General features: G+C 61.2%; 31 protein-coding genes. 12 read left to right on the top strand and 19 right to left on the bottom strand.

Translation table 11 applies throughout. From position 1 onward, the window contains the following. Positions 1–35: 35 nt before the first annotated feature. Both queF and CFII68_RS17600 read right to left on the bottom strand, forming a co-directional pair. Entirely contained in the window at positions 36–866 is an 831-nt protein-coding gene (gene queF / locus CFII68_RS17595; RefSeq protein ID WP_018604890.1) for an NADPH-dependent 7-cyano-7-deazaguanine reductase QueF, read from the bottom strand. Between the two features lie 61 nt (positions 867–927). Continuing rightward, entirely contained in the window at positions 928–1,473 is a 546-nt protein-coding gene (locus tag CFII68_RS17600; protein ID WP_018604888.1) for a plastocyanin/azurin family copper-binding protein, read from the bottom strand. 157 nt (positions 1,474–1,630) lie between these two features. Here CFII68_RS17600 and CFII68_RS17605 point away from each other — a divergent pair, with 157 nt between their 5' ends. Then, positions 1,631–2,311: a heavy metal response regulator transcription factor gene (locus tag CFII68_RS17605; RefSeq protein ID WP_014339344.1), complete on the top strand. Its 681-nt coding sequence runs from the start codon at positions 1,631–1,633 to the stop codon at positions 2,309–2,311. Continuing rightward, the gene (locus CFII68_RS17610; protein WP_018604886.1) at positions 2,308–3,660 is read left to right on the top strand and encodes a heavy metal sensor histidine kinase; all 1,353 of its coding nucleotides are present in this window, start codon (positions 2,308–2,310) and stop codon (positions 3,658–3,660) included. Before CFII68_RS17605 ends, CFII68_RS17610 begins: the two co-directional genes overlap by 4 nt. Positions 3,661–3,828: 168 nt before the next feature. On the opposite strand, the gene CFII68_RS17615 is transcribed toward CFII68_RS17610, so the two are convergent. The 3 genes from CFII68_RS17615 to CFII68_RS17625 form a co-directional block, all read right to left on the bottom strand. After that, on the bottom strand, positions 3,829–5,073 hold the full coding sequence (locus CFII68_RS17615) for a lipoprotein-releasing ABC transporter permease subunit (protein WP_018604884.1): 1,245 nt from the start codon (positions 5,071–5,073) through the stop codon (positions 3,829–3,831). 63 nt (positions 5,074–5,136) lie between these two features. Beyond that, the gene (gene lolD / locus CFII68_RS17620) at positions 5,137–5,820 is read right to left on the bottom strand and encodes a lipoprotein-releasing ABC transporter ATP-binding protein LolD (RefSeq protein ID WP_162843734.1); all 684 of its coding nucleotides are present in this window, start codon (positions 5,818–5,820) and stop codon (positions 5,137–5,139) included. 7 nt (positions 5,821–5,827) lie between these two features. Next, positions 5,828–7,078, bottom strand: coding sequence for a lipoprotein-releasing ABC transporter permease subunit (locus CFII68_RS17625; protein WP_018604882.1), 1,251 nt, complete (start codon positions 7,076–7,078; stop codon positions 5,828–5,830). Between the two features lie 94 nt (positions 7,079–7,172). Here CFII68_RS17625 and CFII68_RS17630 point away from each other — a divergent pair, with 94 nt between their 5' ends. Both CFII68_RS17630 and CFII68_RS17635 read left to right on the top strand, forming a co-directional pair. Further along, a complete protein-coding gene (locus tag CFII68_RS17630) occupies positions 7,173–7,769 on the top strand; it encodes a PilZ domain-containing protein (protein WP_018604881.1) in 597 nt (198 codons plus the stop codon). After that, positions 7,766–8,488, top strand: coding sequence for a glycerophosphodiester phosphodiesterase family protein (locus CFII68_RS17635; protein ID WP_018604880.1), 723 nt, complete (start codon positions 7,766–7,768; stop codon positions 8,486–8,488). Before CFII68_RS17630 ends, CFII68_RS17635 begins: the two co-directional genes overlap by 4 nt. 42 nt (positions 8,489–8,530) lie before the next feature. On the opposite strand, the gene sthA is transcribed toward CFII68_RS17635, so the two are convergent. Next, positions 8,531–9,925 carry a Si-specific NAD(P)(+) transhydrogenase gene (gene sthA, locus CFII68_RS17640; RefSeq protein WP_003183399.1) on the bottom strand — a complete coding sequence of 465 codons (1,395 nt, stop codon included), beginning with the start codon at positions 9,923–9,925 and terminating at the stop codon, positions 8,531–8,533. A gap of 211 nt (positions 9,926–10,136) precedes the next feature. Beyond that, positions 10,137–11,135, bottom strand: coding sequence for an FAD:protein FMN transferase (locus tag CFII68_RS17645; RefSeq protein WP_256211716.1), 999 nt, complete (start codon positions 11,133–11,135; stop codon positions 10,137–10,139). A gap of 282 nt (positions 11,136–11,417) precedes the next feature. Between CFII68_RS17645 and CFII68_RS17655 the strand changes: the two genes are divergently transcribed. Beyond that, the gene (locus tag CFII68_RS17655; protein WP_018604875.1) at positions 11,418–12,716 is read left to right on the top strand and encodes an MFS transporter; all 1,299 of its coding nucleotides are present in this window, start codon (positions 11,418–11,420) and stop codon (positions 12,714–12,716) included. Positions 12,717–12,870: 154 nt separating this feature from the next. Here CFII68_RS17655 and CFII68_RS17660 read toward each other — a convergent pair whose 3' ends face one another. After that, the gene (locus CFII68_RS17660; protein ID WP_024617303.1) at positions 12,871–14,334 is read right to left on the bottom strand and encodes a glyceraldehyde-3-phosphate dehydrogenase; all 1,464 of its coding nucleotides are present in this window, start codon (positions 14,332–14,334) and stop codon (positions 12,871–12,873) included. Between the two features lie 168 nt (positions 14,335–14,502). On the opposite strand from CFII68_RS17660, the gene mfd reads away from it, so the two are divergent. Genes mfd through CFII68_RS17675 form a run of 3 tightly spaced genes read left to right on the top strand, consistent with a single transcriptional unit; the run spans position 14,503 to position 21,234 of the window. Then, entirely contained in the window at positions 14,503–17,952 is a 3,450-nt protein-coding gene (gene mfd / locus CFII68_RS17665; RefSeq protein ID WP_018604873.1) for a transcription-repair coupling factor, read from the top strand. A gap of 10 nt (positions 17,953–17,962) precedes the next feature. Then, the gene (locus CFII68_RS17670; protein ID WP_018604872.1) at positions 17,963–18,529 is read left to right on the top strand and encodes a CsiV family protein; all 567 of its coding nucleotides are present in this window, start codon (positions 17,963–17,965) and stop codon (positions 18,527–18,529) included. A gap of 11 nt (positions 18,530–18,540) precedes the next feature. Next, the gene (locus CFII68_RS17675; protein WP_018604871.1) at positions 18,541–21,234 is read left to right on the top strand and encodes a DEAD/DEAH box helicase; all 2,694 of its coding nucleotides are present in this window, start codon (positions 18,541–18,543) and stop codon (positions 21,232–21,234) included. Positions 21,235–21,450: 216 nt separating this feature from the next. Here the strand turns inward: CFII68_RS17675 and CFII68_RS0125925 are convergent, their stop codons facing one another. From CFII68_RS0125925 to CFII68_RS17690, 3 genes are all read right to left on the bottom strand, one after another. Then, positions 21,451–24,741, bottom strand: coding sequence for a DEAD/DEAH box helicase (locus CFII68_RS0125925; RefSeq protein WP_077506759.1), 3,291 nt, complete (start codon positions 24,739–24,741; stop codon positions 21,451–21,453). Between the two features lie 41 nt (positions 24,742–24,782). Beyond that, positions 24,783–25,781, bottom strand: coding sequence for a beta-N-acetylhexosaminidase (nagZ, locus tag CFII68_RS17685; protein WP_172681142.1), 999 nt, complete (start codon positions 25,779–25,781; stop codon positions 24,783–24,785). Positions 25,782–25,964: 183 nt separating this feature from the next. Beyond that, a complete protein-coding gene (locus CFII68_RS17690) occupies positions 25,965–26,672 on the bottom strand; it encodes a TetR/AcrR family transcriptional regulator (protein WP_013692622.1) in 708 nt (235 codons plus the stop codon). Between the two features lie 241 nt (positions 26,673–26,913). On the opposite strand from CFII68_RS17690, the gene lexA reads away from it, so the two are divergent. Then, complete coding sequence (lexA, locus tag CFII68_RS17695; RefSeq protein ID WP_003199651.1) at positions 26,914–27,522, top strand: transcriptional repressor LexA; 609 nt, start codon at positions 26,914–26,916, stop codon at positions 27,520–27,522. A 10-nt stretch (positions 27,523–27,532) separates the two neighbouring features. Continuing rightward, entirely contained in the window at positions 27,533–28,006 is a 474-nt protein-coding gene (sulA, locus tag CFII68_RS17700; protein WP_003199648.1) for an SOS-induced cell division inhibitor SulA, read from the top strand. Between the two features lie 71 nt (positions 28,007–28,077). Here the strand turns inward: sulA and CFII68_RS26625 are convergent, their stop codons facing one another. The 7 genes from CFII68_RS26625 to CFII68_RS17735 form a co-directional block, all read right to left on the bottom strand. Then, positions 28,078–28,311, bottom strand: coding sequence for a hypothetical protein (locus CFII68_RS26625; RefSeq protein WP_003183419.1), 234 nt, complete (start codon positions 28,309–28,311; stop codon positions 28,078–28,080). A 106-nt stretch (positions 28,312–28,417) separates the two neighbouring features. Then, positions 28,418–28,942, bottom strand: coding sequence for a DUF6586 family protein (locus tag CFII68_RS17710; protein WP_018604864.1), 525 nt, complete (start codon positions 28,940–28,942; stop codon positions 28,418–28,420). 216 nt (positions 28,943–29,158) lie between these two features. Further along, positions 29,159–31,771 carry a type I DNA topoisomerase gene (gene topA, locus CFII68_RS17715; RefSeq protein ID WP_018604863.1) on the bottom strand — a complete coding sequence of 871 codons (2,613 nt, stop codon included), beginning with the start codon at positions 31,769–31,771 and terminating at the stop codon, positions 29,159–29,161. 115 nt (positions 31,772–31,886) lie between these two features. After that, positions 31,887–32,123, bottom strand: coding sequence for a DUF1653 domain-containing protein (locus CFII68_RS17720; protein ID WP_003199644.1), 237 nt, complete (start codon positions 32,121–32,123; stop codon positions 31,887–31,889). A gap of 109 nt (positions 32,124–32,232) precedes the next feature. Beyond that, positions 32,233–33,408, bottom strand: coding sequence for an acetyl-CoA C-acyltransferase FadA (gene fadA / locus CFII68_RS17725; RefSeq protein WP_018604861.1), 1,176 nt, complete (start codon positions 33,406–33,408; stop codon positions 32,233–32,235). 30 nt (positions 33,409–33,438) lie between these two features. After that, a complete protein-coding gene (gene fadB / locus CFII68_RS17730) occupies positions 33,439–35,586 on the bottom strand; it encodes a fatty acid oxidation complex subunit alpha FadB (protein ID WP_018604860.1) in 2,148 nt (715 codons plus the stop codon). Positions 35,587–36,199: 613 nt separating this feature from the next. Beyond that, positions 36,200–36,637 carry a hypothetical protein gene (locus tag CFII68_RS17735; RefSeq protein ID WP_018604856.1) on the bottom strand — a complete coding sequence of 146 codons (438 nt, stop codon included), beginning with the start codon at positions 36,635–36,637 and terminating at the stop codon, positions 36,200–36,202. A 102-nt stretch (positions 36,638–36,739) separates the two neighbouring features. Between CFII68_RS17735 and CFII68_RS17740 the strand changes: the two genes are divergently transcribed. Next, positions 36,740–37,180 carry a universal stress protein gene (locus CFII68_RS17740; RefSeq protein ID WP_018604853.1) on the top strand — a complete coding sequence of 147 codons (441 nt, stop codon included), beginning with the start codon at positions 36,740–36,742 and terminating at the stop codon, positions 37,178–37,180. A 197-nt stretch (positions 37,181–37,377) separates the two neighbouring features. Here the strand turns inward: CFII68_RS17740 and CFII68_RS17745 are convergent, their stop codons facing one another. Further along, positions 37,378–39,297, bottom strand: coding sequence for an ATP-binding cassette domain-containing protein (locus CFII68_RS17745; RefSeq protein ID WP_014339364.1), 1,920 nt, complete (start codon positions 39,295–39,297; stop codon positions 37,378–37,380). Positions 39,298–39,510: 213 nt separating this feature from the next. Between CFII68_RS17745 and CFII68_RS17750 the strand changes: the two genes are divergently transcribed. Next, a complete protein-coding gene (locus tag CFII68_RS17750) occupies positions 39,511–41,439 on the top strand; it encodes a transglycosylase SLT domain-containing protein (RefSeq protein WP_018604846.1) in 1,929 nt (642 codons plus the stop codon). The last annotated feature ends 110 nt before the right edge of the window (positions 41,440–41,549 follow it).

Below are 41,549 nucleotides of genomic sequence, written 5' to 3'. Positions count from 1 at the left end.
GCCTTCGCGAGCAAGCCCGCTCCCACATTAGATACTCATTGGCGGACCAGGCGATGGTTCGGCAGTTGGACGTCTTCAGTGCTGCGATACGGGTTGATATCCAGCCCGCCACGCCGCACATACCGCGCGTACACCGTCAGTTTCTCCGGCTTGAGCAAGCGCTGCAGGTCGAGAAAGATTCGCTCCACGCATTGCTCATGGAAATCCGAATGCTGGCGGAAGCTGACGATGTAGGCCAGCAGGCTGGCGGGGTCCAGGGCCGCGCCGCGATATTCCACCGCCACGCTGCCCCAGTCTGGCTGGCTGGTCACCGGGCAGTTGGACTTGAGCAAGTGGCTGTGCAGGCTTTGCTCGACGATGCGCGAAGCATCGCAACGCAGCAGTTCCGGGCGCGGGTGCGCGTAGGAGTCGACGCTGATGTCCAAATCGTCGATGCACGTACCGGGCAGCGCCACGATGCCTTCACGTTCCACGTCCTTGAGGCTGCGGATCCGCACGCCCACTGCTTTGCCGGCAGCCGCCAACAGGTCCTGGCGCAGGGTCGCTTCCAGGCTCGCGGTATCGGCAAACGGGGTCTGGTTCAAGGAGTTGAGGTACAGCTTGAAGGATTTGGACTCGATGATATTCGGCGAATCCGCCGGGATCGCGAATTCACCGATGGCCACCACCGGCTTGCCGGATGGCAGCAGCCACGACAGCTCGAAGCAGTTCCAGAAATCCACGCCTTTGTACGGCAGGGTCTCGGCCGTCAGGCCCAGTTCCGCCCATTTCGCCGTGCGCGGGATGGGGAACAGCAGTGACGGCGTGTACGTGGCGATGTATTCGCTGGATTTGCCCAGCGGCGAATGTTCGGCTGCGGGATGCATGACGGAAACCTGACTGAAGAATCAGCCGATTCTATCAGCCTTTGCCGCAGCCTTTGAGTGCTTACTGACTGACTGTCAGGTTGCCCTTCATCCCGGCCTGGTAATGGCCAGGGACATTGCAGGCAAATTCCAGCCGGGTAGCCTTGCCAAAAGCCCAGGTCAGCTCGGCGGACTTGCCCGGCTCAACCAGCACGCTGTTAGCATCGTCGTGGCCCATCATGCCGTCTTTACCACCGTGTCCCATCGAGGCCGGATTCATCGAGGCATGGTCCATTCCCGGCTTCATTCCGGTCGGCGTCAACATGCCGCTCTGTTGCATCTTGAGCATTTCCTGCTGGTGCTGGGCATGCATCGCGGCGTTACCGAGGTTGAATTCGTGCAACAACTGGCCTTTATTGATCAGTACGAACCGCACCGTCTCGCCCGCCTTGATATCCAGCGTACCGGGATTGAACGACATGTCGCCCATCACCACCTCGATGGTGCGACTGGCCTTGGCCGCCGGTGCGGGCTGGCCGAAATCAAAGTGCGCACCGGGCGACGCCCACAACGAGCTACTCAATACCCACGCAGAGGCGGCCAGGATCAGACGGTTTACCATCAACATGTTCATACTCCGACAAGGTAAGGTTCAACTTGCCCAAGACTCTAGATCGGTGCGGCTGCCAATTGACTGACAGTTGCATTACAACTCTGTCAGGTTGTGCCACGGCCCCGGCCGCCGCGGTATAACGCCCACGTTCAAATCATGCCCTGAGCTGCCCATGAAACTGCTGATCGTCGAAGACCAAACCAAAACCGGCCAATACCTGCGCCAAGGCCTGAGTGAAGCCGGGTTCAATGCCGACCTGGTGGCCGATGGCATCACCGGCCAGCAACTGGCCTTGAGCGGTGAGTACGCCTTGCTGATCCTCGACGTGATGTTGCCCGGCCGCGATGGCTGGCAGATCCTGCAAGCCGTTCGCGGGGCCGGATTGGATACGCCGGTACTGTTTCTCACCGCGCGGGATGCGGTACAGGATCGCGTACACGGCCTGGAACTGGGCGCCGATGATTACCTGGTCAAGCCCTTTGCCTTTTCCGAGTTGCTGGCGCGGGTACGCAGCCTGCTGCGGCGAGGCAGTTCGACGCAACAGGAAACCAGCCTACAGCTGGCCGACTTGCGCCTGGACCTGATCCGTCGCCGCGTCGAACGCAGCGGGCGGCGCATCGACCTCACCGCCAAGGAATTCGCCTTGCTGGAAATGCTCCTGCGCCGCCAGGGCGAAGTGCTGCCCAAATCACTGATCGCGTCCCAGGTCTGGGACATGAATTTCGACAGCGACACCAACGTCATCGAAGTCGCGATACGACGCCTGCGAATCAAGATTGACGACGACTTCCCCAGCAAACTGATCCACACCGTGCGGGGCATGGGCTATGTGCTTGAAGAGCGCGCCCTGTGAGGGGCCGGTGGTCGCTGAGCAGTCGCCTGGCGCTGCTGTTCGCCGCCTGCACCGCGGTGGTGTCATTGTTCGCCGGGGTCTTGTTCAGCCGTGGCAGCGAGGCGCACTTCATCGAGCTGGACCAGCAACTGCTCGAAGGCAAGCTGATCGGCCTGCGCCGGGCCCTGCAAGACCTCGACGCAGAGCAGACCCAGGCGCGCCTGGAAGATGAACTGAGCCGCCAGGCCGACCTGGCGCTGCGCATCAAGGGCAGCGATGGTGTGCGCTGGTACGACAGCTCGATCCGGATTCCAGCGCAATTGCCAGAGCGGCCCGGCCTGTCGACCCTCAGCGATGCCGACACCGATTACCGCGTATTGAATGCCCCGCTGTATCCCGACCGAGCCAATTCGCCGCAACTGACCCTGCTGCTGGACATCACCCACCACCAGCACTTCCTGCAACGCATGCAGCGCCTGATCTGGCTGACCGTCGGCCTCTCGGCCCTGGCCACCGCCCTGCTGGGTGCCTGGGCCGCCCGGCGGGCCTTGCGCCCCTTGCGGCGCATGGGCGCCATCGCCAGCAACGTCTCGGCCCGCTCACTCAACGCCCGACTGCCCGAAGAGCAAATGCCCGCCGAACTGGCGGAATTGGCCCACAGCATCAACGCCATGCTCGGACGCCTCGACGATGCGTTTCAGCGGCTCTCAGCGTTCTCTGCCGACATCGCCCATGAATTGCGCACGCCGCTGTCGAACCTGCTGACCCACACCCAGGTCACCCTCACCCGCGAACGGCCCCTGGAGGATTACCGCGAGGCGTTGCACAGCAACCTCGAAGAACTGCAATGGATGGCGCAACTGGTCAACGACATGCTGTACCTGGCCAAGGCCGACCACGGCCTGCTGGCGCTCAATCGCGAACCGCTGCAATTGGCCGAAGAGGTGGACGTGCTGCTGGACTTCTTCGCGCCCCTGGCCGAAGACGCCAACGTACGCTTGAGCCGCGAGGGCGAGAGCCGCATTGAGGGTGACCGCAACATGCTGCGTCGGGCGCTCTCCAACTTGCTGGACAATGCGCTGCGCTTCACCCCCGCTGGCGGCGAAGTGCGGGTGCGCATTGTCGATGAGGCTCAAGGGGTGAACATCAGCGTGGAAAACAGTGGCGAGGGGATTGCAGCGCACTTGCTGCCGCGCCTGTTCGACCGCTTCTACCGCGCCGACCCGGCTCGCCAGGAGGGCAGCAGCGAACACGCGGGACTCGGACTGGCCATCACCCGCTCGATCATCCGCGCCCATGGCGGGCAGATTCGCTGTGAATCAGCCGATGGTTGGACGCGGTTCCTGATCGAATTGCCGAAGGGGGACTAAGCCCGACACAAATCCCTGTGACGAAGAGACTTATCTGTGGGAGCAAGGCTTGCCCGCGATGCAGACGCCTTGTTTCCCCCGCAGACCGCGTCGCCTGCATCGCGGGCAAGCCTTGCTCCCACAGCGGAGTCTTCAGCAAGCCCTTCTGCCACAGAGGTCTGTGTCGTATCAGGAATACCGCAACGCCTGCGCCGGTTCGATCTTCGCCGCACGCCACGCCGGGTACACGGTGGCGAGGAAGCTCAGGATGAACCCGGCCGAGCAGATCAGCACCACGTCGCCACGCTGCAGCTCCGACGGCAGGTTGCTGACGAAGTACACGTCGGAACTGAAGATGTGCTGGCCGCTGACCCGTTCCAGCCAGCCCACCAGCGCACTGACGTTCAGCGCCGCGATCACCCCCAGCACGCCGCCAATCAGCGTGCCGACAACGCCGATCACCGTGCCCTGGACCATGAAGATCGCCATGATCTGCCGCGGCGTGGCGCCGATGGTGCGCAGGATCGCGATGTCCGCGCCTTTGTCGTTCACTACCATGATCAGGGTGGCGATGATGTTGAACGCCGCCACCGCGACGATCATCAGCAGCAGCAAGCCGATCATGGTTTTTTCCATTTTCATGGCACTGAACAGGCTGCCCTGGGTGTGGGTCCAGTCGTCGGCCTTGTAGGCCGCGCCCAGGCCGGTGGCGATGTCACCGGAGACCTTGGGCGCCGCGTACAGATCCTTCACCGCCAGGCGCACGCTTTGTACCTGGTTCGGCTGCCAATGCTGCATCTGTGCGGCATCGGCCAGGTGGATCAGCGCCATGGAGCCGTCCAGCTCGGCGCCCACCTTGAACACACCCACCACATTCAGCCGCTGCATCCGTGGGGTGATGCCACCGGGGGCCGTGCTGACTTCCGGCACGATCAGGGTGATTTTGTCGCCGACGTTCAAGCGAAAGCGCCGGGCGGTGATTTCGCCAATCACCACGCCAAACTCGCCTGGTTTCAAGGCATCGAGACGCCCCTGGACGATATGCTGGGCGACGATGGACACCTTGCCTTCCTGGGCCGGATCGACGCCGCTGATCTGGATCGGCTGCATCGAGCCCTTATGGCTCAGCATCCCTTCCATCTCGGTAAACGGCACGGCAGCGATGACTTCAGGATTTTTCAGCGCCGCGGCGGCCACCGGCTGCCAGTCGTCGATCGGATTGACGCCGACGAGGGTAGCGTGGGGCACCATGCCGAGGATGCGCGAACTCATTTCGCGCTGGAAGCCGTTCATCACCGACAACACCACGATCATCGCCAGCACACCCAGGGCGAGGCCGATCATCGAGGTCATGGAGATGAACGAAACAAAGCGATTGCGGCGCTTGGCGCGGGTATAGCGCGTGCCGATAAAAATCGATAACGGTCTGAACATTCGCGGGGCACCGTATGAAAATAAAAGACCCGGCACGTGTTTCAAGTACCGGGTTTCGGTCGGTCAGATGGGCGTCAGGCAACCTTCCTGCAAGTGCAGGACGCGGTCCATCTGCCGGGCCAGGTTCATGTCGTGAGTCACCACCAGGAACGCGGTGCGCATCGACGTGCTGAGCTCCAGCATCAAATCCTGGATGCCTTGGGCGGTGTGGGAGTCGAGGTTGCCGGTCGGCTCGTCGAGCATCACCAGGCCAGGCTTGTTGACCAGGGCCCGGGCAATCGCCACGCGCTGGCGCTCACCACCGGACAGCTCGGCCGGCTTGTGCTCCAGGCGATGCCCCAGCCCTACCCGCTCCAGCAACGCCGTGGCGCGCTGACGGGCCTCGGGAATCGCCGTGCGACCGATCAACAGCGGCATGCAGACGTTTTCCAGCGCGGTGAACTCGGGCAGCAAATGGTGGAACTGGTAGACGAAGCCCAGGGAGCGGTTGCGCAGCAGGCCACGGGCCTTCTCGTTCAGCGCCGAAAGCTCTTCGCCGGCCAGCCAGACACTGCCGGCGGTTGGCGTATCCAGGCCGCCCAGCAGGTTGAGCAAGGTACTTTTGCCCGACCCGGAGGTGCCGACAATCGCCACGCGCTCGCCAGGATGCAACTCCAGTTGCAGGCCCGACAACACCACCACCGACTCTGGGCCTTCCTCGTAGGATTTGCCCAGGTTGCGGCAGCTCAAGATTGCTTTTTCACTCATGCCCGACTCACTCATAACGTAACGCCTCCGCAGGCTGGGTGCGCGCGGCACGCCAGGCAGGATACAGGGTGGCGAGGAAACTCAGGACCAACGCGGCGCCGCAGACCATCAACACGTCATCGGCCTGCAATTGCGATGGCAGGTAGTCGATGAAGTACACGTCGGCGTTGAGAAACTTGTGCCCGATCAGGCCTTCCAGTCCGGCAATCGCGGCGCTGACATTCAGCGCGGCGAACATCCCCACCAGGGCGCCGACGAACGTACCGATCACACCGATGACCGTGCCCTGGACCATGAAGATCCGCATGATCTGCCCCGGCGTGGCGCCGAGGGTGCGCAGGATGGCGATGTCGCCCTTCTTGTCGTTCACCACCATCACCAGCGTGGAAATGATGTTGAACGCCGCCACGGCAACGATCAGCAACAGCAGCAGGCCGATCATGGCTTTTTCCATGCGGATCGCCTGGTACAGGTTGCCGTGGGTGCGGGTCCAGTCCCGGGCGTAGTAGCGGTCTTCGCCGAGCTGCTGGGCGATGGTCCACGCAACGCGCGGTGCCTGGAACAGGTCGTCGAACTTCAACCGCAGGCCCTGGACCTGATCCGGCTTCCAGCGATGCAGGCGCGCCAGGTCCTGGAGGTTGGTGACGCCCAGGTAACCGTCCAGCTCGCCGGCGCCGACATGGAAAATGCCGACCACGGTAAAGCGTTTCATGCGCGGGAACATGCCGCCCGGGGTCACGGTGACCTCCGGGGCGACGAAGGTCAGCTTGTCGCCGATGGCAACGCCGAGCTTGGCCGCGGCTTTGTCGCCGATGACGATGCCGAAACTGCCTGGCGCCAGGTCGTCGAGTTTGCCCTGCTGCATGAAGTTGTCGATGATCGACACCTGCCGCTCGAGCCCGGGGTCGATGCCATTGAGCAAGACCTTTGACACCTTGCCGTCGTTGGTCAGCAGCCCCTGCATCTGGATGAACGGCGCAACGGCCAGCACCTGCGGGTTCTGCTTGACCTTGGCGGCCAGGCTCGGCCAATCGCTGATGGCTTCGCCGGATTCGAGGGTCGCGTGGGGCACCATGCCCAGCACGCGGGTGCGCATCTCATGGTCGAAGCCGTTCATCACCGAGAGCACGACGATCATCACGACCACGCCAAGGGCCAGCCCGATGATAGACGTCAGGGAAATGAACGATACGAAATGATTGCGACGCTTTGCACGGGTATAACGCGTGCCGATAAATACGAAGAGAGGTCTGAACATGTCGGGGCTTGTTCGGAGGGAAAAGGAACGTCCTTGTGGCGGGGGTCACAAACCAGCTTTACACTCAGACCACCGCCGCTACCATGGGTTCGCCATGTCGACATTAGATGAAGAAGATCGCCGCGAATACTACCGTATCGAGGACACGATCGCACTGGAAATTCGGCCCCTGTCCATTCCTGAAGCTGCTGGCCAGGAAGTGTTGCAGGATGCTTCTCCATTGTTCAATCTGCTCAGTGAATTGCACCTGAGCGAATTCGAATCACAGCACCTGCTACGCCAGATCAGCGAGCGCGAACGCAGCATCGCGGCGTACCTCAAGGCAATGAACAAACGCATCGACCTGCTCAGCCAGGTCATTGCCCTCACTGCGCTCGGCGAAATCGGCGAACCGCAACCGGTGATCATTTCCGAAGGCGGTATCGACTTCCAGTCCCCTACCCCCATCGCGGTGGGCGCGCACCTGTCGGTCAAACTGGTGCTGATGCCCCAGGCCCTCGGCTTGTTGCTGCGGGCGCGGGTCACCCACTGCGACCCCAAGGGCGACGGCTACGACGTGGGCACCGAGTTTGAACGCCCGACCGACGCCCAGCGCCAGTTGCTGGCCCGCTACATCCTGCAGAAACAGGCGCAAGAGCGTCGCCTGGCCCGGGAACAGAACGACTCAGGTATCAATAAGGAAGAACCGTGACCCTCATTTATGGCCACCGCGGCGCCAAGGGCGAAGCGCCGGAAAACACCCTGACCGGTTTTCAGGAGTGCCTCAAGCACGGCGTACGCCGTTGCGAACTGGACCTGCACCTTTCGATGGACGGCGAGTTGATGGTGATCCACGACCCGACCCTCAAGCGCACCACCGATCGCCGGGGCAAAGTGGTCGAGCATACCGCCGCCGAGCTGGTGACCTACGATGCGCGCAAGGGTGGCCCGGGCTGGATCAAGCCGTGCCCGATCCCACGTCTGGAGGAGCTGTTCGAAAAGTGTGATTTCGAGCACTGGCAACTGGAGGTCAAGAGCGCCTCGCGCACCCGCGCCGCCGCCACGGTGCTGGGCATTCGCGAAATGGCCCAGCGTTTCGGGCTGCTGGACAAAATCACCATCACGTCCAGTTCCCGGGAAGTGCTCAAGGCAGCCCTGGACCTGACCCCGGACATCTCCCGCGGACTGGTGGCCGAATACGCCTGGCTCGACCCGTTGAAGGTCGCCCAGAGTTACGGCTGCGAGATTCTGGCGCTGAACTGGACCCTGTGCACGCCGGAACGCCTGGTCAAGGCGCAGCGCCAGGGGCTGCATGTGTCGGTGTGGACCGTCAACGAGCCCGCGCTGATGCGCAGGCTCGCCGACTTTGGCGCTGACAGCCTGATTACAGACTTTCCCGGTTTGGCCACTGCCACCCTCGAGAATTGCTGAAATCGGTCTCCCCGGCCGGCTCAGGCCACCGGCCGGAGCCGCTCAAAAAAGCCGGTTGAGCCCGTCATAGGCCGCTACCCGATAGGCTTCGGCCATGGTCGGGTAGTTGAACGTGGTGTTGACGAAGTACTTCAACGTGTTCAATTCGCCGGGCTGGTTCATGATCGCCTGGCCGATGTGCACGATCTCCGACGCCTGGTAGCCGAAGCAGTGCACGCCCAGCACTTCCAGGGTCTCGCGGTGGAACAGGATCTTCAGCATGCCTTGCGGCTCGCCGGCGATCTGCGCCCGCGCCATGCTCTTGAAGAAGGCCTTGCCCACTTCATAAGGCACCTTGGCCTGGGTCAGCTCCTGCTCGTTCTTGCCGATCGAGCTGATCTCCGGAATGGTGTAGATGCCGGTCGGTACGTCGTTGACGAAGCGCCAGCTGCCGTTGTCGACAATGCTGCCAGCGGCCGAGCGGCCCTGGTCGTGGGCGGCACTGGCCAGGCTCGGCCAGCCGATCACATCACCGGCACCGTAGATGTTCGGCACGCAAGTGCGGTAGTTCTCGTCGACTTCGATCTGGCCGCGGCTGTTGACCTTCACGCCGATGTTTTCCAGGCCCAGGGTGTCGGTGTTGCCGGTACGACCGTTACACCAGAGCAAGGCGTCGGCCTTGATCTTCTTGCCGGACTTGAGGTGCAGGATCACGCCATTGTCGACGCCTTCGACGCGGTCGTAGTCTTCGTTGTGGCGCACGGTAATGTTGTTGTTGCTGAAGTGATAGCTCAGGGCCTGGGAGATTTCCGAGTCCAGGAAGCTCAGCAACTGGCCGCGGTTGTCCACCAGCTCCACCAGCACACCCAGGCCGCTGAAGATCGAGGCGTATTCGCAACCGATCACGCCAGCGCCGTAGACGATGAGCTTACGCGGGGTGTGACCCAGGCTCAGGATGGTGTCGCTATCGTAGATACGTGCATGGTTGAAATCGATGTCGGCCGGACGATACGGGCGCGAACCGGTGGCGATGATGATGTGCTTGGCCACCAGCTTCTCGACCACGCCATTGCCACAGACCACTTCGACCGTCTGCTCGTCGGCAAAGCTGCCGGTGCCGAAGAACACGTCCACGCGGTTGCGGGCGTAGTAACCGGTGCGCGAGGCCACCTGCTTGGAGATCACCTTCTCGGCGCTCTTGAGCACGTCCGGGAAGGAGAACCAGCGCGGCTCGCCGATGGCCCGGAACATCGGGTTGGTGTTGAACTGCATGATCTGCCGGACCGAGTGACGCAAGGCCTTGGACGGGATGGTACCCAAGTGGGTGCAGTTGCCGCCGACCTGCCGACGGCTGTCGACCATCGCCACCTTGCGCCCTGCCTTGGCCGCGTTCATTGCCGCGCCTTCCCCCGCCGGGCCAGAGCCCAGTACCACCACGTCGTAGTTGTAGACAGCCATGCGTACTCCTCAGAACAGGCCGCTGTGCCTCACTTGGCACCGACGGCTAAATCATGCCGGCCCGCGGCATGAAGGAACAATTTGGGGCCGGTTCACGAGCCCGGCCACAGTCTATAGAAGCGTCAACGCCGCGCACATTACCCCTTGGTCGCGTCGTAGGCTAGTTTTGCCTGCGCTATTTCGCCACAGGTCGCCTTTCATGACGCTGTCATCATTGGGCTTTTCCGCTGCTTATGCGCTCAAACGCATCGCTGGTACGTGTGACAAAGCCATTGCCATCGCGCAACACGAAAAATACCCCAATGCCATGTTTCTCGGCATAGTCCCAACCCCGTTCAGGACCGAGAATCAGCAACAGCGTCGATAGTCCATCGGCCATCAACGCCGAAGGATGAATCACCGTGACTGACGCCAGGTTATGTAGGACCGGCGCACCAGTACGAGCATCAAAGGTGTGGGAATAACGCCTGCCGCCCTGTTCGAAATATTTACGGTAGTCGCCCGAGGTGGAAACCCCGTAGCCGTTGACCTCGATGACACGCTCGGCCACTTGCCGATCGTCCCGGGGTTCTTCCAGGGCGATACGCCAGGCCGAACCATCGGGTTTACGCCCGACGGCCTTGAGTTCTCCGGTGGCTTCGGCCAGGTAACTGTCAATACCCAGGGCCTGGAGCCTGGCGGCGATGCGGTCGACGGCATAGCCCGCAGCGACACTGTTGAAGTCGACTTCCACTGCGGCGTCTTTGCACAACTGGTCGCCCTCGATGCGCAAATGACCATGACCGACGCGCTGGCGCACCAAGGTCAAGGCTTCGGCGGTCGGTACTTTTTCTTCGCGAGACTGGGGACCGAAGCCCCACAGGTTCAGCAGCGGTTCCACGGTCAGGTCGAAGGAGCCGTCGCTTTGAACCGACAACTGCTCACCTACGCGGACCAACTCCAGGACCGGGCCAGGCATGACCTGACAGCTGTTGGCCGGCAGCGCGTTGAAACGCTCGATGTCCGAGTCGCTGCGATAGGTCGAGAATTGCCGATCCACTTCAGCAAGGATGCTTTCCACCTCGGCCTGCACCGTTTTCGCAGTGGGCCCGGCGGAATGCCTGACGTACTGAATCGAATAATGACTGCCCATGGTCGGGCCGCCGAAGCGCTCCAGGGTGTCGCCGTTGCCGCAACCCGACAACACGCCGGCCAGCACCACAAGCCCCATCCATCGTCCAGTTAACAAATCTTCATCTCCCCTCAAAACCGCGCCGGCCATTATGGACCCCAGCGCGCGCAAAAACCTGTGGGAGCCAATGGAGCCCTGTGGGAGCAAAGCTTGCTCGCGATGCAGGCGATACGGTTTAGCTGCAAGACCGCGTCATCGTTCATCGCGAGCAAGCTTTGCTCCCACAGGCTCCCAAGCTCCCAAGCTCCCAAGTACCAGGTTCCCAGGTTCACACCGGGTGCAGCGCCTTCATACAAGATTTGCCAGAGCGAGTACCTACACATGTCTTCCAACACGAGCAACGGCAAGGCGATTTTTCGCGTTGTCAGCGGCAACTTCCTGGAGATGTTCGACTTCATGGTCTACGGCTTCTACGCCACGGCCATCGCCAAGACATTCTTCCCCGCCGACAGCGCGTTCGCCTCGCTGATGCTGTCCCTGGCCACGTTTGGTGCTGGGTTCCTGATGCGTCCCCTCGGGGCGATTTTTCTCGGTGCCTACATCGACCGCCACGGCCGTCGCAAAGGCTTGATCATCACCCTGGCGCTGATGGCCATGGGCACCATACTGATCGCCTGCGTGCCGGGCTACGCAGTCCTCGGCGTGGCGGCCCCCTTGCTGGTGTTGCTGGGCCGATTGCTGCAAGGCTTCTCCGCCGGCGTGGAACTCGGAGGCGTGTCGGTTTACCTGGCGGAAATCTCGACGCCGGGGCGCAAGGGCTTCTTTGTCAGTTGGCAATCCGCCAGTCAACAGGCTGCCGTGGTGTTCGCCGGCCTGTTGGGGGTGGGCCTCAATCACTGGCTGAGTCCCCAGGAAATGGGGGATTGGGGCTGGCGCGTACCGTTCCTGGTGGGTTGCATGATTGTCCCGGCGATCTTCATGATCCGTCGTTCGCTGGAAGAAACACCTGAGTTCCAAGCGAGAAAACATCGTCCCAGCCTGGCGGAAATTATCCGTTCCATCGGTCAGAACTTCGGTATCGTCTTGGCCGGCATGGCGCTGGTGGTGATGACCACGGTGTCGTTCTACCTGATCACCGCCTACACACCGACCTTCGGCAAGGCCGAGTTGAACCTGTCGGACGTGGATGCGCTGCTGGTCACGGTGTGCATCGGCTTGTCGAATTTCTTCTGGCTGCCCGTAATGGGGGCGTTTTCCGACAAGATCGGACGTAAACCCCTGCTGCTCGGTGCGACGGTCCTGGCGATCCTCACCGCCTATCCCACGCTGTCCTGGTTGGTGGCGAACCCCAGTTTCAGCCATTTGCTGATCGTCGAGCTGTGGTTGTCGTTCCTGTATGGATCGTACAACGGTGCAATGGTCGTGGCCTTGACGGAAATCATGCCGGTCGAGGTGCGCACCACCGGTTTCTCGCTGGCCTACAGCCTGGCAACAGCGACGTTCGGCGGGTTTACCCCGGCGGCTTGTACCTACCTGATTCATGTACTCGACAACAAGGCTGCGCCGGGGATATGGCTCAGTGGTGCGGCGGTGCTGGGGTTGATTGCGACCTTGGTGCTGTTCAAGGGCAATCGGCATGCACTGCGGACAGCGCAGGCCTCTGTAGTAGGCGGCGCCTGACAGATCGCCTTCGCGAGCAAGCCCGCTCCCACAGTTTGTCCGCGTACATCCTGTGGGAGCGGGCTTGCTCGCGAAGAGGCCGGCCCAGCCAACACAAACCTCCAGATACAAAAACGCCCCGACAAGTCGGGGCGTTTTCACAAGCGGCTAAAGCTTAGCGCGGGAAGGCTGGCGGGTTTACACCGGCCATGTCTTCCATCACGCGAACCACCTGGCAGCTGTAACCGAATTCGTTGTCGTACCAGACGTACAGAACAACGCGGTTGTCTTGGCTGATGGTCGCTTCAGCATCCACGACACCGGCGTGGCGCGAGCCGACGAAGTCGGTGGACACCACTTCCTGGGAATTGACGAAGTCGATCTGCTTGTGCAGGTCGGAGTGCAGCGCCATGTAGCGCAGGTACTCGTTCATTTCTTCACGGGTGGCGGCTTTCTCAAGGTTCAGGTTGAGAATGGCCATCGACACGTTCGGCGTCGGCACACGGATCGCGTTGCCGGTCAGCTTGCCAGCCAGCTCAGGCAGGGCCTTGGCAGCGGCGGTGGCAGCACCGGTCTCGGTGAGGACCATGTTCAGCGCGGCGCTGCGGCCACGGCGGTCGCCCTTGTGGAAGTTGTCGATCAGGTTCTGGTCGTTGGTGTACGAGTGAACCGTTTCGACGTGACCGTTGACGATGCCGAACTTGTCGTTCACCGCCTTGAGCACCGGCACGATGGCGTTGGTGGTGCAAGAAGCAGCGGAGACGATCTTGTCGTCAGCGGTGATTTCGCCGTGGTTGATGCCGTGAACGATGTTCTTCAGCTTGCCTTTGCCAGGCGCAGTCAGCACGACGCGGTCGATGCCCGGGCAGGCCAGGTGCTGGCCCAGGCCCTCGGCATCACGCCATACGCCGGTGTTGTCCACCAGCAGTGCGTCCTTGATACCGTACTGGGTGTAGTCCACCTCGGTCGGGCTCTTCGCGTAGATCACCTGGATCAGGTTGCCGTTGGCGAGAATGGTGTTGTTCTCTTCATCGATGATGATGGTGCCGTTGAACGAACCATGGACCGAATCACGACGCAGCAGGCTGGCGCGTTTGGTCAGGTCGTTCTCGGCGCCCTTGCGCACCACGATGGCGCGCAGGCGCAGGCCGTCGCCGCCACCGGTTTTTTCGATCAGGATGCGCGCCAGCAGACGGCCGATACGACCGAAGCCGTACAGGACCACGTCAGTGCCTTTGCGAGCCGAAACGTTCTGCTGGCCAACCACATCGGCCATCTCTTCACGAACGAACTGTTCGGCGCTACGGCCATTGCCTTCGTTACGGAATTTGAACGCCAACTTGCCCAGATCCACCGAAGCCGAGCCGAGCTTGAGCTCGCTCATGGCTTTGAGCAGGGGGAATGTTTCGTGGACGGAGAGTTCGCTGTCGTCGGAAGAACGGTGGCGCGCAAAGCGGTGGGCTTTGAGGATCGCGATGACAGACTGGTTGATCAGGCTGCGGCCATAGATCGAGCTCACCACGTTGTTATTGCGGTAGAGCTGACCGATGAGAGGGATCATCGCTTCTGCGAGAGCTTCACGATCAATCCATTCACCAAGACACTGGTCGGGCTTCTGAGTCACGGTAACCTTCCACATGTAGGGGCTGAAAAAAGGGGCTACATTATGCCGCCGAGTCCTCGGCGGAGCAATGCGCGCCTGTCGCACCGTGGTTTTCCTGTCTGCCCGGGTAGTCTGCGACTGACAGCAGCCCCCTTCCCCCGCTACAATTGTCGACTTTGTCGCAATGCTGGAGCTCAATCTTCCGTGCCCGTTCTGCGTCTTCCGCTTCTCCCTGCCGCGGCAGGTAAACAGCACTGGGGCAACCTGCCCGGTGCCGCCCTGAGCCTGGCCATCGCCGAGGCTGCCAGCGCTGCAAAGCGCTTCACCCTGCTGCTGACCGCCGACAGCCAAAGCGCCGAGCGGCTGGAACAGGAGCTGAGTTTCTTCGCTCCGGATTTGCCGGTCTTGCATTTCCCGGACTGGGAAACCCTGCCCTACGATCTGTTTTCGCCGCACCAGGACATCATTTCCCAGCGAATCGCCAGCCTTTATCGGCTGCCGGAACTCAGTCATGGCGTTTTGGTAGTGCCGATCACCACAGCCCTACATCGCCTGGCACCGACCCAATTCCTGCTGGGCAGCAGCCTGGTGCTGGACATCGGCCAGAAGCTTGATGTCGAGCAAATGCGTACCCGCCTTGAGGCCAGTGGCTATCGTTGTGTCGACACGGTGTACGAACACGGCGAGTTCGCGGTACGCGGCGCCTTGATCGACCTGTTCCCGATGGGCAGCAAACTGCCTTATCGCATCGACCTGTTCGATGACGAAATCGAGACCCTGCGCACCTTCGACCCGGAAAACCAGCGCTCCATCGACAAAGTGCAGTCGATCCGCCTGTTGCCGGCCAAGGAGTTCCCGCTGCAGAAAGACGCCGTGACCCGCTTCAAGGCCCGCTTTCGCGAGCGCTTCGATGTGGATTTCCGGCGCTGCCCGATCTTCCAGGACCTGAGCAGCGGGATCACGCCCGCCGGCATCGAGTACTACCTGCCGCTGTTTTTCGAAGAAACCTCCACCCTGTTCGATTACCTGCCCCAGGACACCCAGGTGTTTTCCCTGCCGGGCATCGAGCAGGCCGCGGAAAACTTCTGGAACGACGTGCGCAACCGCTACGAAGAACGTCGCGTCGATCCTTCCCGGCCTCTATTACCGCCGGCCGAGCTGTTCCTGCCGGTGGAAGACTGTTTTGCCCGCCTCAAGAGCTGGCCACGGGTGGTGGCGAGCCAGCAGGACGTGGAAACCGGCGTCGGCCGTGAACGTTTCCCGGCCAAGGCGTTGCCGGACCTGGCCATCGAAGCCAAGGCCACGCAACCTCTGGCGGCGCTGGCCGGCTTTCTCGATGCATTCCCCGGTCGCGTGTTGTTCACCGCCGAATCCGCGGGTCGTCGCGAAGTGCTGCTGGAGCTGCTTGAGCGTCTGAAGCTGCGACCGAAGACGGTGGACAGCTGGCCGGACTTCGTCGCCGGCAAGGATCGCCTGGCGATTACCATCGCGCCGCTGAACGACGGCCTGGTCCTGGATGACCCAGCCTTGGCACTGGTGGCCGAAAGTCCTTTGTTCGGCCAGCGCGTCATGCAGCGCCGCCGTCGCGAAAAACGCGCCGACGCTGCCAACGACGCTGTCATCAAGAACCTCACCGAACTGCGCGAAGGCGCGCCCGTGGTGCACATCGACCATGGCGTAGGCCGCTACCTGGGCCTGGCGACGCTGGAAATCGACAGCCAGGCCGCCGAGTTCCTGACCCTGGAATACGCCGAGGGCGCCAAGCTCTACGTGCCGGTGGCGAACCTGCACCTGATCGCCCGCTACACCGGCAGCGACGACGCCCTGGCCCCGCTGCACCGCCTGGGCTCGGAAACCTGGCAGAAAGCCAAGCGCAAGGCGGCCGAACAGGTACGCGACGTGGCCGCCGAACTGCTGGACATCTACGCCCGCCGCGCGGCCCGCGAGGGCTATGCCTTCGCCGATCCGAAAGCCGACTACGAAACCTTCAGCGCCGGTTTCCCGTTCGAAGAAACCGTCGACCAGCAGACCACCATCGAAGCCGTGCGCGCCGACATGCTCGCGCCCAAGCCCATGGACCGACTGGTGTGTGGCGACGTGGGCTTCGGCAAGACCGAAGTGGCGATGCGCGCCGCGTTCATTGCCGTGCACGGCGGCAAGCAGGTGGCGATCCTGGTGCCGACCACCCTGCTCGCCCAGCAGCACTACAACAGTTTCCGCGACCGCTTTGCCGACTGGCCGGTGACCGTGGAAGTGATGAGCCGTTTCAAATCCACCAAGGAAGTGAACGCCGCCGTGGCCGACCTGGCCGAGGGCAAGATCGACATCGTCATCGGTACGCACAAGCTGCTGCAGGACGACGTGAAGATCAAGAACCTGGGGCTGGTGATCATCGACGAAGAACATCGCTTTGGCGTGCGCCAGAAAGAACAGCTCAAGGCCCTGCGCAGCGAAGTCGACATCCTGACCCTGACCGCCACGCCGATCCCGCGCACGCTGAACATGGCGGTGTCGGGCATGCGCGACCTGTCGATCATCGCCACGCCGCCGGCCCGGCGCCTGTCGGTGCGCACCTTTGTCATGGAGCAGAACAAAAGCACGGTCAAGGAAGCCTTGCTGCGTGAGTTGCTGCGTGGCGGCCAGGTCTATTACCTGCACAACGACGTGAAGACCATCGAGAAATGCGCCGCCGACCTGGCCGAACTGGTGCCCGAAGCGCGGATCGGCATCGGCCACGGGCAAATGCGTGAGCGTGAACTCGAACAGGTGATGAGCGACTTCTACCATAAGCGCTTCAACGTGCTGATCGCCTCGACCATCATCGAGACCGGCATCGACGTGCCGAGCGCCAACACCATCATCATCGAGCGTGCCGACAAATTCGGCCTGGCCCAGTTGCACCAGTTGCGCGGCCGAGTCGGGCGTAGCCACCACCAGGCCTATGCCTACCTGTTGACGCCACCGCGCCAGCAGATCACCCCGGATGCGGAAAAGCGCCTGGAAGCCATCGCCAATACCCAGGACCTGGGCGCCGGCTTCGTGCTGGCCACCAACGACCTGGAAATCCGTGGCGCCGGCGAACTGCTCGGCGACGGCCAGAGCGGCCAGATCCAGGCCGTCGGCTTCACCCTGTACATGGAAATGCTCGAACGCGCGGTCAAGTCGATCCGCAAGGGCGAACAACCGAACCTCGACCAACCCCTGGGCGGTGGGCCGGAAATCAACCTGCGGGTGCCGGCACTGATCCCGGAAGACTACCTGCCGGACGTCCACGCGCGGCTGATCCTCTACAAGCGCATCGCCTCGGCCAGCGACGAGGAAGGCCTCAAGGACCTGCAGGTGGAAATGATCGACCGCTTCGGCCTGCTGCCGGAACCAACCAAGAACCTGGTGCGCACCACGCTGCTCAAGCTCAAGGCCGAACAACTGGGCATCAAGAAAGTCGACGGCGGCCCCAACGGCGGCCGGATCGAGTTCGAGGCCCAGACGCCGGTCGATCCACTGGTGCTGATCAAGTTGATCCAGGGCCAGCCCAAACGCTACAAGTTCGAAGGTGCCACGATGTTTAAATTCATGGTGCCCATGGAGCGCGCGGAAGAGCGCTTCAATACCGTAGAAGCGCTGTTCGAGCGCCTCACTCCGACCACTGCTTGAAGGACGCCCCATGCGCCTGTTTCGCTCACTGACCTTGTTGTTGACCCTGGTCGCCCCCCTGGCGTTTGCCGACGACCTGTATCAGGTTGAAATGATTCTGGTGCGCCAGAATGCCGAGCCGGCGATTATCAGCCGCGCCGCACCGGAAGACTGGGACGCCGGCGCGCAACGCCTGGGCGCGGACAGCCAGCGCACGCCGGCCCTGGGCCACATCGTCGAGAAACTCACCGCCAGCGGCCAATACACCGTGTTGATGCACAAGGCCTGGCAGCAGACGCTCGGTGAACAGGGGCGCAAAGTTGCCATCAGCGACGGCGCCGAACAGTTCGGGCAATTCCCCATCGAGGGCACCCTGGAACTGAAGCTGGGCCGTTTCACCGACGTGGATGCCGATTTCTGGATCAACCAGATAAACGCCAATGGCCTGGTCACCGCCAGCGAGCGCCTCAAGCAGCAGAGCCACACCAAGAATGGCCAACTGAATTTCCTCGACAACGGGCATCTTGGCCTGCTGATCAAGATCACCTCGTTGACCGCGCCCGCACCACGGCAGGCACCTGAAGTCATTCCGGACTGATTGGCGCGCCTATGCCCTCGCCCCTGAGCAAACCCCTGGCACCTTCCTGGGTCAATCGATTCAAGGAACAGAGCCTGGAGCGCGGGCGCCGTTATGCGCTGGAAAACCGCGTCAGGATCGTCGAGGCCGGCGACAGCACCATCACCGCCAGTTGCGAAGGCTCTGGCGGCAACGTCTACCGTCAGACCATTCGCCTTAAAGAGTCAGCCAAGGGCGCACTGATTCTGCTCGAAGCCGCGTGCTCCTGCCCGGTGCGCATCAACTGCAAGCACTGCGCGGCGGTGTTGCTGCAAGTCCAGGAAACCCTGGCCTACCCGGCCGCCGAAAAAGACGCGCAGTTGCTGGAGAAACTCCAGGCGGTGCTGGACAACCGCAGCCCCAAGGCCCCGCCACAAGTGCTGGTGGACAACGTGCAACCGGTGCCGCGCCTGTGGCTGGCCAGTATCGAGTTCAGCGCCTTCGAGCCGCGCAACGGCAAGATGCAGCGCTACATTCAACACCGCGCCGCGCTGTCGTTCAGTTACCTGGACGAATACGTCAGCGGCCAGCGCAACACCGACGTGCTGATTCGCCAGGAAACCCAGACACTGCGGATAAAACGCCACACCGATGTGGAACAGTCCTACCGCGAACAGCTGCGAATCCTCGGCTTCAAGGTCGCGACCCGACAAAGCAAGGCCCTGCCGGAAAGCGCTGGCGAGCTGTACGAAATGATCAATGACAGTGCCTGGCTGACGTTCACCCTCAACGACCTGCCGAAACTACGCAGCCAAGGCTGGGAATTGCAGATCGACGAGGACTTCGGCTTCGACCTGACGGCAGTGGACGAGTGGTACGCCACCGTCGAGGAAACGCCGGAGCGGGACTGGTTCGACCTGGAACTGGGGATCATCGTCAACGGTGAACGCCTGAGCCTGCTGCCGATCCTGCTGAACCTGATGCGCTCGCACATCGAACTGTTCAACCCGGAACGCCTGGCCCGGCGTCGGGACGACGAACTCATTCTGGTCAACCTGCCCAACCGCCCGAACTCGGAGTTCGGCCCGCAGCAGGTGGCCCTGCCGTATGGCCGGTTGAAGCCGGTGCTGGCGACCCTGGGCGAGTTCTACCTGCAAGAGCCCGGCACCACCAAACTGCGCCTCAACAGCGCGGACGCCCTGCGCCTGAACCCGCTGCAGGACATGCCGCTGACCTGGGAAGGTGGCGAACACATTCGCGGCCTGGCCCAACGCCTGCGGGATATCAAGGATTACACCGCCACCGCGCCCGAGGGCCTGAACGCGACGCTGCGGCCTTATCAACTCGAAGGCTTGAGCTGGATGCAATCGCTCAGGCAATTGGAAGTCGGCGGCATTCTCGCGGACGACATGGGCCTGGGCAAAACCCTACAGACCCTGGCGCACATTCTCAGCGAAAAACACGCCGGACGCCTGGACCGACCGTGCATGGTGGTCATGCCGACCAGCCTGATCCCCAACTGGCTCGACGAGGCCGCTCACTTCACGCCGCAGCTCAAGGTATTGGCGCTTTACGGCGCCGGGCGCAAAAAGCATTTCGACCGACTGGCCGATTACGACCTGGTCCTCACCACCTATGCCCTGCTGCCCAAGGATGTCGAGCGCCTCGCCGCGCAGCCGTTGCACGTGCTGATCCTCGACGAAGCCCAGTACATCAAGAACCCCACCAGCAAAGCCGCCCAGGCCGCCCGCGAGCTCAACGCCCGCCAGCGGCTGTGCCTGTCCGGCACGCCCCTGGAAAATCACCTGGGCGAATTGTGGTCGCTGTTTCACTTCCTGCTGCCGGGCTGGCTCGGGGACGTCAAGAGTTTCAACCGCGATTACCGTGTACCGATCGAAAAGCGCGGCAGCGATGTACGACTGCAGCACCTCAACGGTCGGATAAAACCTTTCCTGCTGCGCAGGACCAAGGAGCAAGTGGCGACGGAGTTGCCGCCCAAGACCGAGATCATCCACTGGGTCGAACTCAGCGACGCCCAGCGGGACGTCTACGAGACCATGCGCCTGGCGATGGACAAGAAGGTCCGCGACGAGATCACCCGCAAAGGCGTGGCCCGCAGCCAGATCATCATTCTCGAAGCGCTGCTCAAGCTGCGCCAGGTGTGTTGCGACCTGCGCCTGATCAACGACGCCACCCTGCCCGCCCGAGGCAGCACCTCGGGCAAACTCGACAGCTTGATGGAAATGCTCGAAGAGCTGTTTGAAGAAGGTCGCCGGGTGCTGTTGTTTTCCCAATTCACGTCCATGCTGGCGCTGATTGAAGATGAGCTGAAGAAACGCGGCGTCGATTACGCCCTCCTGACCGGCCAGACCCGCGACCGACGCACGCCCGTCAAGGAATTCCAGAGCGGCAAGCGTCAGATCTTCCTGATCAGCCTGAAGGCTGGCGGTGTAGGCCTGAACCTGACCGAGGCCGACACAGTGATTCACTACGACCCGTGGTGGAACCCGGCCACCGAAAACCAGGCGACCGACCGCGCCTACCGCATCGGCCAGGAAAAACCGGTGTTCGTCTACAAGCTGATTGCCCGAGGCACGGTGGAAGAGAAGATCCAGCTACTGCAAAAGGAAAAATCCGACCTCGCGGCCGGCGTACTGGACGGACGTGTGGCCGGGGATTGGAAACTGCAGAGCGACGATATCGAAGCATTGTTCGCGCCGCTGCCGGACAAACTCGAGAAGCGCTGATTCACACCGCTTCCTGTGGGAGCTGAGCTTGCTCGCGATGGCGGTGGGTCTGCTTACACAGATGTTGGCTGCACTACCGCCATCGCGAGCAAGCTCGGCTCCCACAGGGGATTTGCCGCGCCCACAAAGCCGGAGCCCGGCCCGTTCTAATGTGGGAGCGAGCCTGCTCGCGATGGCTGACTATCAGGCGACATAGCCAGTGAATGTGCCGGTGAATCAGGTCTTGGGCAACGGTGCAAACAACGCTTCGATATCGCTCTGCTCAAGCTTCCACCCACCCGTCGCGCCGCCATCCAGCAGGCTGCCCGCCAACGCAGCCTTGTCCTCCTGAAGCGCCTGTATCTTCTCTTCCACCGTGCCTCGGGCAATCAGCTTGTAGACGAACACTGGCTTGTTTTGACCGATCCGATAAGCCCGGTCGGTCGCCTGATTTTCCACCGCTGGGTTCCACCACGGATCGAAGTGAATCACCGTGTCCGCAGCCGTCAGATTGAGCCCCGTGCCGCCGGCCTTGAGGCTGATTAGAAACAGCGACACCTTGCCACTCTGAAATTCCCTCACCGGGGTGCGGCGATCCGTGGTGGATCCGGTCAGTAAGGAATAGGTCAGGCTGCGCTTTTGCAGTTCCTCCTCGATCAGGGCCAGCATCGAGGTGAACTGGGAAAACAGCAGAATTTTGCGCCCTTCGCTGAGCAACTCTTCGAGCATCTCCATTAAACTGACCAACTTGCCGCTGCCGGAACGTAGCGCTTTGGCGGTCTGTACGGTCTTGAGCAGCCGCAGGTCGCAACAGACCTGGCGTAACTTGAGCAACGCATCGAGAATGATAATCTGGCTACGAGCCACGCCGCTGCGAGCGATTTCGTCGCGCACTTTCTTGTCCATGGCCACACGCACAGTTTCATAGACATCCCGCTGCCCGTCACTGAGGTCGACCCAATGGACGATTTCAGTCTTGGGTGGCAGCTCAGTAGCGACTTGTTCCTTTTTACGCCGCAGTAGAAACGGTTTTATTCGCGCCGTCAGATGGTGCATTCGCTCGCTGTTGCCATGTTTTTCGATCGGCGTCCGGTAGTCTCGGTTGAAGCTTTTGTTATCCCCCAGCCAGCCGGGCAGGAGGAAATGAAACAGCGACCAGAGTTCGCCCAAGTGATTTTCCAGGGGCGTACCGGACAGGCACAAGCGCTGCCGGGCATTGAGTTCGCGAGCAGCCTGGGCGGCCTTGCTGGTGGGGCTCTTGATGTTCTGCGCTTCATCGAGAATCAGCACACTCCAGGCCTGGGGTTTCAGCACCTCCAAATCCCGCGGCAACAAGGCATAAGTCGTCAGAACCAGGTCGTACTGTGCAAGGCTGGCGAAATCTTTTTGCCGGGCTGCACCATGAAGCGCCACGACGTTGAGCTGCGGCGTGAAGCGTGCCGCTTCGTCGAGCCAGTTGGGAATCAGACTGGTGGGCATGACTGCAAGCGCCGGGACATCCAGGCGCCCGGCCTGCTTCTCACAAAGCAGGTGAGCCAGGGTCTGCAAGGTTTTACCCAAGCCCATGTCATCGCCCAGGATGCCGCCGACTTCCAGCTCGCGCAGGGTCTGCATCCAATTGAGCCCTTCCAGTTGATAAGGTCGCAGGGTGGCTTTGAGCCCCGCCGGCGCCGGGACATGAGCATGAGTCGACTTGTGTAATCGCTTGGCGAACGTACGCAACCGCTCTCCGCCTTGCCAGGTCAATGGCACGCTTTCAAGCACATTCAACCTGGCCGCATCAAAGGCATTCAACCGTATCGAGTCACCCCGGTGCTCCTTCATGTACAACTCACCAAGCGTTGCCATCAGCGGCTTGACCCGCCCATATGCCAACGCGACCTTCACACCAGGACCCGCCCCGAATTTTCCGCCGTTGAGATCGAGCAACATCAACTCTTCATCACCACGCCGATCAAGGTTGTCCGGATCCATCATCTCGGGGCTTGAGCGAAGCAGATGAAGCAAGATCGGCAGCAGGCTGTGCCGTTTCCCATCCACGACAATGCCCAGTTGTAAATCGAACCACTCTCGGCCGGGAGACTCCTCGATGTCGGCGTACAACTGCTCCACCGGTTGCAGATCGAAATGAAAACCCGCTTCGATATCGATCTGCCAATTGGCGGCACGCAATCGCGGCAGGCCTTTGTCCATGAAGGCCAACCAGGCGTCGTCATCCGCCATTTGAAATAGCTCACCCCCGATGTCCCCCAGCGCAAGGCTCTTGCGACTGGTTTTCTTGAAACCTACCTTACGCAGAACGGTGCGAAAGGCCTGCTCGACATCCGGTTTACGCTGAATGCGCAAAATTTCGGTTCCGGACAGGATCGACAGTTCGGTGGATGCTTTGTCGTCCGCCACATGACCATCATAAATAAAGGTCAGTGCCGCGCGATGTTCTGGAACAGATTTCCAGTGCCGGAAGTTGATTGCACTTCCCAACGTCAACACCGCTCGCGGTTCAACACCTTCGATGATGCGCTCAGTCAGTTCTTTCGGCGGCGGGATAGGTCGGTCGACAGCGTTGATCCTATGGCTGAAAAGCACGACATCCCGAGCGGGTACCTCCGGCGCATGGCATAAATGGCACGCCAATTTGTCGTCCATTTCATAGGACAGCCGGCCAAGTTCCCTGCGCGATAAATCCAGATAATGAAGCGGCTCAAGCACCAGGAGGTTATCCAGTACCTGATCGCCACTGCGCCACCGAGACCGATAGTTGCCATTGGCCTGCTCAGCCCAGAAAAACTGCGCATTTTTTAGCGGACCTGCGCCCAATGGCTGCGGCGGGTCGAAATCCAGGAACAAGCGTGAGGAATGCAATGCCAGCGCCAGCACTTCGGCGCCGCTGCGACCTTGCAACGGAAAGCTGTTCTGGCTGTGATAATGCTGACTGCTGATAAGCGACTGGCCAATTTGCTTGTCGACGTCGGACATATAATTCGGAAAACGATTCAGCATGTCCGTCAGTTGGCCAAACGCTTTCAGATCCTTCAGGGAACCATCATCGAGCTGGCGCCCCTTGAAGAGTTCCAAAAGCCACTGCCCTAAGTGCGTCTTCTTGAGTTTGTAGAAGATCCGGACATCGGCGTCTTTTTTGCTCGGTAGCGAATCGGCGTCCCACTCGGGAATACACTTGATCCAGGTTTCAAGTTCAGAACTCAGGCGCTCGCTGGCGGAGCCGGCCTCCAGCGCTTGCGGATTCCACATCAAATGGAACATGACGGCAGCGCAGTGCTTGCAGCTGTCGCCGACCGGGCACGAACATTCGTAACGAACGCCGTCGTAGCCCCGATAACGAGTGAGCGCGATCACCTGCTGATAAACATTATCGCCGCCACCCTCGCATTCGGCGTGAACCGATTGCTCATCTATCCGCAGTATCCGTACTCGCGCTCTCTCGGCGTAGTCGAACCCTCGCTCAAGGTAACGCTGATGGAAGCTTTCTCCCCAATCAGTATCAAGAAGCGCCTCAATTGGCTGGGTCATGGGCACCGCCGATCATTACTCATGCCAGTCATGACAACTCCTTAATCAACCAGCTGGGCAGCCCTCAGCGCGCCGAGCGCCGCCAGCCAGCGAGGGTCCTCACGGTATTCAGTGGAGGCGTAGGCCTGGCCGCGCATGCGGGCGATCCGCGCCGAAGGCTTGACCTTCAGGCGCTGGGCCGCGCTCAAGGCCAACTCCGCGGCAGCACGGTCGTTGCACACCAGGCCCATGTCGCAACCCGCCGTCAAAGCAGCCTCGATACGACTGGCGGCATCACCGACCACATGAGCGCCGGCCATCGACAGATCATCACTGAAGATCACGCCATCAAATTGCAACTCGCCACGCAGGATGTCCTGCAGCCAGCGGCGGGAAAACCCGGCTGGGTTGGCGTCGACCTGCGGGTAGATGACATGGGCCGGCATGACGGCGGCCAGTTGCTTGCTCAGCCTGGCAAACGGTACCAGGTCGTTGGCGCGAATCTGTTCCAGGCTACGCTCATCGTTCGGAATCGCCACGTGGGAATCGGCCTCGGCCCAGCCATGCCCCGGGAAATGCTTGCCAGTGGCGGCCATCCCGGCGGCGCTCATGCCGCGGATGAAGGCACCGGCCAACAACGCAGCGCGCTCGGGGTCACCTTCGAAGGAGCGACTGCCGACGACGGCGCTGCGCTGGTAATCAAGGTCCAGCACCGGGGCAAAGCTCAAGTCGAGACCGACCGCCAGCACTTCAGTGGCCATGATCCAGCCGCACTGCTCGGCCAGGTATTCGGCGTTCGGGTTGTCGGCGATCGCCCGCATCGCCGGCAACCGCACAAAACCCTGACGCAGCCGCTGGACACGACCACCTTCCTGATCCACCGCCAATAAAAGGTCGGGGCGGATGGCGCGGATCGACGCGCTCAACTCGCGCACCTGACGTGGATGCTCGATGTTGCGGGCAAAGATGATCAGGCCGCCTACCTCGGGCTGGCGCAACAGGTGGCGATCTTCGGCCGTCAGCCAGGTACCGGCGACGTCCACCATCAACGAGCCTTGCAGGCCAGCAGTCATAGCATTTCCTTAATAACGATGAACCCGCGCAGCAACACAGACACGACCACACCGCTGGGCCCAAGGCCCGGCAGGTCGCGGTCATGCAATGAAAGATGGAACGGGTTCGAAACGAGAGTCGGCATGGGCGGCTAGCTTAGCGGATGTCGGCAGCCGCGCCCACCCGTGCGCTTACGCCTTGGCCAGCGCCGGCGTCGATTTACTGCGCGGGCGCAATTGCGCGGCCGCCATGGCTTCATCGGTGACACCACTTTCGGCACGCATGCCGGCTGCCAGGAACGGCACCATCAGGCGCATGACCTGTTCGATCGAGGTGTTCACGCCAAAGTCGGTTTCAGCGATGGCGCGCAACGCCTTGATACCGGACATGCTGAACGCCGCGGCGCCGAGCATGAAGTGCACCCGCCAGAACAACTCGATGGGCGGAATACGCGGTGCGGCCTCGTTGACCAGCAGCATGTAGCGCCGGAAAACCTTGCCGTACATGTCTTCCAGGTAACGTCGCAGGTGGCCCTGGCTCTGGCTGAAGGCAAGGCCCAACAGGCGCATGAAAATGGAAAGGTCGTTACCGCTGCGCGGTTGCACGACAAGGGCTTGCTCGACCAGGATTTCCAGGAGCTCTTCCAGGGTCGGCTTGACGTCAGGCTTGGCCTGCCGGCGCTCCAGCTCGCGATCGAGGCTGAGGCAGAAAGGCCCGAGGAACCGCGAGAATACCGCCTGGATCAGGGCCTTTTTCGAGCCGAAATGATAGTTCACCGCCGCCAGGTTCACCCCGGCCTTGCTGGTGATCAGACGCAACGAGGTTTCAGCGAAACCTTTTTCCGCGAACAACTGCTCGGCAGCATCGAGAATGCGTTCAACGGTTTCCGACTGGGCCATGGTTACTCCGCCTGACAAACACTTGTTTGAAACATACGTTTCAGCCTAGGGCTTGTCAAGCCTGCCGGGGCGTTTTGCGAATGCCCGGTCACGTATTTAACCACACCTTTTCACGGGTGGTAGCCATGTCGCATCCAACAACCCGACCGACCGTCCAGCGGCCTGTGGAAAAAGGAGGATTGCCAAGCGGCGTTCACTGTATATAATCCCAGTCACTGTATAAAAAGACAGAGCGATCAATATGCTAAAGCTGACGCCACGCCAAGCAGAGATTCTGGCCTTCATCAAACGCTGCCTCGAAGACAACGGCTACCCGCCAACCCGTGCGGAAATCGCCCAGGAACTAGGGTTCAAGTCGCCCAACGCGGCTGAAGAACACCTCAAGGCGCTGGCGCGCAAGGGTGCGATCGAAATGACCCCGGGCGCATCCCGTGGCATTCGCATCCCCGGCTTCGAAGCCAAGGCCGACGAAACCACCCTGCCGATCATCGGCCGGGTCGCGGCAGGCGCACCGATCCTCGCCCAGCAGCATGTCGAGGAGTCCTGCAACATCAATCCTTCGTTCTTCCATCCTCGGGCCGACTACCTGCTTCGTGTACACGGCATGAGCATGAAGGACATCGGCATCTTCGACGGTGATCTCCTGGCCGTCCACACTACCCGCGAAGCCCGCAATGGCCAGATCGTGGTGGCGCGAATCGGCGACGAGGTGACCGTCAAGCGCTTCAAGCGCGACGGCAGCAAGGTCTGGCTCATCGCCGAGAACCCCGAGTTCGCGCCCATCGAAGTGAACCTGAAAGATCAGGACCTGGTCATCGAAGGCTTGAGTGTCGGCGTCATTCGCCGCTAAAGGAGGCTTTATGCAGTTCCCTCACACACCACAACACACACAACTTCCGCTGTTCGAGGCATTCATGGCCCAACCGCTGGTTCCAGTCCTGAAAGAGGTCATCGAGTCGCCCTGGGGCGTCGAGCCCGAGGCTTTCAGCGAACTGTCGTTACGTGGTGCGGCCGGAAACTGCCTGAACCTGCTGGCGCCGATTCTGCGAGAACTCAGCCAGGACCAGGATGCTCGCTGGCTGACGCTGATCGCGCCACCGGCCAGCGTCACCCAGGCCTGGCTGCGGGATGCCGGCCTGAACCGCGAACGCATCCTGTTGTTGCAACCGCGCGGGACCCAAAGCGCCCAGCAGTTAACCTGCGAAGCCTTGCGCCTGGGCCGCAGCCACACCGTGGTCAGCTGGCTCAATCCGCTAACCGCAACCGCACGGCAACAGTTGATCAGCGCCGCCCGTACCGGGGACGCACAAAGTCTGAATATTCGATTGGGCTAAGACAAACGCGGGGCTTCTCCAAGGCAGAGAAGCCGACCAGCCACACTATCCAAAAAAGCCGACAGACGGGATCAATGAAGAACCCGCGGCCCCTCTTCCTTGTTGAATTCGCCTTCAACCAGGCGACCTGCCATCTGGACGCCCACGCTCAGCATCGCCTTGGCGACTTCGACGTGTTGGCCCTGAAGGAATACCTTGGCATCTTCGGAGAAGTTCAGGGTAACCAGAGAACCCTCGTCCTCAGCCCTGCGCAGCTCGATGCGGCCATCAGGAAGTTCGACAATTTCTAGAAAGGACGTAGGCATAAAAGTCTGTTCTCCACGAAAGGCGAGGATTATATAGTCATCGGCCAGGCTCCGCTCGGGATCTTGACCAAGTGTTATCAACGAACGTAACGGGCCGGGGGCGAACTCAGCACTCGTTCAACCCTTCACGAAAGCGTATCGCCAGGCTCTTGAGGTTCTGACGCCAGCTCTCCAGCTCCTCCCGGCTCAACTCCTGCTCGGGTTCTTGTTCGTCCAGATTGACCGCCACGATCAACGGCTGGGTCACGTCCCCCTTGGGCTTGCGCGGGGCTCGTGGCGGCTCGAACAGCGCCGCATGGGCCGCCAATAGCTTCGCCAGCCAGGTTTCCGGGTTGTGCGCCAGTTCGACCATTTCGGCCAACTCCGGGATAGCAATGGTTTCCAACGCTTCGCGGGTCAACAGCAGCTCGGCCCGCGGTGCGTTCGCTTGTGGCAGGCGATAGAAACCGGCGATTTCATGGCACAACCCCAACAATGCACCGTACAGGTGAAACAGCGCGGATTCGCGTCCTGCCTGGAGCAACGCCGGGGAATTCATCGCACGCCCATCCTCGGCCCTGGTGAGCGCTTCGAGCGACAGACCGGCAAAATAGATTTTCTGATTGGTGCGGGTATAGAGTTCGTGGGCCATGGCGGCATCTCCCCAACGAAATGAAAGCGTCTGGCAAGTGCGACAGTGTCATGGATCAACCGAGGCCACTGCAAGCCAAAAACAAAAAGGCCGCATGAAAACCTATGGGTTGTCATGCGGCCTTTTGTTCACTTGAGACTTATTGGGGCGGCTACGCCCGAAACGTCGGACCGGTCCAGCGGGCGCAAGCCCCCTCGTCACACGTGAGTGCTGCCATCAGCTCTTGTCTTGCACCGTCCACTTACCACCGTCGTAGTACGCTTTCCAGCCAGTCGGCTTGCCGTCGACTTCGGTTTGCACGTATTGCTCCTTGGTCTTGCGGCTGTAGCGAATGACCGCCGGGCGCCCTTCCGGATCCTTCTGCGGCGCTGCACAGAGGAAATGGTACTTCGGATCGATCTCGTCCTTGTGCGGCACGATTTCCATCACCAACGGTGCACGGGTCTCGCGGTTTTTCGGGAACTGGCTGGCCGCCAGGAACAGGCCGGAGGCACCGTCGCGCAGGATGTAGGTGTCGTTGACCTTCTCGCACTTGAGCTCAGGCATCTTCACCGGGTCCATCTTCGGCGGCGCCGCGTCACCGCTCTTGAGCAGTTTGCGGGTGTTTTTGCAGGTCGGGTTGGTGCAACCGAAGAACTTGCCGAAACGGCCGGTCTTGAGCTGCATCTCACTGCCACACTTGTCGCATTCCAGGCTCGGGCCTTCGTAGCCCTTGATGCGATAAGTGCCCTCTTCGATCTCGTAGCCAGCACAGTCCGGGTTGTTGCCGCAGATGTGCAGCTTGCGCTTTTCATCCAGCAGGTAGGCATCCATCGCCGTGCTGCAGATCGGGCAGCGATGCTTGCCGCGCAGCACCAGGGATTCCGATTCACCCTCGTCGTCCGCAGCGATTTCGTCGCCCGGCACCAGATTGACCGTCGCCTTGCAGCGCTCCTTGGGTGGCAGGCTGTAGCCCGAGCAACCGAGGAATACGCCGGTCGAGGCGGTACGGATTTGCATCGGACGCCCGCAGGTCAGGCACGGAATGTCGGTCATGACCGGCTGGTTGGCGCGCATGCCGCTGTCCGGGCTTTCGGCCACTTCGAGCTTTTTCTTGAAGTCGCCGTAGAACTCGTCGAGGACGTTTTTCCAGTCGCGCTCGCCCTGGGCCACATCGTCGAGATTCTCTTCCATACCGGCGGTGAAGCCGTAGTCCATCAGGTTCGAGAAGCTCTCGGACAAACGCTCGGTAACGATGTCACCCATCTTTTCCGAATAGAAACGACGGTTGTGCAGCGCCACATAGCCGCGGTCCTGGATAGTGGAGATGATGGCTGCGTAGGTCGAAGGACGACCGATGCCGCGCTTTTCCATTTCCTTGACCAGGCTGGCTTCGGAGTAACGGGCCGGTGGCTTGGTGAAGTGCTGGGTCGGATCAAGCTTGATCAGCTTCATCACGTCGCCCTGGGCCATGTCTGGCAGGACGTCATCGTCCCCAGGCTTGGCGATCTGCGGCATGACGCGGGTGTAGCCGTCGAACTTCAGGATGCGGCCCTTGGCGCGCAACTCGAAGTCGCCGGCACCGACGCTGACTGTGGTCGACAGGTATTGCGCCGGCAGCATCTGGCAGGCCAGGAACTGGCGCCAGATCAGCTCGTAGAGACGCTCGGCATCGCGCTCCATGCCCGACAGCTTGCTTGGCTCGGTATTGGCGTCGGACGGACGAATCGCTTCGTGCGCCTCCTGCGCGCCTTCCTTGCTGCTGTAGACGTTCGGCGTCTCTGGCAGGTACTTCTTGCCGAACTCACTTTCTATATAAGTGCGCGCCATCGCCACGGCATCGACCGAAAGGTTGGTCGAGTCGGTACGCATATAGGTGATGTAGCCGGCTTCGTACAGACGCTGGGCCATCATCATGGTTTTCTTCACGCCAAAGCCCAGGCGATTGCTCGCGGCCTGCTGCAACGTGGAGGTGATGAACGGCGCCGACGGCTTGCTGCTGGTCGGCTTGTCTTCGCGCTTGACGATGCTGTAGCTGGAAGCCTTGAGCTTCTCCAGCGCGGCCATGGCCTGGGCTTCGTTGAGCGGCTTGAAGGCCTCGCCCTTCTCCCGGGCCACGTCGAAGCGCACGGTGGCGCCCTTGGCGGTGCCGAGGTCGGCGTGGACTTCCCAGTACTCCTCAGGAATGAACGCACGGATCTCCCGCTCGCGCTCCACCACCAGCTTCACGGCGACCGACTGCACACGCCCGGCCGACAGGCCGCGGGCGATCTTGGCCCACAGCAGGGGCGAGACCATGTAGCCCACCACGCGGTCGAGGAAGCGACGCGCCTGTTGGGCGTTGACCCGATCGATGTCCAGCTCGCCCGGCTGGGAGAAGGCTTCCTGGATGGCCTTCTTGGTAATTTCGTTGAACACCACGCGCTTGTAGCGGCTGTCATCCCCACCAATGGCTTCGCGCAGGTGCCAGGCAATGGCTTCCCCTTCGCGGTCCAAGTCCGTCGCGAGATAGATGGTGTCGGCATCCTTGGCGAGCCGGCGCAGCTCTTCGATGACCTTTTCCTTGCCCGGGAGGATCTCGTACTTGGCTTTCCAGCCGTGTTCCGGATCGACCCCCATGCGTGAGACCAGCTGCTTGCGCGCCTTGTCTTTCGGCGACAGCGCCGGCGCTTCACCGGCAGCAGCCTTGCCGCGCTTGGCGGCTGGCTCCTTGCTGGCGCTAGCCGAACCGCTGGTGGGCAGGTCTCGGATATGGCCGATACTCGACTTCACCACGTATTGGTTGCCCAGATACTTGTTGATGGTCTTGGCCTTAGCCGGGGATTCCACAATGACCAGCGATTTGCCCATGGATCAGAAAATTCCTGAATTCTAAAAAGTGAAAGGCGGTTGGCGCCTGACGCGGCACCGCTATATATAGTGGCTGCAAGGTGAGGTCAAGCGCAGGGTTGCCCGTATACCGGCCTCAAGGCTTGGAAAAAATGCTCTCCTCGGCCTGCACCAAAGCAAAGCGTGGCACCTGTTCGCCGTCAACCTCGACGGACTCCTCGAACATGCTCAAGGGACGCACCCAAAAGCCGTAATCGCCATACAGGGCTTGATAGAAGACCACTTCTTCCTCGGTCTCGGAATGCCGCGCGATGCTGAATACGCGGTACTGCGGACCTTTGTAATGCTGGTAGAGCCCAGGTTGTATCGGCATGCTTGGCACTCACTCAAATCTTTTCAAAATAAAAACAAAATCTTTTTTTTACTAAACCCGAAAAAACAAAAACCGGGGCACTTGGCCCCGGCTTCCATCAACGCAACGCTTAGACGCGTTCGAAGACAGTGGCGATGCCCTGGCCGAGGCCAATGCACATGGTGGACACACCAAAGGTGCCGCCATTCTGCTTCATGACGTTGAGCAGCGTGCCGGAGATACGCGCACCGGAGCAACCGAACGGGTGACCCAGGGCGATCGCGCCGCCGTGCAGGTTAACCTTCTCGTTCATCTTGTCGAGCACTTTCAAATCTTTCAGCACTGGCAAGGCCTGTGCGGCGAAAGCTTCGTTGAGTTCGAAGAAGTCGATATCGGCAATACCCAGGCCTGCGCGCTTCAAGGCTTTCTGCGTGGCCGGTACTGGACCATAGCCCATGATCGCCGGGTCCACACCCGCCACGGCCATCGAACGAATCACCGCCATCGGCTGGATACCCAGGTCCTGGGCACGCTGGGCCGACATCACGATCATGCACGAGGCACCGTCGGTGATCTGCGACGAGGTACCGGCTGTCACGGTGCCGCCCTTCGGATTGAAGGCCGGCTTGAGGGCCGCCAGGCTTTCCAGGGTGGTTTCCGGACGAATGGTTTCGTCGTAGTCGAACAGCTTCAGGAAGCCGTTCTCGTCGTAGCCCTGCATCGGGATGATCTCATCCTTGAACTTGCCTTCCACGGTCGCCTTGTGGGCGAGCTGGTGGGAGCGCACGCCAAAGGCGTCCTGCTGTTCGCGGGTGATGCCGTGCATTTTGCCAAGCATTTCCGCAGTCAGGCCCATCATGCCCGAGGCTTTCGCCGCGTACAGCGACATGTGCGGGTTCGGATCGACGCCGTGCATCATGCTCACGTGGCCCATGTGCTCGACACCACCGACGACGAACACGTCACCGTTACCGGTCATGATCGCCTGGGCGGCGGTGTGCAGCGCGCTCATGGACGAACCGCACAGGCGGCTGACGGTCTGGCCCGCCGCCGTGTGAGGGATCTGGGTCATCAGCGAGGCCATGCGGGCGATGTTCCAGCCCTGCTCCAGGGTCTGGTTCACACAGCCCCAGATCACGTCTTCGACTTCGTTGGGGTCGACCTTGACGTTGCGCTCCAGCAGCTTGCGGATCAGGTGCGCCGACATGTCTTCGGCGCGGGTGTTGCGGTGCATGCCGCCCTTGGAGCGGCCCATCGGCGTACGACCGAAGTCGACAATCACGACGTCTCTAGGATTCAAGCTCATAAATGTTCTCTCGCTCTAGTCGTTGGGCGCTTAACCGAAGAAGCGCTGGCCGTTCTTGGCCATTTCACGCAGCTTCGCGGTCGGGTGGTACAGCGCGCCCAAATCAGCGTACTGGTCAGCCAGGGCAACGAACTCGGCGACACCGATCGAATCGATGTAGCGCAGCGCACCGCCACGGAATGGAGGGAAACCGATACCGTAGACCAGACCCATGTCGGCTTCGGCGGCGGTCTCGACAATGCCGTCTTCCAGGCAACGCACGGTTTCGAGGCACAGCGGGATCATCATCCAGTTGATGATGTCCTCGTCGGTGACTTCGCGCTGCTCGTAGACGATCGGCTTGAGCACTTCCAGCACCGACGAGTCGGCGACTTTCTTCTGCTTGCCGCGCTTGTCGGTCTCATAGGCGTAGAAGCCCTTGCCATTCTTCTGGCCCAGGCGCTTGGCTTCATAGAGCACGTCGACAGCCGAACGACGGTCGTCCTTCATGCGGTCCGGGAAGCCCTCAGCCATGACGTCGCGACCGTGGTGGCCGGTGTCGATGCCGACCACGTCCATCAGGTACGCCGGGCCCATCGGCCAGCCGAATTTTTCCATGATCTTGTCGATGCGCACGAAGTCCACACCGGCGCTGACCAGCTTGGCGAAACCGCCGAAGTACGGGAACAGCACGCGGTTGACCAGAAAGCCCGGGCAATCGTTGACGACGATCGGGTTCTTGCCCATTTTCTTGGCGTAGGCCACGGTGGTGGCAACGGCATGTTCGCTGGACTTCTCGCCACGGATCACTTCCACCAGCGGCATCATGTGCACCGGGTTGAAGAAGTGCATGCCGACGAAGTTCTCCGGACGCTTGAGGGCCTTGGCCAACAGCGAAATGGAGATGGTCGAGGTGTTCGAGGCCAGGATGGTGTCCTCTTTGACCTTGTCTTCGACTTCAGCCAGTACCGCCTGCTTGACCTTCGGGTTCTCGACAACGGCTTCGACCACCAGGTCGACATGGCCGAAATCGCCGTAGGACAGGGTCGGACGAATGCCGTTGAGCACTTCGGCCATCTTCGCAGCGGTCATGCGACCTTTATCGACACGGCCGACCAGCAGCTTGGCGGCTTCGGCCAGGCCCTGCTCGATCCCGTGTTCGTTGATGTCCTTCATCAGGATCGGCGTGCCTTTGGACGCCGACTGGTAGGCGATGCCGCCACCCATGATGCCGGCGCCGAGCACGGCGGCCTGCTTCACGTCACTGGCGATTTCGTCGTAGGCCTTGGCCTTTTTCTTCAGTTCCTGGTCATTGAGGAACAGACCGATCAGGCTTTGCGCAGCCGAGGTCTTGGCCAGCTTGACGAAGCCGGCGGCCTCGACTTCCAGGGCCTTGTCGCGACCGAAGCTCGCGGCTTTCTGGATGGTCTTGATCGCTTCGACCGGCGCCGGGTAGTTCGGGCCTGCCTGACCGGCCACGAAACCCTTGGCGGTTTCGAAGGCCATCATTTGTTCGATGGCGTTGAGCTTGAGCTTCTCGAGCTTCGGCTGACGCTTGGCCTTGTAGTCGAACTCGCCGCTGATGGCGCGCTTGAGGGTTTCAAGGGCCGCTTCCTGGAGCTTGCCAGGTTCGACCACGGCATCCACGGCACCGACCTTCAGCGCGTCTTCAGCACGGTTTTCCTTGCCGGCGGCAATCCACTCGATGGCGTTGTCGGCACCGATCAGGCGCGGCAGGCGCACGGTGCCGCCGAAGCCTGGGTAGATGCCCAGCTTGACTTCCGGCAGGCCGATCTTGGCCGTGCTGGACATGACGCGGTAATCCGCCGCCAGGCACATTTCCAGGCCGCCACCCAGGGCGATGCCGTTGATGGCCACGACAGTCGGTACGTTGAGGTCTTCGAAGTCGCTGAAAATACGGTTGGCTTCGAGGTTGCCAGCGATCAGTTCGGCATCGGGCAGCTTGAAGTTGTCGACGAATTCGGTGATGTCGGCGCCGACGATGAACACGTCCTTGCCGCTGCTGACGATCACACCCTTGATCGAAGCATCTGCCTTGATAGTGTCTACAGCCTGACGCAATTCATTCAGGGTTAGACGGTTGAACTTGTTGACGGACTCACCCTTGAGGTCGAATTTCAATTCGACGATGCCACTTTCAAGAGCCTTAACCGTGATGGCTTTACCTTCGTAAATCATCAACTGATCTCCACGATATGGAAGCTGAACAGTACACGTTGAACGCTGACCACTGGTTCGGCATAGACGTTACCGTCGATGCTACGCCAATCCGCCAGGCACACCCGTCAACGCGATAGTCGGGGGTCTGTAGGAGCATTCTGAAAATACAAACGCTCAATTCATACGCCCGTTTGATTTGGGTACGTCACCTTCACGGAATTTCCGACAATTGTCAATCGCCCTAAACACAGGCGTGAACGCGACTTCACGGTCATTTCCGTACCGTACGGATCCGCAACACGGCGCCGCATGAGCAGCCATTCATAGGATCAATAATTAGAAAAATCGCCCTAATTCCAGACATATCGGATCCAGCGGTCTACGCTGTCGGGACGCGATTGAATATTGGGAACAAAGGACGTTACGAACGCACGTCCTGGCATGAGATTGTTTACCGGCCTGCCTGGCCAACCCGCCCGATGAGACTGTCGGGCTTTTTTTATGCCGGTAGGAGCTGCCGAAGGCTCGGGCCGCGTTCGGACGATCTTTTGATCTTTCGCTTGAGACTCAATGGCCTGGGTAAAGATCGCAGCCTCGCTCCGCTCGACAGCTCCTACGCATCTAAATTCGCTCAGGCCAGCGCCTTGAGGGTGCTGGCAATGTCCTGCAAAACAGTCGCTTCGCCCTTCTCGCCCCAGTACAAGGCAATCATTTGCCGATCGGCTTCAACTTTGTAGACGTTGGCCGGCAATTTTTCGAAATGATTGAGCAGGGATTCATCCTGGCAGACTTCTCGCCACTGGTTGACCCAGACGCCTGGCGCCGTCTGCCAATAGCTCCAGACCGCCGGTTCCTTGCCGCGCCGGGGCCGGTGGTACTGGGCACAGGGGTTTGGCGGCTGCTGGCCGAGCCAGTGCGGCCACTCCTGCGGCGCCAGCTGCATGGCCAGGCCCAGGCGTCGTGCCTCCATGCGCAGGGCCATGCGACCGCTCTGAACACGGGACGGCCGCAACCATGCCAGCGGACTTAACACCACCAACAGGATTGACACCACTATCCAGACCGTCATATTCGTACTCCCGAATTCTGATGAGCCCATTGAGCCACGTCGCCGTCAATGCGCTTGAAACCAGCCATACTTACCGTATCGCAATTCTCTGGAGTGCTTTCCATGTACTACAAACACGTTCTGGTCGCCGTCGACCTCACTGAAGAATGCGATCCGGTCGTCAAGCGCGCCCTCGCCCTTTGCGAAAGCCGGGACACCAAGCTGTCGCTGGTGCACATCGTCGAACCGATGGCCATGGCCTTCGGCGGCGACGTGCCCATGGACCTTTCCCAGTTGCAGCAGCAGCAATTCGACCAGGCCAAGGAGCGCCTTGACCGACTGATCGTGAAATACCCGGCCCTGAAGAAGGAATTCAGCCACCTGACCTACGGCCAGCCGCGCCAGGAGATCCATCACCTGGCCAAGGAACAGGGCTGCGACCTGATTGTGGTCGGCAGCCATGGTCGCCACGGCCTGGCGCTGTTGCTGGGCTCGACCGCCAACGACGTGCTGCATGGCGCGCCTTGCGACGTGCTGGCGGTACATCTGGTCAAGCGCACATAACCCCTACCCTTGTGGGAGCGAGCCTGTGGGAGCAAAGCTTGCTCGCGATGAAGGCATCCCGGTCTGTCGAATGACCGCGTTATCGTTCATCGCGAGCGAGCTTTGCTCCCACAGGCTCACCCCTACAGGGGAATAGCGTTTCAAATAGAAAATCCCGGCGTTCATTGCTGAATTCCGGGATTTTTTTCAACAACGGATCAAGCGTCCAGTTCAGCCCAACGCTCGACCAGTGCGTCCAGCTCGGCCTGCAACTGCTCCAACTGCGCGATCACCTTGGCGGTTTCGGCAGCAGGCCGCTGGTAGAAGCCGGCGTCAGCCATCTCGGCCTCCACGGCGGCGATCTGCTGTTCCTTCGCGTCGATATCACCCGGCAACGCCTCCAGCTCGCGCTGCAGTTTGTAGCTGAGTTTCTTCTTGGCCGGTGCCGGGGCCGCCGCGGCAGCGACCGGGGCTGGCTCGGCCTTGACCACCGCCGAATTCAAGTCGGCCTTGCCGGACTTGCTCTCGGTGACCCCCAGCAGGCGCGGCGAGCCGCCCTGGCGCAGCCAGTCCTGATAACCACCGACGTATTCACGCACCAGGCCTTCGCCCTCGAACACCAGGGTGCTGGTGACCACGTTGTCGAGGAATGCCCGATCGTGGCTGACCATCAGCACGGTGCCGTTGAAGGTCAGCAGCACCTCTTCCAGCAACTCCAGGGTTTCCACGTCCAGGTCGTTGGTCGGTTCGTCGAGCACCAGCAGGTTCGCCGGCTTGCTGAACAACTTGGCCAGCAACAGACGGGCGCGCTCGCCACCCGACAGCGCCTTGACCGGCGTACGGGCACGCTGGGGGCTGAACAGGAAATCGCCGAGGTAGCTCAACACATGGCGGCTCTGACCATCGATGTCGATGAAATCGCGACCTTCGGCGACGTTGTCGATCACGGTCTTTTCCAGGTCCAACTGATGGCGCAACTGGTCAAAGTAGGCAACGTCGATCTTCGTGCCCTCTTCCACCTTGCCATTGGTCGGCACCAGGCCACCGAGCATCAGCTTGAGCAAGGTGGTCTTGCCGGTGCCGTTGGCACCCAGCAGGCCGATGCGATCACCGCGCTGCAGGACCATGGAGAAGTCCTTGATCAGGAACGGGCCGCCCGGGTGCGCGAAACTCACGTTCTCAAGGACCATCACCTGCTTGCCGGACTTGTCAGCGGTATCCAACTGAATGTTGGCCTTGCCGGTACGCTCGCGACGTTCACTGCGTTCCATGCGCAAGGCTTTGAGCGCCCGCACACGGCCTTCGTTGCGGGTGCGACGCGCCTTGATGCCCTGGCGAATCCAGACTTCTTCCTGGGCCAGTTTCTTATCGAACAACGCGTTAGCGGTTTCTTCCGCTGCCAACGCCGCTTCCTTGTGCACCAGGAAGCTGGCGTAGTCGCCGTTCCAGTCGATCAGGCCGCCGCGGTCCAGTTCAAGGATGCGGGTCGCCAGGTTTTGCAGGAAGGAACGGTCGTGAGTGATGAACAGCACCGCACCCTGGAAGTCCTTCAAGGCTTCTTCAAGCCAGGCGATGGCGCCGATGTCCAGGTGGTTGGTCGGTTCGTCGAGCAGCAGCAGGTCCGGCTCGGACACGAGGGCCTGGGCCAGCAGGACGCGACGACGCCAGCCGCCGGACAACTCGGCGAGGGTCTTGTCGGCCGGCAATTGCAGGCGGCTCAGGGTGCTGTCGACCAGTTGCTGCAGACGCCAGCCATCTCGGGCTTCAAGGTCGTGCTGCACGTGCATCAACTTGTCCAGATCGGCATCGGTGACGATGTTCTGGCTCAGGTGGTGATACTCGGCCAACAGCGCGCCGACACCGTCCAGGCCTTCGGCGACCACGTCGAATACGGTCCGCTCGTCGGCCACCGGCAGTTCCTGGGGCAATTCGCCGATTTTCAGGCCTGGCGCGCGCCAGACCGAGCCGTCATCGGGCTTTTGATCGCCCTTGACCAGCTTCATCATGCTGGACTTGCCAGTGCCGTTGCGGCCGATGATGCACACCCGCTCACCACGGGCGATCTGCCAGGACACCTTGTCCAACAACGGCATAGCGCCGAAAGCAAGGGACACATCGCTGAATTTGAGCAGGGTCATGAGCTTCTCCAAAAACCGGGCGCGCATTCTACCTGAGATGAGGCCTCAGGGGTCCGCCAATTTCGCCACCGAAGCACTCTGCATAACAAATGTTGCGAACTTGCACCGACGGCTCTGCAAAGCTTTCGCCGGCTGCTGGCAAAAGGCTAAGCTACAGACAGTTACCCTGGGTTACCCCTTGGGCTTGTCATGTTTTTTATGCCCGGACGTCTCATGCGCAGTCGCCTTTTCAGTGTTGTATCGTGTCTTTTTGTATGTGCCACTGCCGTTCAATCCGCGCAGGCGGTGGATATCTCCACTCAACGCCAATATTACAACGAGGCCAAGCGTGCCTTGGCCAAGGGTGATTCCGGCCCTTACTTTCGCTACAGCCAGGCCCTGCGCGATTATCCGCTGGAACCCTATCTGGCCTACGACGAATTGACCGCTCGCCTCAAGAGCGCCAGCAATGCCGAAATCGAGAAGTTCCTCGCCGAACACGGTGATCTGCCCCAGGCCAACTGGATGAAGTTGCGCTGGCTGCGTTGGCTGACCGAGCGCGGTGACTGGGAGACCTTCGTCAAGTATTACGACCCCAAGCTCAATTTCACCGAACTGGACTGCCTTAACGCCCAGTACCAGCTCAGCCATGGCTTGAAGGCCGAAGGCTATGCCAATACCGAAAAGCTGTGGCTCTCCGGCAAATCCCAGCCCCAGGCGTGCGATGCCTTGTTCGGCCTATGGGCCTCCCAGGGCCAGTTGACCGAACAGAAACGCTGGGAACGCACCAAACTGGCGGCCCAGGCCCGCAACTACCCGCTGGCCAACAGCCTGGTCAGCGGCCTGACCACCCTCGCCCCCCGTGGCAAGTTGCTGGTGGACGTGGCGCAGAAGCCCGAGTTGCTCAACCAGCCCTCGCGCTTCACCCCGGCCGATGAACCGATGTCCGACATCGTCAGCCTCGGCCTGCGTCGCCTGGCCCGCCAGGATCCGGAAAAGGCCATGGCACTGCTGGACGGCTACGCCAGCACCATGCATTTTTCCCGTGATGAAAAAGTTGCGATTGCCCGGGAAATCGGCCTGACCCTGGCCAAGCGCTTCGACAGCCGGGCCTTGGACGTGATGACGAAATACGACCCGGAACTGCGCGATGACACCGTTTCGGAATGGCGCTTGCGCCTGCTCCTGCGCCTGGCCCGCTGGGACGATGCCTACCAACTGACCCGTCGCCTGCCCGAGTCGCTGTCGAGCACCAATCGCTGGCGGTACTGGCAAGCCCGCACGCTGGAACTGGCGCAGCCGCAGAACCCCGAGGCGCTGGCGCTCTACAAGCACCTGGCCCGTGAACGAGACTTCTATGGCTTCCTGGCCGCCGACCGTTCCCAGTCGCCGTACTCGCTCATCAACAAGCCGCTGGTGATGAGCCAGGCGCTGATCAACAAAGTGCGCAACACCCCTGGCGTGCGTCGGGCGCTGGAATTTCATGCCCGTGGGGACATCGTCGACGGGCGCCGCGAGTGGTATCACGTCAGCCGTCATTTCAACCGTGACGAAATGGTCGCCCAGGCCAAACTGGCTTATGACCTGAAGTGGTATTTCCCGGCCATTCGCACCATCAGCCAGGCCAAGTACTGGGACGACCTGGACATCCGCTTCCCGATGGCCCACCGCGACACCCTGGTACGCGAAGCCAAGATTCGCGGCTTGCATCCAAGCTGGGCGTTCGCCATTACCCGCCAGGAAAGCGCCTTCATGGACGACGCCCGCTCCGGCGTCGGTGCCGCCGGCCTGATGCAACTGATGCCTGGCACCGCCAAGGAAACCGCGCGCAAGTTCAGCATTCCCCTGGCCTCACCACAGCAAGTGTTGAACCCGGACAAGAACATCCAGTTGGGCGCGGCGTACCTGAGCCAGGTTCACAGCCAGTTCAACGGCAACCGCGTCCTGGCCTCGGCGGCCTACAACGCCGGCCCCGGTCGCGTGCGCCAGTGGCTGCGCGGCGCCGACCACTTGAGCTTCGACGTCTGGGTCGAAAGCATTCCTTTCGACGAAACCCGCCAATATGTGCAGAACGTGTTGTCGTACTCGGTGATCTACGGCCAGAAACTCAACTCGCCGCAACCGCTGGTGGATTGGCATGAGCGGTATTTTGATGATCAGTGATTATTAGCGAAAGCTGTTCCTGAGAAGAAAAAATGCCCGCATCGAAAGATGCGGGCATTTCTTTTGCTCGCTTGCTGGACCTTGTGGGAGCGGGCTTGCTCGCGAAAGCG

Origin of the sequence: Pseudomonas sp. CFII68 (assembly GCF_000416195.1) — a bacterium.
Taxonomy (GTDB): Bacteria; Pseudomonadota; Gammaproteobacteria; order Pseudomonadales; family Pseudomonadaceae; genus Aquipseudomonas; species Aquipseudomonas kilonensis.
This window is presented reverse-complemented; position numbering and strand designations above follow the sequence as displayed.

What these genes read in the sequence shown, in the direction of transcription:
- queF (WP_018604890.1), bottom strand. Translation starts at nt 866, where the DNA reads ATGCATCCCGCAGCCGAACATTCGCCGCTGGGCAAATCCAGCGAATAC.
- CFII68_RS17600 (WP_018604888.1), bottom strand. Translation starts at nt 1,473, where the DNA reads ATGTTGATGGTAAACCGTCTGATCCTGGCCGCCTCTGCGTGGGTATTG.
- CFII68_RS17605 (WP_014339344.1), top strand. Translation starts at nt 1,631, where the DNA reads ATGAAACTGCTGATCGTCGAAGACCAAACCAAAACCGGCCAATACCTG.
- CFII68_RS17615 (WP_018604884.1), bottom strand. Translation starts at nt 5,073, where the DNA reads ATGTTCAGACCGTTATCGATTTTTATCGGCACGCGCTATACCCGCGCC.
- lolD (WP_162843734.1), bottom strand. Translation starts at nt 5,820, where the DNA reads ATGAGTGAAAAAGCAATCTTGAGCTGCCGCAACCTGGGCAAATCCTAC.
- CFII68_RS17625 (WP_018604882.1), bottom strand. Translation starts at nt 7,078, where the DNA reads ATGTTCAGACCTCTCTTCGTATTTATCGGCACGCGTTATACCCGTGCA.
- CFII68_RS17630 (WP_018604881.1), top strand. Translation starts at nt 7,173, where the DNA reads ATGTCGACATTAGATGAAGAAGATCGCCGCGAATACTACCGTATCGAG.
- sthA (WP_003183399.1), bottom strand. Translation starts at nt 9,925, where the DNA reads ATGGCTGTCTACAACTACGACGTGGTGGTACTGGGCTCTGGCCCGGCG.
- CFII68_RS17645 (WP_256211716.1), bottom strand. Translation starts at nt 11,135, where the DNA reads ATGGGGCTTGTGGTGCTGGCCGGCGTGTTGTCGGGTTGCGGCAACGGC.
- CFII68_RS17655 (WP_018604875.1), top strand. Translation starts at nt 11,418, where the DNA reads ATGTCTTCCAACACGAGCAACGGCAAGGCGATTTTTCGCGTTGTCAGC.
- CFII68_RS17660 (WP_024617303.1), bottom strand. Translation starts at nt 14,334, where the DNA reads ATGTGGAAGGTTACCGTGACTCAGAAGCCCGACCAGTGTCTTGGTGAA.
- CFII68_RS17670 (WP_018604872.1), top strand. Translation starts at nt 17,963, where the DNA reads ATGCGCCTGTTTCGCTCACTGACCTTGTTGTTGACCCTGGTCGCCCCC.
- CFII68_RS17675 (WP_018604871.1), top strand. Translation starts at nt 18,541, where the DNA reads ATGCCCTCGCCCCTGAGCAAACCCCTGGCACCTTCCTGGGTCAATCGA.
- CFII68_RS0125925 (WP_077506759.1), bottom strand. Translation starts at nt 24,741, where the DNA reads ATGACCCAGCCAATTGAGGCGCTTCTTGATACTGATTGGGGAGAAAGC.
- CFII68_RS17690 (WP_013692622.1), bottom strand. Translation starts at nt 26,672, where the DNA reads ATGGCCCAGTCGGAAACCGTTGAACGCATTCTCGATGCTGCCGAGCAG.
- lexA (WP_003199651.1), top strand. Translation starts at nt 26,914, where the DNA reads ATGCTAAAGCTGACGCCACGCCAAGCAGAGATTCTGGCCTTCATCAAA.
- sulA (WP_003199648.1), top strand. Translation starts at nt 27,533, where the DNA reads ATGCAGTTCCCTCACACACCACAACACACACAACTTCCGCTGTTCGAG.
- CFII68_RS26625 (WP_003183419.1), bottom strand. Translation starts at nt 28,311, where the DNA reads ATGCCTACGTCCTTTCTAGAAATTGTCGAACTTCCTGATGGCCGCATC.
- CFII68_RS17710 (WP_018604864.1), bottom strand. Translation starts at nt 28,942, where the DNA reads ATGGCCCACGAACTCTATACCCGCACCAATCAGAAAATCTATTTTGCC.
- topA (WP_018604863.1), bottom strand. Translation starts at nt 31,771, where the DNA reads ATGGGCAAATCGCTGGTCATTGTGGAATCCCCGGCTAAGGCCAAGACC.
- CFII68_RS17720 (WP_003199644.1), bottom strand. Translation starts at nt 32,123, where the DNA reads ATGCCGATACAACCTGGGCTCTACCAGCATTACAAAGGTCCGCAGTAC.
- fadA (WP_018604861.1), bottom strand. Translation starts at nt 33,408, where the DNA reads ATGAGCTTGAATCCTAGAGACGTCGTGATTGTCGACTTCGGTCGTACG.
- fadB (WP_018604860.1), bottom strand. Translation starts at nt 35,586, where the DNA reads ATGATTTACGAAGGTAAAGCCATCACGGTTAAGGCTCTTGAAAGTGGC.
- CFII68_RS17735 (WP_018604856.1), bottom strand. Translation starts at nt 36,637, where the DNA reads ATGACGGTCTGGATAGTGGTGTCAATCCTGTTGGTGGTGTTAAGTCCG.
- CFII68_RS17740 (WP_018604853.1), top strand. Translation starts at nt 36,740, where the DNA reads ATGTACTACAAACACGTTCTGGTCGCCGTCGACCTCACTGAAGAATGC.
- CFII68_RS17745 (WP_014339364.1), bottom strand. Translation starts at nt 39,297, where the DNA reads ATGACCCTGCTCAAATTCAGCGATGTGTCCCTTGCTTTCGGCGCTATG.
- CFII68_RS17750 (WP_018604846.1), top strand. Translation starts at nt 39,511, where the DNA reads ATGCGCAGTCGCCTTTTCAGTGTTGTATCGTGTCTTTTTGTATGTGCC.